General features: G+C 50.5%; 51 protein-coding genes and 1 pseudogene (1 of these 52 running past the window's edge). 35 read left to right on the plus strand and 17 right to left on the minus strand.

Annotation, left to right across the window (positions count from 1 at the left end):
* The 4 genes in view from OWK27_RS21000 to OWK27_RS21015 are tightly spaced (at most 44 nt apart) and all read right to left on the minus strand, a layout consistent with a single transcriptional unit that may run on beyond the window.
* Positions 1-654, minus strand: partial view of a site-specific integrase gene (locus OWK27_RS21000; protein WP_267591154.1) — the 5' portion only. Its footprint begins 123 nt before the window's first position; 654 of the gene's 777 nt are visible here — the first part of the coding sequence; it begins with the start codon at positions 652-654; its stop codon lies beyond the left edge, outside the window.
* On the minus strand, positions 654-1,472 hold the full coding sequence (locus OWK27_RS21005; RefSeq protein ID WP_267591155.1) for a hypothetical protein: 819 nt from the start codon (positions 1,470-1,472) through the stop codon (positions 654-656). Before OWK27_RS21005 ends, OWK27_RS21000 begins: the two co-directional genes overlap by 1 nt.
* Positions 1,473-1,516: 44 nt before the next feature.
* The gene (locus OWK27_RS24400; protein ID WP_420713010.1) at positions 1,517-1,825 is read right to left on the minus strand and encodes a hypothetical protein; all 309 of its coding nucleotides are present in this window, start codon (positions 1,823-1,825) and stop codon (positions 1,517-1,519) included.
* 40 nt (positions 1,826-1,865) lie between these two features.
* Positions 1,866-2,189, minus strand: a complete 324-nt coding sequence (locus OWK27_RS21015) for a hypothetical protein (RefSeq protein ID WP_267591156.1) — start codon at positions 2,187-2,189, stop codon at positions 1,866-1,868.
* Positions 2,190-2,832: 643 nt separating this feature from the next.
* Between OWK27_RS21015 and vapB the strand changes: the two genes are divergently transcribed.
* Both vapB and OWK27_RS21025 read left to right on the plus strand, forming a co-directional pair.
* Positions 2,833-3,063, plus strand: a complete 231-nt coding sequence (vapB, locus tag OWK27_RS21020; protein WP_267591157.1) for a type II toxin-antitoxin system VapB family antitoxin — start codon at positions 2,833-2,835, stop codon at positions 3,061-3,063.
* Complete coding sequence (locus tag OWK27_RS21025) at positions 3,060-3,476, plus strand: type II toxin-antitoxin system VapC family toxin (protein ID WP_267591158.1); 417 nt, start codon at positions 3,060-3,062, stop codon at positions 3,474-3,476. Before vapB ends, OWK27_RS21025 begins: the two co-directional genes overlap by 4 nt.
* 60 nt (positions 3,477-3,536) lie before the next feature.
* Here the strand turns inward: OWK27_RS21025 and OWK27_RS21030 are convergent, their stop codons facing one another.
* Together OWK27_RS21030 and OWK27_RS21035 are read right to left on the minus strand one after the other, a co-directional pair.
* Positions 3,537-4,004 carry a hypothetical protein gene (locus tag OWK27_RS21030; protein ID WP_267591159.1) on the minus strand — a complete coding sequence of 156 codons (468 nt, stop codon included), beginning with the start codon at positions 4,002-4,004 and terminating at the stop codon, positions 3,537-3,539.
* Entirely contained in the window at positions 4,001-4,840 is an 840-nt protein-coding gene (locus tag OWK27_RS21035; protein WP_267591160.1) for a transcriptional regulator, read from the minus strand. Before OWK27_RS21035 ends, OWK27_RS21030 begins: the two co-directional genes overlap by 4 nt.
* Before the next feature lie 278 nt (positions 4,841-5,118).
* Here OWK27_RS21035 and OWK27_RS21040 point away from each other — a divergent pair, with 278 nt between their 5' ends.
* From OWK27_RS21040 to OWK27_RS24405, 7 genes and pseudogenes are all read left to right on the plus strand, one after another.
* Positions 5,119-5,811, plus strand: a complete 693-nt coding sequence (locus OWK27_RS21040) for a response regulator transcription factor (protein ID WP_267591161.1) — start codon at positions 5,119-5,121, stop codon at positions 5,809-5,811.
* Between the two features lie 111 nt (positions 5,812-5,922).
* Positions 5,923-6,663, plus strand: coding sequence for a hypothetical protein (locus OWK27_RS21045; RefSeq protein WP_267591162.1), 741 nt, complete (start codon positions 5,923-5,925; stop codon positions 6,661-6,663).
* Between the two features lie 41 nt (positions 6,664-6,704).
* The gene (locus OWK27_RS21050; RefSeq protein WP_267591163.1) at positions 6,705-7,211 is read left to right on the plus strand and encodes a CS1 type fimbrial major subunit; all 507 of its coding nucleotides are present in this window, start codon (positions 6,705-6,707) and stop codon (positions 7,209-7,211) included.
* A gap of 261 nt (positions 7,212-7,472) precedes the next feature.
* A complete protein-coding gene (locus tag OWK27_RS21055) occupies positions 7,473-9,761 on the plus strand; it encodes a CS1-pili formation C-terminal domain-containing protein (RefSeq protein ID WP_267591164.1) in 2,289 nt (762 codons plus the stop codon).
* 55 nt (positions 9,762-9,816) lie between these two features.
* Positions 9,817-11,052 (plus strand): hypothetical protein, encoded by a 1,236-nt coding sequence (locus tag OWK27_RS21060; RefSeq protein ID WP_267591165.1) that lies wholly within the window; start codon positions 9,817-9,819, stop codon positions 11,050-11,052.
* Between the two features lie 235 nt (positions 11,053-11,287).
* Positions 11,288-11,479: a hypothetical protein gene (locus OWK27_RS21065; protein ID WP_267591190.1), complete on the plus strand. Its 192-nt coding sequence runs from the start codon at positions 11,288-11,290 to the stop codon at positions 11,477-11,479.
* Between the two features lie 94 nt (positions 11,480-11,573).
* A pseudogene (locus tag OWK27_RS24405) lies at positions 11,574-12,044 on the plus strand (ABC transporter transmembrane domain-containing protein); the annotation flags it as partial.
* 56 nt (positions 12,045-12,100) lie between these two features.
* Here the strand turns inward: OWK27_RS24405 and OWK27_RS21070 are convergent.
* Positions 12,101-12,343, minus strand: coding sequence for a hypothetical protein (locus OWK27_RS21070; RefSeq protein ID WP_267591166.1), 243 nt, complete (start codon positions 12,341-12,343; stop codon positions 12,101-12,103).
* 468 nt (positions 12,344-12,811) lie between these two features.
* Here OWK27_RS21070 and istA point away from each other — a divergent pair, with 468 nt between their 5' ends.
* The 3 genes from istA to OWK27_RS21085 all read left to right on the plus strand — a co-directional run bounded on the left by istA (position 12,812) and on the right by OWK27_RS21085 (position 16,004).
* Positions 12,812-13,834 carry an IS21 family transposase gene (gene istA / locus OWK27_RS21075; protein WP_267591167.1) on the plus strand — a complete coding sequence of 341 codons (1,023 nt, stop codon included), beginning with the start codon at positions 12,812-12,814 and terminating at the stop codon, positions 13,832-13,834.
* Positions 13,831-14,613, plus strand: coding sequence for an IS21-like element ISSen3 family helper ATPase IstB (gene istB, locus OWK27_RS21080; RefSeq protein ID WP_267591168.1), 783 nt, complete (start codon positions 13,831-13,833; stop codon positions 14,611-14,613). The genes istA and istB overlap by 4 nt, the downstream gene beginning before the upstream one ends.
* A gap of 527 nt (positions 14,614-15,140) precedes the next feature.
* Complete coding sequence (locus tag OWK27_RS21085) at positions 15,141-16,004, plus strand: hypothetical protein (RefSeq protein WP_267591169.1); 864 nt, start codon at positions 15,141-15,143, stop codon at positions 16,002-16,004.
* A gap of 24 nt (positions 16,005-16,028) precedes the next feature.
* Here OWK27_RS21085 and OWK27_RS21090 read toward each other — a convergent pair whose 3' ends face one another.
* Positions 16,029-17,528 (minus strand): RES family NAD+ phosphorylase, encoded by a 1,500-nt coding sequence (locus OWK27_RS21090; protein WP_267591170.1) that lies wholly within the window; start codon positions 17,526-17,528, stop codon positions 16,029-16,031.
* A 302-nt stretch (positions 17,529-17,830) separates the two neighbouring features.
* Here OWK27_RS21090 and OWK27_RS24315 point away from each other — a divergent pair, with 302 nt between their 5' ends.
* Positions 17,831-18,028 carry a hypothetical protein gene (locus OWK27_RS24315; RefSeq protein ID WP_000215656.1) on the plus strand — a complete coding sequence of 66 codons (198 nt, stop codon included), beginning with the start codon at positions 17,831-17,833 and terminating at the stop codon, positions 18,026-18,028.
* On the opposite strand, the gene OWK27_RS21095 is transcribed toward OWK27_RS24315, so the two are convergent.
* Genes OWK27_RS21095 through OWK27_RS21105 form a run of 3 tightly spaced genes read right to left on the minus strand, consistent with a single transcriptional unit; the run spans position 18,025 to position 20,578 of the window.
* Positions 18,025-18,315, minus strand: coding sequence for a hypothetical protein (locus OWK27_RS21095; RefSeq protein WP_001535717.1), 291 nt, complete (start codon positions 18,313-18,315; stop codon positions 18,025-18,027). The genes OWK27_RS24315 and OWK27_RS21095 overlap by 4 nt on opposite strands.
* Positions 18,315-19,445, minus strand: coding sequence for a DUF4238 domain-containing protein (locus tag OWK27_RS21100; RefSeq protein WP_267591171.1), 1,131 nt, complete (start codon positions 19,443-19,445; stop codon positions 18,315-18,317). The genes OWK27_RS21095 and OWK27_RS21100 overlap by 1 nt, the downstream gene beginning before the upstream one ends.
* Before the next feature lie 29 nt (positions 19,446-19,474).
* Entirely contained in the window at positions 19,475-20,578 is a 1,104-nt protein-coding gene (locus tag OWK27_RS21105) for a nucleotide-binding protein (RefSeq protein ID WP_267591172.1), read from the minus strand.
* A gap of 329 nt (positions 20,579-20,907) precedes the next feature.
* Between OWK27_RS21105 and OWK27_RS21110 the strand changes: the two genes are divergently transcribed.
* The 4 genes from OWK27_RS21110 to OWK27_RS21125 all read left to right on the plus strand — a co-directional run bounded on the left by OWK27_RS21110 (position 20,908) and on the right by OWK27_RS21125 (position 23,559).
* Entirely contained in the window at positions 20,908-21,165 is a 258-nt protein-coding gene (locus tag OWK27_RS21110; RefSeq protein ID WP_267591173.1) for a hypothetical protein, read from the plus strand.
* 380 nt (positions 21,166-21,545) lie between these two features.
* Positions 21,546-22,388 carry a hypothetical protein gene (locus OWK27_RS21115; RefSeq protein ID WP_267591174.1) on the plus strand — a complete coding sequence of 281 codons (843 nt, stop codon included), beginning with the start codon at positions 21,546-21,548 and terminating at the stop codon, positions 22,386-22,388.
* Positions 22,385-23,065, plus strand: coding sequence for a DUF6884 domain-containing protein (locus OWK27_RS21120; protein WP_267591175.1), 681 nt, complete (start codon positions 22,385-22,387; stop codon positions 23,063-23,065). Before OWK27_RS21115 ends, OWK27_RS21120 begins: the two co-directional genes overlap by 4 nt.
* On the plus strand, positions 23,062-23,559 hold the full coding sequence (locus OWK27_RS21125; protein ID WP_267591176.1) for a thermonuclease family protein: 498 nt from the start codon (positions 23,062-23,064) through the stop codon (positions 23,557-23,559). Before OWK27_RS21120 ends, OWK27_RS21125 begins: the two co-directional genes overlap by 4 nt.
* On the opposite strand, the gene OWK27_RS21130 is transcribed toward OWK27_RS21125, so the two are convergent.
* A complete protein-coding gene (locus OWK27_RS21130; protein ID WP_267591177.1) occupies positions 23,526-24,197 on the minus strand; it encodes an SOS response-associated peptidase family protein in 672 nt (223 codons plus the stop codon). The genes OWK27_RS21125 and OWK27_RS21130 overlap by 34 nt on opposite strands.
* 172 nt (positions 24,198-24,369) lie before the next feature.
* On the opposite strand from OWK27_RS21130, the gene OWK27_RS21135 reads away from it, so the two are divergent.
* Positions 24,370-25,071, plus strand: coding sequence for a hypothetical protein (locus tag OWK27_RS21135; RefSeq protein WP_267591178.1), 702 nt, complete (start codon positions 24,370-24,372; stop codon positions 25,069-25,071).
* On the plus strand, positions 25,064-25,489 hold the full coding sequence (locus OWK27_RS21140; RefSeq protein ID WP_267591179.1) for a hypothetical protein: 426 nt from the start codon (positions 25,064-25,066) through the stop codon (positions 25,487-25,489). Before OWK27_RS21135 ends, OWK27_RS21140 begins: the two co-directional genes overlap by 8 nt.
* A gap of 253 nt (positions 25,490-25,742) precedes the next feature.
* Here the strand turns inward: OWK27_RS21140 and OWK27_RS21145 are convergent, their stop codons facing one another.
* The 5 genes from OWK27_RS21145 to OWK27_RS21165 form a co-directional block, all read right to left on the minus strand.
* Positions 25,743-26,852, minus strand: coding sequence for a glycosyltransferase family 9 protein (locus OWK27_RS21145; protein WP_267591180.1), 1,110 nt, complete (start codon positions 26,850-26,852; stop codon positions 25,743-25,745).
* A 257-nt stretch (positions 26,853-27,109) separates the two neighbouring features.
* Entirely contained in the window at positions 27,110-27,754 is a 645-nt protein-coding gene (locus OWK27_RS21150) for a DUF6710 family protein (protein ID WP_267591181.1), read from the minus strand.
* A complete protein-coding gene (locus OWK27_RS21155) occupies positions 27,708-28,325 on the minus strand; it encodes a hypothetical protein (protein ID WP_267591182.1) in 618 nt (205 codons plus the stop codon). The genes OWK27_RS21150 and OWK27_RS21155 overlap by 47 nt, the downstream gene beginning before the upstream one ends.
* Before the next feature lie 1,091 nt (positions 28,326-29,416).
* Entirely contained in the window at positions 29,417-30,283 is an 867-nt protein-coding gene (gene repA / locus OWK27_RS21160; RefSeq protein ID WP_160251400.1) for an incFII family plasmid replication initiator RepA, read from the minus strand.
* Positions 30,284-30,585: 302 nt separating this feature from the next.
* A complete protein-coding gene (locus OWK27_RS21165) occupies positions 30,586-30,786 on the minus strand; it encodes a type II toxin-antitoxin system Phd/YefM family antitoxin (RefSeq protein ID WP_072021765.1) in 201 nt (66 codons plus the stop codon).
* 582 nt (positions 30,787-31,368) lie between these two features.
* On the opposite strand from OWK27_RS21165, the gene OWK27_RS21170 reads away from it, so the two are divergent.
* The 16 genes from OWK27_RS21170 to pilV all read left to right on the plus strand — a co-directional run.
* Entirely contained in the window at positions 31,369-31,629 is a 261-nt protein-coding gene (locus tag OWK27_RS21170; protein ID WP_032650430.1) for a hypothetical protein, read from the plus strand.
* Positions 31,630-31,915: 286 nt separating this feature from the next.
* Entirely contained in the window at positions 31,916-32,425 is a 510-nt protein-coding gene (locus tag OWK27_RS21175) for a transcription termination/antitermination NusG family protein (RefSeq protein ID WP_047345396.1), read from the plus strand.
* 234 nt (positions 32,426-32,659) lie between these two features.
* Complete coding sequence (locus OWK27_RS21180; RefSeq protein ID WP_047345397.1) at positions 32,660-33,331, plus strand: hypothetical protein; 672 nt, start codon at positions 32,660-32,662, stop codon at positions 33,329-33,331.
* 21 nt (positions 33,332-33,352) lie between these two features.
* Positions 33,353-33,979, plus strand: coding sequence for a hypothetical protein (locus OWK27_RS21185; protein WP_267591183.1), 627 nt, complete (start codon positions 33,353-33,355; stop codon positions 33,977-33,979).
* Positions 33,980-34,051: 72 nt separating this feature from the next.
* The gene (locus OWK27_RS21190; RefSeq protein ID WP_267591184.1) at positions 34,052-34,558 is read left to right on the plus strand and encodes a hypothetical protein; all 507 of its coding nucleotides are present in this window, start codon (positions 34,052-34,054) and stop codon (positions 34,556-34,558) included.
* A gap of 15 nt (positions 34,559-34,573) precedes the next feature.
* A complete protein-coding gene (locus tag OWK27_RS21195; RefSeq protein WP_267591185.1) occupies positions 34,574-35,671 on the plus strand; it encodes a toxin co-regulated pilus biosynthesis Q family protein in 1,098 nt (365 codons plus the stop codon).
* The gene (gene pilM / locus OWK27_RS21200; RefSeq protein WP_022649971.1) at positions 35,671-36,108 is read left to right on the plus strand and encodes a type IV pilus biogenesis protein PilM; all 438 of its coding nucleotides are present in this window, start codon (positions 35,671-35,673) and stop codon (positions 36,106-36,108) included. The genes OWK27_RS21195 and pilM overlap by 1 nt, the downstream gene beginning before the upstream one ends.
* Positions 36,109-36,122: 14 nt before the next feature.
* Positions 36,123-37,799 carry a PilN family type IVB pilus formation outer membrane protein gene (locus OWK27_RS21205; protein ID WP_047625933.1) on the plus strand — a complete coding sequence of 559 codons (1,677 nt, stop codon included), beginning with the start codon at positions 36,123-36,125 and terminating at the stop codon, positions 37,797-37,799.
* 1 nt (position 37,800) lies between these two features.
* Entirely contained in the window at positions 37,801-39,105 is a 1,305-nt protein-coding gene (gene pilO2 / locus OWK27_RS21210) for a type 4b pilus protein PilO2 (RefSeq protein WP_047345402.1), read from the plus strand.
* Positions 39,089-39,604, plus strand: coding sequence for a type IV pilus biogenesis protein PilP (pilP, locus tag OWK27_RS21215; RefSeq protein WP_080298886.1), 516 nt, complete (start codon positions 39,089-39,091; stop codon positions 39,602-39,604). The genes pilO2 and pilP overlap by 17 nt, the downstream gene beginning before the upstream one ends.
* A gap of 2 nt (positions 39,605-39,606) precedes the next feature.
* Entirely contained in the window at positions 39,607-41,166 is a 1,560-nt protein-coding gene (locus OWK27_RS21220; RefSeq protein WP_194514634.1) for a GspE/PulE family protein, read from the plus strand.
* Positions 41,159-42,253, plus strand: coding sequence for a type II secretion system F family protein (locus OWK27_RS21225; RefSeq protein ID WP_049222121.1), 1,095 nt, complete (start codon positions 41,159-41,161; stop codon positions 42,251-42,253). The genes OWK27_RS21220 and OWK27_RS21225 overlap by 8 nt, the downstream gene beginning before the upstream one ends.
* A 13-nt stretch (positions 42,254-42,266) precedes the next feature.
* Entirely contained in the window at positions 42,267-42,881 is a 615-nt protein-coding gene (locus OWK27_RS21230; protein WP_267591186.1) for a type 4 pilus major pilin, read from the plus strand.
* Positions 42,882-42,890: 9 nt separating this feature from the next.
* Positions 42,891-43,448 carry a lytic transglycosylase domain-containing protein gene (locus OWK27_RS21235; RefSeq protein WP_420713011.1) on the plus strand — a complete coding sequence of 186 codons (558 nt, stop codon included), beginning with the start codon at positions 42,891-42,893 and terminating at the stop codon, positions 43,446-43,448.
* On the plus strand, positions 43,433-44,107 hold the full coding sequence (locus tag OWK27_RS21240; RefSeq protein WP_267591187.1) for a prepilin peptidase: 675 nt from the start codon (positions 43,433-43,435) through the stop codon (positions 44,105-44,107). The genes OWK27_RS21235 and OWK27_RS21240 overlap by 16 nt, the downstream gene beginning before the upstream one ends.
* On the plus strand, positions 44,104-45,231 hold a 1,128-nt coding region (pilV, locus tag OWK27_RS21245; RefSeq protein WP_267591188.1), incomplete at its 3' end, for a shufflon system plasmid conjugative transfer pilus tip adhesin PilV. The genes OWK27_RS21240 and pilV, both read left to right, overlap by 4 nt.

Genomic DNA, 45,231 nt, shown 5'->3' on the forward strand with positions numbered 1-45,231 from the left:
CCCCATCAAACTCTGCAGCACCTTCAGTGGTATACCGGCATACAGCATGTGCATCGCGTAGGAATGACGGAACGTGTGCGGGGTCACCGGCACGGAGAACGTCACCCCGTCGGCCGCTGCGGCTTCAACTGCTTCGCTGAGCCAGGTGCGGACCGTCCGGTCGGTGATCTCCCAGATGCGTGCCTTCTCGGTTCTGCCGCTTCGCTTATTACGTCGTTCAAGAGGAATTTTCAGCGTGGCTACCATCATCTCCAGTTGACCGACATAGTTCGCATCAGAAAGCGGTACCAGCCGGTGAGTCTGACTGCCGACGGGCGCACGGCCAGCCGTTCTGGCGGCTTTTTCAGCCCTTTGTTTGAGTGTGGCCAGCTGCACGAACGGATAGGGCGGTGCCAGGGAAAAATCACTCCGGGTCAGGGCCAGTGCTTCGTTAATACGGGCGCCGGTGTTCCACAGGGTAGCAAGAAGCATCTTGCGGTGAAGGTCGGGCACATAGTGGAGCAGGGCACTCACTTCCGGGGCCAGCAGGTATTTCGGCAGTTCGTCCTGAACCAGTGCCATCTGACGCAGGGCCAGCGCCGCCGGATAGTCGATAGAAACAGGTAACTGAGCCCCTGTGGTCGAATACCCTCCCAGAGTAACGAGTCCGGTCATCAGGATGATTCTCCGCCCGGTGATATGCGCAGTGCTGCCGCAATGATTTCCCGGTTTTCTTCGGTACGCGAGTTACCAAAATAGTCCACTTCCAGACGCAGGGAATGATCTGCAGCCTCTATCAGATCCGACACTTTCTGCAGGGCGCTCTGCAGCTGCGGCGCTGATATCACTCGTGGCACATCATGCTCATCCACACCGTTGCGGTGTACCAGATCGTTTCGCCAGTCAGCGATGATACCCAGCGGTTCAGTTGGCCAAACGGGCGGTATATGAAGCACGGTTCCGAAATAGCGCTCAATGGTTTTTACGTTATGAAACGTCATCCGGGAAACAAAATTCTGCGCCGCAGGCCGGAACAGAGAAAGAGCCATGTCACGGGCAGCATGTTTTACCGGATTTTTGATTTTATCGGACTTCATATAAAACTCATCCCTGAACCGTGTAAGCGGCCAGTCCTCTTCCAGCAGAGCCCTGGCGCAGTACATCAGGTACGCCTCCATGACCGTCACGGCATGGACGAAAGACATCCTGTACACCAGTTCAGGCTGCTCTTTATCGAGCAGGGTATACAGCGCCTTCAACTCCTGCATGGCGTGTCGGTAACGCTGATGAACATTGTTCAGGGAAGCCACAAACAGCCCGTGTTCATGATCCCACTGAGCCTGATCGGCGAGATACTCCTGTTCCCAGTAATACAGGTTAGCGGCCTGTTCCCATTCTTCTGAGCCGGGGACAACATCCGGATAATTTTCCGCAAGCCATTTATCAAATCGTTCAGATTCAATATCCATCATCTGGTCTTTCATGCTTCCCATAATGCAAGTTCCCTTCAGTGTGGTTCTGTAAATGAGAAATCCCGTCAGGCCGGGTCCGGCATAAAACGGTCAGGCTCAAACGGCCAGCGCCTGTCGCCCTGGGAGTACACCTCGATCCACGCCAGTGTCCCCTGCTCAAAATACAGGTGATAACCGTCACTGGCGCTCAGGGTTAACATCCCGTTGTACTCCGTGTCTTTCAGATCATCGTTTTTCTGCCATCCCAACAGACGGCCCTCTGGTGAGATCTCGTAAAATTCACATTGGCAGTCGAGATCTTTGGTCTGGAATTCAGTACCCGTAACCCCGTCAGGAAGACGGTAGCGAAAAGTGACCGTGTCAAAAATTCCCATGCTTTTGTTTCCTTAATTCGTTGAGAAATCCCGCCACTATTTATTGGATGAACAGTTCCAGACCGTAAATGTCTTCGTCATCCAGATAAGTACCGGAAGGGTCAATACTGGACGAATCAATACTCGGGTCAAAAGTAAGCGGATTAATCCCTGAACCATAACACCACATCTCGCTGATCGGACAGTAATAAGCAAGCAGTCTGTTCGATTTCGAAACCACCACATATTGTTCCTTCGTTGGAGGCGATATAGTTTTAGATACCCAATGTGTTGACCAGGGGCGAGTACTCAGCCATAAATCCGTATGTCCTACGTAACGACTTGTGAGAAATGCCCAAACCTCACTTAAACGTTTATCACCCATTAGTATGCAATCCTTTCCCAATAAATAGTAACTCAGAGTAATTATGGCGTGCAGCATAATCGGCTAAGCACAACCCTGTCTCTGTCACCCGGATGATTTTCCCCTGACGCCATCATTTTAAGGCTGATAGTAAGCAGCCACATAGCCACGCAGTGAAATTACCGGATAGCCGTTCCGGTGAGATCCGATTTCGTGCCATATAACAGATTTCCGGAAGTGTACCACGCACACGGAATAAGCAAAGCGGCGTTTTCCGGTGCGGAGCATGCGAGGTGGAGGGCAAAAGCCAGAAACAATATATGGGGGTTCACCCCGAAGGGAGAGCGACAGGTACCACAAGATATGGCCTGCGGCATCCGCTGCGCGCCAGTGGGGCTGAAGAAGATCCGGAACTAGCTTTTTTCGGATCTGGGCAGAAAAAGAGAGGAATCTGTATAGGTCTGACATATCCATATGTCAGGCATCTGTATATCCTAGACATATGCATAGCCTCACCATCTGCATATGCAAAGGCTATACATATGCAAAGCATATGCCTATACTATACATATGCTCTTAACAAGAGCCGACAGTCACCTTTTACTGGTCTGAATTATTTACAGACCTTGCTCACTTTCGGGCAAAGACTTCAAGGGAAAAAATCATGAGAACCGTATCGATATTTAAAAACGGCAACAACCGTGCCATCCGTCTGCCCCGTGACATGGATTTTGAGGGGGTGAGCGAGCTGGAGATCGTCCGGGAAGGAGACAGCATCATCCTGCGTCCCGTCCGGCCGACCTGGGGCTCGTTCGCGCAGCTCGAAAAAGCTGACCCGGACTTTATGGCGGAGCGCGAGGACGTTGTCAGCGACGAAGGACGGGTTAACCTGTGAACAAGACCTATATGCTCGACACTAACATCTGCTCGTTCATCATGCGCGAGCAGCCGGAAGCGGTGCTGAAGCGCCTGGAGCAGGCGGTGCTGCGCGGTCACCGTATCGTGGTCTCGGCCATCACCTACTCCGAGATGCGCTTCGGCGCCACCGGCCCGAAGGCCTCGCCGCGCCACGTTCAGCTGGTTGACGCATTCTGTGAGCGACTCGATGACGTCCTGCCCTGGGATCGCGCTGCGGTGGATGCGACCACGGAGATTAAGGTGGCACTGCGCCTCGCCGGGACGCCGATCGGTCCGAACGACACGGCGATTGCCGGGCACGCCATCGCCGCCGGTGCCGTGCTGGTGACGAACAATGTGCGGGAGTTTGAGAGGGTGCCGGGGCTGGTACTGGAGGACTGGGTTAACTGACGGCAGCAATAATGCCTAAGGGAGAAATGTCCGCTTAGTGCCAGGAGCGGACTGTTGACCTCATTTTTTCTGGCAGGACACCATGGGGCGATCCTGAAAGCCTGACAGAATACGTTCACCAGCCCTGAAAAAATACACACGGGCTGTAAAACCTTTTTCTGAAAGAGGATCAATATAACGACCAACCAGAGGATCAGTGGTGTCCGGGCCAGCTATTCGGAATGCGCTGACACTCGTCACCTCCGCAGAATCCACATGATAATTTAAGAAGGTTTTTACCGTTCTCTCGATATAGAACTTCTCAGCTGGACCGTTGTCAGGATGCACGGTGATTTTACTGTTATAGTAATGCTGTTTACCACCAGGTAATGTTATCCATTCAGCTTCACTGAAAACCGTTTTATGCGGCTCATCGTAGATAAGCAATGATTTTGTTCTGCAGTCACCTGCATACAACTGAGAAACCAGCGGAAATGATAACCACCCGGCCCCCACAGCTAAAAGGCTTAAAGTAATCAGCCATTTCATTTTTTATTATCTCCGATTACATTGATGCTCAAACAATCGCTGGCGTGCTGAGTAATATCGCTTTTGCACGAAAAAAATGACAACGTATCACGCCAGTCAGCACTGATATAAATGAGAGGGCGATCTGAAGCCGCAAGGTTGTTTCTGTCAAGCCAGTAAGAAACTCGTCGGATCGCATTTTCCTTATTTCTGGACTCATTAATTGTGTCTGAAAAGAAAAAGGAGCGACCAGCATCATCTTTGTAGTGCGTAAAAGAAATTTCATGCGTAAAATACAAAAATCTGAAATATAAGCCTGTGACAAAAAGTAAAGCGAAGGTCGTTCCCGATAAGACGCAGAACATAACGTTCCGTTTTACATCCGGGGATTTCTCAGAACCTTGTATATCTTCCTTCGGCTGAGCGGCGTCTTCGGTGCAGGGAACGGTATCATCAGCATTGTCATTATTATTGATATCCGGTGCAATAAGATCCTCGTAAACGTTGTCAGAGTCGACGAGCTGAATAATTCCTGGCTTAAGAATATAGCCATTACGACCTTGTGTAATAAGCGTGTCTTCCGGAGCGCCCACTTCAGACAAGGACGATCTTAGTCTGAACAACGACTGCCTGACGGTATTGTCCGAAACGATTACACCTTTGTTACCCCAGCAAATCTGTACAAACTCATCTTTTGTGACAAGCATTCCTGCTTTTCGGCAGAAATGCTCCAGCCCGAGTTTGTTTTGCTTACTAAGCTCAAGCGTTCCTGTACCACTACGAAGAACCCCGACCTTGTAATAAAAGAGGATTGTCATATTTATTCCTTCCACATAAATGGCAGCATTGTAATCCATTCTCCCTGCCGGATGCACCTCCCAGAAACGATTCTTTTAGTGTAGCAATAACAGGAAAAAAGCATCAGAAAAAAAATAACGGTTTTGTAACGCAATATATATCATTGATTTGTATGGCTTTATAATGTAACAGTTACATTTCTGTTTCATCTTAGGATAGCGGCTTGAGGTCAGATAAATTCGGTGTTCAAATGACTCCATCGCAAAACAAGTCAGAATAAGGAAATACTCCTGACTGATGAATGACAGGATGTTAATTAAACTGAAAGGAAAGCATCATGAGTGTTCCTTTACTAGCCAAGTACTTCTTAAAAAAGAGGGGGGTTGCAGTTATATGTTCATGTGAAATTATGAACATAGGATTTTATACTCTTCTCAGAGAAATAGGGAAATTCAGTAAAATTCACCTATTTAAAAATGATAGTTTTTTTGATGAGCACTTTCTAGAAGATGAAAAAATTAGTGTTGTGATTATCAGTGATGAGTGTTTTTCATCCCGCTTGATGGTTTGCTTGTCCGTGGCAAGAATATCCCGGTATGAAGGCGTTACCGTTATGGTGATATCAAGCGGGAATAACCCTATAGATGCCACAGAGTATTTGCGGGCGGGTGCGAAAGCGGTTCTGTGGAAAGGGATGCCGCTGAAGCATTTTGATGATGCGATTAATGCTGTTTTGCGGGGTGATTGCTGGGCTGAGGAGAACATCGGGTTTTACTATCAAACAACAACATCATCTGATAACGAAAATAATCAGGTGGTGCCCCAAAAAGTATTCAGGGTTTTGAGTAATGCTGAGCTGGCGGTAATACAAGAGTATATGCGGGGTATGACCGTTACGCAGATCGCACTAAAAAAGAACCGGAGTGTTAAAACGATTAGCACTCAGAAACAGTCGGCGATGAAAAAACTGGGCGTCTGTAATAAGACAGAACTTCTGTCACGATATGGACATTTATATCAAAATGGTTGAATGCTGGTTCAGCGGTGCTGCCTTTAAAAAGATATTGCATTTTAATGCACGGGTCTTTTTTAAAGCAGATACTCGCAGACTGAATTATTAATTTATCATCAGGACAGTATCATGTTTAAAAAGTTATTCATTGCAGTGGTAATGGTATACGCCATGCCAGCAGTTTCCGGGCCTGTTCTTAATGTCGGGACCCTCAATGAGTATATGCAAAGTGGTAAAAACACGCTGGCTAAACGCATACATAACACAGGGGATGCAACGGCTTACGTTCGCATCAATATTCATGAAATTGTATTTGATGCCCGGGGCCAGGCAGTTGAAAAAAATCTTGATGCCACTGCACTGGTCAATGGCAACGGTACAGGCTTAATTTCCACACCACCGCGACTGATTATTCCCGCAGGCGGAATGCAGACGAATCGCCTGGTTTTTACAGGCGTGCGTGAAAAAGAGAGGTACTACCGTGTGCGTTACATTCCGGTCGTTCCGGAAAGTACGAAAGAGTTTGGTATCAGTAACGCAGATGCCAAAAAGTATCAGAACCAAATTAATGCCGGCGTTACGGTGATGACAGGCTACGGCACCATTGTGACGGTGCAACCCGACAACGTGCGATTTGATACCCGGATTGGCGGCGGCGAAAACCAGCTGTCAGTCACGAATAATGGCAATGCATCCATCGTGATTGACGGGCTCAAGTCCTGCGACAGGAATTTAACTCATTGTGACAGCGGCGTGATTGTCCAGTTGAGGCCTGGCAAAACGCTTCACCGAACTACCACGCCAGACAGAGTATGGCAGTACACCCTGATCGAAGGCGATCAGAAAAAAAACCTGAACAGCAGTAAATAAAACTGCTGAACAGAAAACCCACTAATCTGGAGAAATATCCAATGATGAATTACAAAAAACTCAGCCTTACCGCAGCACTGTTTGCCTCTGCTTTTGCCGCACAGGCAGCATCCCCGCAGGTCGATTTCACTGTTGAAGCAGTGATTCCTGACAACACCTTCTACGTCACACCTGTTAATGGCTGGGATGCACAGCCACTGAAAATGCAGTGGGATGAGCCCAGCATGTCAGTGACTGAATCTTCTCCTGGCAAGCAGTTGCGGATGAAAAATACTGCCGGGGGGATTAAGGCATATCTGGCAAGTGCGCCTGTACTCACTTCTGCAGAAAGCAGTTCTGCGATCCCGCTTCAGGTTTCACTGGCTGGCAAACAGCTGCCGGTTGGCCAGGCAACCGCTGTTGAACTCTATGACGCAACTGCCGCCGCCACTGAACAAACCGCCACCATGGCGATTAATCAGGCTGGCACGCTCAGTAAACGACCTGACGCGGGAACCTATATGGGGCCGGTGACGATGATTTTCGATACGACACCTGCAACCCCGTAAGACATCAGCTTTATCTGTTTTTCAGGAGAGGGCAGCCTCTCCTTTATTCTTATAACTTAGAGTAATGGGTTAATTATGTTATTTCTCCGGCCTGTTACAGGTATTGCTTTAGCGATTTCAGTGAGCCTTCCAGTCCAGGCAAAGGCAATTAAGACTCTCGCCGCGCAGGCGGCAGATATGCCTGCAGAGTTCCGTGAGCACTTTTTCAATACACCACTATCCGCCCGTATTGTCCTCGACGGAAAACTTCTGGGGGATGCGATGATAGTACTGACGGAAAATGAACAGGCAAAAATTGTGCAATTCACCGATCCCGGTGACAGCGCGTATTCGGAGTCAGAAAGACAGCGCTGGCTAAAGGTCTTTTCATACCCGGTTAACCTCGGCCAGTGTGAAGACAGTTGTCCAGAGGGACTTCTGGCTGTGGACTATAACCTTAGTGACGCAAAGCTCGCACTGATCACGACTGCATCTGAAGCCGGCCCGGCGGATCGCTGGTTCAGCCTGCCGGAAAAAGGAAGTTCCGGTCTCATACTCAATAACCAACTGAGTGTTAACGGAAACCGGCAACAAACGGCCCTGGGATGGAACGGCGGTGCAGAAGCGGCGACAGGCAAATGGTCAACAGTGAGCCAGTTCCAGTTGGATCGCAGTGGCGGGGTGGACCCCGATACACGTCATGCGGTGACCTCCCTGTACTCACAACGGGAGTTTCAGCAGCACTTTATTCGCGCCGGCCTTTTCACTCCGGACAGCCAGGGATTATTACACCAGCCGTACACACGGGGAGGCGGGGCGAGCACCCTTGTGGGCGTAATGGCAGGGAGCAGTGATACGCTGCTGAAAGAAGAAGGTTTTGCCAGCCTCTACCCGGTTTACGTGACGGCCAACCGCGAAGGCGTGGCGGAAGTGTATCGCGACGGCTCGCTTATTAATGCGCAGCCTGTTGTGCCAGGTATGCAGGTTCTGGACACCACGGTCCTTCCTGCGGGTATATACGAGGTAGAGATTCGCATTCTTGAGGATGGACGAGAAACCAGCCGGGTAACAGAGACCATCAATAAACCGACCCGCTGGCGTAACACTGAACAGCGTCTGAGGTACAACCTGTTTGCGGGAGAACAGCGAACATTACTTAACAGCGACAGCACCGTGGCAACCCGCGGTGCGGCAGCAGGGGCCAGCCTGAATTATCTGCTACATCCGCGCGCCATTGTCGGGATGGCATTGCAGAAAACCGGAAAAGAGACGCAGGCCGGAACGTCACTGGATTTTCAGGTATCTGATCCCCTGCAGTTCTACGGCAATGTCTGGCACAGCTCAGAAACGGGCAACGGTTTTGATACCCAGGCCATATTCACCCATAACAAAGGCAATGTTGCGCTGGGGCACAGCCGGAGCTGGACGCGTCCGGCAACCTCCCGGCACGTATCATACCCGGCTTCTGGTCAGACCGAGCATAACAGTACTCTGTCCGCCACCTGGCGCCTGGACAGCGCGAACAACGTCAGTGCGCGTATTTCTCATCACAGCAAGGGAAACGGCCCTGGCGTGGATGTTGGCTACAGCTCACGCACAACGATTGCGGGAACGGCTATAAACTGGCGATTATCAGGATTTGACCGACCGTATCAGCAAAGCAGCTCGCTGCGTAACCGCGGCGTCAGCCTTAGCCTCAGTTTCCCGCTCGGGGGGGATAAACGCAGCGGCAACGTGAGTGTGGGAAGCCGGACGGATACCTCCGGTGCCCGTGACCTTTATGCGTCGGCATCGCTGAGTCAGCAGTGGGGTGAAAACAGCCTTATCCGGGAAACCAGCGGCACGCTTACGGCAGATCGCTATGGTGCAGGCATCAGTACCTATAACCGTTTCGATACTCCTGTCGCCGAAGGGAGCTTCTGGGGACAGCGTTCCAGCATCGACGGTCAGCTATCAGGCGGTTTGAATACGGGTAGCACGCTTGCGTTTGGTAACGGGAAGGCCACGATGGCCAGACAGTCCGCGCATCATCAGGGAGGAGGCATGATTGTAGATGTCATTTCTGATGACGACAACGCTGAACTGGTTGCCCTGCATCAGTCTGGCAGTTCGAAACTGAAACCTGGCAGGAACTTTATCCCGGTAGAGGCGTGGAAACCGGGGCACATTCAGCTCGCCTTCCCGGGTACCGATGCCCCGGCACTGAAGATAGAGCCTGAATACCTTGACTATCACCATATCCGCGGTGGCGTCAGCGCGCATGAAGTTCGGGTCATGAAGACGCTCACCGTGATAGGTCGCCTGGTTGATTCGGCGGGAGAGCCGGTTAGCGGAGCTCAGGTCATTAACCATGCGGGAAGAACAGTCACCGGGTCAGACGGTCTGTTCACCCTCGAATTACATGAAAAGAACCCGGTGATCACCGTCGAACATGCTTCAGGAACACAGTGCGAAATCAGGCTGAATCCCGGCAGTCAGAAGCAGGGCGACATGGTGTTTGCAGGCAACCTGCTTTGCAGCGACATCACTTTGGCCGACAACACCCGGCATTCCCTTCATCGGGAGGGGTGAGAGTACCACCTGTCGGTAATGAAAGATGTATATATTAAATTTAGGTAATGAAGCGATGAAAAATATTAACTTTACGCACGCGCTGGGGAGCATTCTGTTTATGATCGTTCTGACCGTCGCGCAGTCAGCGTTTGCGGTGGATGTCGTTCTCACGACACAATTTAAGGCTGATATAACAAAACCGACGCACAATAAATTTGAAAATACGACGCCGGTATCAGGGTTTTGCCGTGACCACGCTTCAAGTTGTAAAGAAGGTGAGTTTAGTGTGCTCATTCCCGGTTTTAAGGCCTATAAAACATTCGATATTGATTCATCAGACCTTAGGAATCATGTCTACATTTCACTTGATGGTTCATCCAAAACAGTCACCCTTTCCGATGTGAATGATCCTGCCAAACAGATAAACGTGCAATTCAGGTGGTCTTTTTTTGGGGTCAAACATTTTCGAACTAACGAGTCTGATGGAAATCTATTCCAGGCGATGTCGGGTACCGGCCGCTACCCGCAAGGAGGATGTTCAGGGCGCGTCGGTATTGGATCTTATGGTTATTTTTCTCACGGCTGGGGGGTGCCGGAAAAAATTTTAACTTGCTCCCGAAAGCTCAATAAAAATAGTGGCTATAAAGGACGCGTCATGATAGATAATTTAAGTATAGGTTATACATTAGTTACCCCTTCTCCAATGCAAATGAGGTCCGGGCAGTATGAAGGCGTCATTGTCTATCGGGTGGGTGATGCCACCAACACGCCAGGATATATTGGATTAGGAGCCGATGATTATAATGGCATAGATGAGGTACGGATTATCATCAAAGCCACGGTTGAACATGCTTTTAAAGCAGATTTTCCGGCAGGCAGCGAACAGGTAAAACTGGCTCCTAAAGGGGGCTGGAGTCAGTGGATAAACGGGGGGCGTATACCTGAGCAGCTCCAGAAAGAAGTGCCGTTTATATTGACTTCCTCCAGCGGTTTTAAGGTCACGATGCTCTGCGAGCATAATCAGGGACAAAATTGCGGTCTGAAAAATACACAGACCGCTGAAACCGTTCCGCTCGAAGTGCTGATGAGTCTTCCCGGGTTTACGGCAAACAGCGGTTCGGTATCGAAATATCCCCTGACCAATATCAGTAACGGGCACACTATTCACGCACCGCAAGAGGCCATCTTTAACCGGCGTTCCACACTCGATTTTCGGGTGAAAAAACCGGGTGTGGAAAAAATGGTAAAAGAGCCCGGGTCGACATGGCGTGGGCTGGTGACGTTGATATTCGATACTGAGGTCGAGTAATACCTGGTACTCTGACGGGATTAGTGTAATAGGTTATCTGTCAATAAAATATCGTCACTTTGAATAGCGGTCTGTAGCTGCCTTAAAGGGCGGTTACGATATCTGATGTTGTTCATGACATGCAAACGGTGACATGTAAATTTCATGTAGTGTTAATACAAGAACATAAGATATTTACCGACGCATCCACGATACGTCTGCAAATGCACACTAAAAAGGTGATAAGTATTTCAAAGTGAGTTCGCGTATTCGCAACCAGGTAACTTTTCGTCGTAAGGGCAAACACCCGTTGCCGGTGTGTAATCCCCCACCGCAGGCCACGCCGGAAGCGCTGAGCCAGAGCTGGCTGTCGATTTCAGTTGTTCAGTACGGCGCGCACTGTTGCCGCACCAGCCAGCCAACGGGCACACTTTTCGGCGGCGAATAAACGTAGCTACGTTCTGCCAGTATGCGCATCGTTTGTTGGCTAATCACACTGTTTGTAAGAACGGGGGAAGTAAGTATATGACCGGCATAAATATATCCAGTCACGTTTTCAGTCTCTGGATAACCTCCGTTTATCATTTATCCATGATATTACTGGCTGTATCATGAACTTAATCATGACGGCTGGCGCTCTGGCTATGCTGATCCTTTACGGCGGATGGCTGGCTTTTGTTATTCTGGGATTCACCCTTTTCTATGTTGTCCTGCGATTATTCACCTTTCCCAGATATCGTCAGCTATCAGAAGAGTCCCTGATACAGCATGCCAGGGCGGAGTCTTTTCTGACTGAAACGTTATAAGGTATTTCAACTGTGCGATCTCAGGAGCTGACTGAACGCCGCAGACGCCGCTGGACCGGGCTTGTTTTGTCGGCAGCCAATTCCTCCATCAGCTTAACTAAATTTAATCTGCTGTTTCAGATGATCAGTACGCTTGCCGGTGCTTTTGACAACATCATGATCCTGTGGCTTGGTATTGATATGGTCATGAACCGTGAAATGACCATTGGCGCATTTGTGAGGCATATGGTTACTCAAGATCCCCATTATTCGCTTAACAGAACCTATCTCAGCAAAGATTCAATAACGCTACTGAAAGTAATATCTCCACTAAAGTCCTTCAGGGCACTGGTATTGGTCTCCAGATACTCTTTCAGCTTCAGAACTGCTGCCTGCTTGTCTGTCGCCTCTGTTTCAAAATCGATTTTTTCGTATTCTGACGATGTGGATAACTGGTCAGCGTAAACCGACTGACTTACGGCAGTAACAATATCCGCACCACTTTTAAAAAAAATAAACTTAGGCATAGATCTTCCTTAAACCTGCAGCCAGGGTATTGCTGCAGGTTTTCTCATCAATTAACGGTTGGTACTAACATGGTCACGTCCGCCTCCGGTGCATCCACCGCCTGAACCAAACGAACCACCGCCTTGTCCGAAATGATTCGCCTGACTGCCGCTCCCGCGGTTTGAGGTCTGGTAATCACGTGTCTGCTTGCCGGAGTTGCCTCCCTTCAAGCCTGCAGAACTTGATGAACCACCACAATTACTGCCGCCTGAAGGGCAGTAGGTATCGCCCAGCCCTGCTCCTGCTACCTTACTGTACTGCGTCTTATCCAATACTTTCATATAAATTCCTTTTACAGTTTCGTTAATTAAATCCTGCGCAAGTTACGTACAGCTTATTTTTTGTTACCAACGGTGCGAAAGTGATCCATATCCGACGCCTGAAATTAGATCCAGGGGTTAATCTGCTCTCCTGATTCGGGAGAGCTTATGGTCACTTTTGAGACAGTTATGGAAATTAAGATCCTGCATAAGCAGGGTATGAGCAGCCGGGCGATCGCCAGAGAACTGGGTATCTCCCGTAACACCGTAAAGCGTTATCTGCGTGCGCAGTCTGAGCCGCCAAAATATACGCCGCGTCCCGCAGCCACTTCACTCCTGGATGAATACCGGGACTATATTCGGCAACGCATCGCCGATGCCCATCCTTATAAAATCCCTGCAACGGTCATCGCCCGCGAGATCACGGAGCAGGGTTATCGTGGTGGCATGACTATCCTGAGAGAGTTCATTCGTTCACTTGCTCTCCCTCAGGAACAGGAGCCCGTCGTGCGCTTCGAAACAGAGCCAGGACGACAGATGCAGGTTGACTGGGGCACCATGCGTAATGGCAAATCACCACTTCATGTGTTCGTTGCCGTTCTGGGGTTCAGCAGAATGCTGTACATCGAGTTCACTGACAATATGCGCTACGACACCCTGGAAGAATGCCACCGTAATGCGTTCAGCTTCTTCGGTGGCGTACCGCATGAAGTGCTCTACGACAATATGAAAACGGTCGTGTTACAGCGCGATGCTTACCGGGCCGGGCAACACCGGTTCAACCCTTCACTGTGGCAGTTCGGCAAAGAGATGGGCTTCTCTCCCCGGCTGTGCCGCCCCTTCAGAGCACAGACTAAAGGCAAGGTGGAGCGGATGGTGCAGTATACCCGCAACAGCTTCTACATCCCGCTTATGACTCGCCTGCGTCCGCTGGGGATCACCGTCGATGTTGAAACGGCCAACCGCTACGGCCTGCGCTGGTTGCACGATGTTGCTAACCAGCGCAGGCACGAAACAATCCAGACCCGTCCCTGCGATCGCTGGATAGAAGAGCAGCAGTCCATGCTGGCTCTACCACCGGTGAAAAGACAGTATGACGTGCCGGTAGAAGAAAGCCTGGAGACCTTCGACAGGCAGCCACTGCATCACCCGCTGTCCATCTATGACACGTTCTGCAGAGGAGCCGCATGATGGTGGAACTGCAACATCAACGGCTGATGGTACTTGCCGAACAGCTGCAACTGGACAGTCTGATCAGCGCAGCGCCAGCCCTGTCACAGCTGGCAGTGGATCAGGAATGGAGTTACATGGACTTCCTGGAGCATCTGCTCCACGAAGAGAAACTGGCCCGGCATCAGCGTAAACAAGCAATGTATACCCGGATGGCAGCCTTCCCGGCAGTGAAAACGTTCGAAGAATATGACTTCACCTTCGCCACAGGTGCGCCGCAGAAGCAGATCCAGTCGCTGCGTTCACTGAGCTTCATAGAGCGCAACGAAAACATCGTACTGCTGGGGCCGTCCGGTGTGGGTAAAACTCATCTGGCTATAGCAATGGGCTACGAAGCTGTACGTGCAGGTATCAAGGTGCGCTTCACAACAGCGGCGGATCTGTTGCTTCAGCTGTCCACAGCGCAACGCCAGGGCCGTTATAAAACAATGCTTCACCGTGGCGTAATGGCGCCGAAGCTGCTCATCATCGATGAAATAGGCTATCTGCCGTTCAGTCAGGAAGAGGCAAAGCTGTTCTTCCAGGTCATCGCCAAACGTTACGAAAAGAGCGCGATGATCCTGACATCGAACCTGCCGTTCGGGCAGTGGGATCAGACGTTCGCCGGTGATGCAGCACTGACGTCGGCGATGCTGGACCGGATCTTACACCACTCACACGTTGTTCAAATAAAAGGAGAGAGCTATCGACTGAAACAAAAACGAAAGGCCGGGGTTATCGCTGAAGCTAATCCTGAGTAAAACGGTGGATCAATATTAGACCGTCGGTGGAGACGTAAGTGGATCACTTTTTAACCGTCGTTGACATTTTTTGTCAGATTTGCCGATCGACAGGTTGTCTAAAAGATTACCGTCATCTCAAGTACGAGAGCGATGCTTTTCCAGACAATTATGAAATTATTATGGGTGAGGGTAAATTTACACGTAAACTTGTAACAAAAGATTTCACAGAAGCAGTATAACGAACATCTGTCTTACTGGTAAAAGTGATATCTGATCGTGATGGGATGATAAGAATCATCAGAAGTTTAATACGTTGGGACTGAATGCTGGCGGAGGGTACAGTCTGATCCGGGCTACTTCCTGGGGTCTGTAGAAATCCCTTTCAGGTTCCGGAACAATAAGTTTTCGGATCTCAGTGGAAACAGACAAAATAAAACCGCATTCTTACTGGACGCGTACGGGTTTAACCCGTACATTTACAGTTTGTGAACGTACGCAAATGTAATAAAACCAGATAAACGAAACCAAGTGAGGCCCCCGTGGACATGAAAGACCAACGTATTGAACTCCGTCTTCCTCAGCAGCAACTTGATGAGCTGGATAATTTCATTAACAACATTGACGGTCAGTATAAGCCGTCCCGCTCGGATGTTCTGCGTTCGTTTATAGCGCAGGGTGTTCGCGGGAAATTTACTCCGGCCAGCCAGGAAGCGGAGATGTTTCCCCTGTCAGCGCGCCTGAACATCTTTTTCCAGCTCTGCCAGTTGCTGCGTATGGAGTGCGGTAAAGACGGACGTTCTGTCCAGCCTATCAACCCCACTTATGGCTATAACAATCGTGTCGCCAGTACTGTCACAGCAGAAGCTCTGGTGCGTCAGGTTTATCTGCAACGCATGACATGGTTCTTTGAGCTCGATGCCGTGCACCTGAAAGCCATTAACCCTAACCTGGGCCAGGACATGATTGTATCTCTGATGAATCCGCAGCCCAGTCCGGTGATCTGTAATACCCTGGACAGCGTGATAGCGCTTCGTGACATGTTCTCGAATATCAGCATGGTACTTGCCGCGGCCGAGAAAACAGTGAACGATTGGAATGACCAGAAGACCCGCGACGCGCTGGCCCGCATTCAGGGCTATGTAGAAGACAACGGACTGCAGTTAACTTTCAAGGGGTATCCTGACACAGAAGACTATGCGCTGCAGATTGACATGTGGTCGCTGCTTAACTGGATTGATAACGGACAAGGTGATCACCGCATCGGCGATTACGGTCTGCGTAATGACAAGGATCTGACAGATAAGTACGCCGTCATGCTTGAGGTGTACCAGAATATCCGCAGTAACCATCAGTTCGATCTTAACGGACTCGAACTGATGGTGAAGAGCCGTCAGTTCCACATGATCTGAAAATGAGAGCGGCTTGATTCTGCATCAGAACGGAAAATCGTCATGACCAGAGGCGGTGTCCCATAACTGAGTTATAGTACCGGCTGGTTCTGAAGTCCGCGGAGTATAGTGGTATGTGCTCCGCCTGACGGCATCAGTGGAGTATTCAAACCGGGCTGCCCGTATACCGTGAACGCTGACAGAATCGAGATCTATCTCCAGAGCAGGCTCCCGTGGGTCGTCGGGAAGTGAAAGGTCAGACAGATCATGCCTGGCTGGAGGAGGATCTTCCTGAGCAGAGATAACCTCTGTCACACAGATATCAGTCTCCCATTCGTCTTCGGCATACTGATGGCCATATCTGATCATGCAGTCATCCTTTGCCGGTAGCGTCATAAAGGCGACACGGGAGGCTTTATGGAACAACACAACGTTGTACCGTTCCTCCCGATCCGCCCCCGGCAACTGCACGGACGGATACAGGATACCGTCAAGATTAAAGCGGAGAGGATCTGCCAGGTATTCAGCGATGACCTGAGTTGGTATATAGCTGAAATCTTCTTCGCCAGGCAGAACCGGCTCGACAATCCGGCTGGTAAATGTGGACAGGAATGCGGCCTGCTCACGTCTTTTTATGTAGTCCGGATCAAGCAGACTTCCGCTCTCCAGAACACTTTCAAGCGCCGGCAGGTTCAGGAGACGGAGCGACCGGATAAGACTGAACTTCGCGCACACCACTTTGCAGCCTACCGGTGGACGTATCTCAGATATAGCCGTATCGACTGAACTGGCACCATAGAATACCGAAATGCCCTTTGCACTCATACGGTTAGCGCCGCTGAACTGATGCGGCGGCGGACCTAACTCTTTGTCCGGCGTCACAAGTATTTGCTCCAGCTCATGATGATTCCGGCACCACCGGGCACGGTACAGTGACGGGATAGCTGTACCTGGTCCAGCGTCAATGATCACAGGTTCTTTTCCACGGGCGCGCATTGTCTCTACCCCCTGGAATATACCGTCCAGGGTGGAGCTCACGGCATTATTGATGAAGCGTGATTCTGTTTTCAGGGAGGTAACAAAATTTATCCACATGGAATCGAGACGGCCGGTACTGATCTGTTTGCGTTCTGCGTAACAGGACTCGCGGGCAAACTCGGTCTCAAGTCCCATCACATCGGAATCAAAATCTGAATGTCTGTATTCGAGCAGCTGCTGAATATCGTCTGCGAGTGCACGACGAGACTGGAGCAAATCTTCAATGAGCTGCACTACATTCTCCCCCTCACGGAACCACTCATAACCGTCAATATGACGAAGACTGGCATACTCCATATCGTTCGGTTCAGTGTCAGTCCGGTAAAAATGAGCTTCAATAGCCTTTTCTGTCAGGTCGCATACCTCCTCCAGGGAAAAACAGGTGTGAATCTCATCGCAGTAATCACAGGTTTGTATACGTCCTTCTTTCTCGACCCTGTGGCGTAAAAATTCTTCGCCAATACAACAAGCACAAACCCAGCGCTGCTCTGACTCTTCCACATTCATAAAAGGCTTTCTCCGAGATAAAACTCTGCTCAGGAAGTGTACCAGACGTAACCTGACTTATATTTCCGAATTTGCCAGAAATCGGATCTGCGGAGGAGAGAAGAGAGATTGTTGGCGGAAAGTCACAAAAAGCGGAACATTGTTGCGGTGAACAGATTATTGCCTGAGGGGCAAAATTCACGACTGACTAAGCCTGATACAGCAACAAAGAGGAACGGGAAACTTTTTTTCAGTTTTTTCACTGACCGGCCTTAAAGGCCGCTTCGGATTTCCTAAATACAGTTTTACATAAGGAACATCGTATGACTGTATTTCTCATGGCCGTTTTCTTTGGCCTCTTAAAAACTGGCTCTCTCATTGCCCTACTTGTTGGTGCCTATAAAGGCTGGACCTTGTTTTGGAAGAACTATGATCGACTCCCCCATATCTACCGTTCACAATGGCGATATCAACGACGCTTCATACTCAAAAGAATCTGGAAACGCATCAGAACCGGCTAAGCCGGTTCTTCCAGCAGCATTCCCAGCCCGGCCAGCCAGCACAGGCAGCACCAGGTGGTGAATACCATACTGGTCTCGCCGGATTTCCACTTGCGGATGGTGCGTTCGTCCACATCCAGCCGGTTAGCCAGCTGGATGTCCGTCAGGGGGATCAGCGACAGAACGTGCCGGACATCAGCGTTTTCTGGCCTGGTCCACTCCTCTCCGGGCAGCAGGGTATGGGCATTGAAGTCACCCATTGCCACGAGCTGCTGTCGGCAACTTATCTGTTCCGGGGTCAGGGCCATCACCCTTTCTCCCTGGATACAGTCCAGCAAACGGGATGTTCCGGAAGATAATAAGTATCATGATGTTCGTTCTGTAGCCTCAGATAATTTTCAACATCACTGAGCTGCCAGCTAGAATAAATAATATTTGAAAATCCGACGTTATACATATCAATTGTTGACATAACCTGATCAATATAATCATAGGAGCATTTATAAACTTTGATTCGTGATATGTCTTTTGTAAGTAGTTTCTGAGGATCCGGGCTGAATACATTAATTTCCAGTGGGGTGAAAAACCCGTGTTCCGGGTACTGATAAAACTTAAGAGCCAAATTATGAGCAAGGGGAAGGTACAGGACTCGTTCTTCTGTCATTTTGCAAAATACATTAGGTGATACTGTAAACACCGGACGTGGTTCTGTACTGTCAAAGTGGTGCCCGGTATGAAATATATCCACACGATGTATTCCGGAAAAAACCTCTCCGCGTAGCCAGGCCATAGTGTCAATCATTGTTATTTTTCCCTGAAGTGCGAGAAGGGAAAATAATACAAACATGGCCCTAGCTTTTTCGTCATCCCCAGAAGAAGAACGAGCTATACGAATCAGTTTCTGATAGATACTTAAAGCCGCCAGCTCCGGCATAACGTCAGACAAAGAAATTGTTTCGGAAATGATATGCTGAAGGTTGTTTTTTACTGGGTTAATAAATGACTGAAATAACTCATTTTTACTCGGAAATCTGCTTTGCGGGTTATTGAGGTTAAGTAACATCTGAAATATAGCAAAACTTGCAAGCTTCTCTACCGGAAAATCATCAGTGTCACAGTTAGCCAGACGCGGGAAGTTATGGTTCTGAACCAGATCCCGGACAAGCAAAGCCATATCCTGTTCATAATCACTGAGCTCATGCTCGATATCAAACACCTCACCTGTGTCACCGTCGGTAAGACGAAAGCAGTCCTTACAGACGGCCACGCTGGATATCGGTAGCGGGATGTCCTTTATGTCATTTTTGCCTTCTGCCGTAGGAACCACAACGTGGGCCCAGACCCGTTGCTTCTCCTTCGGACTCTGTGCCGTATCATCACTGCGGAAGTTCCTGAGAAACCACTGTGAGAGCATGTGCTGATTTCTGGTGTATCCCATAATAGTATCCTTACATCACTGAATACAATTTAATTATTGAGCACTTTTAATTCTTTAGACAGATCATATTTCCAGTCTGAGGCAGATATTCTGACCACTCCGGACAGGTCTCCAGGAAATTCAACGCCATCTTCAACTATCGCAGCGACGAATTTACGCGATAGCTTGGACATGAGCCAGCCGTGTTCTAAAACAACATTCTGCCGGGCTCTTTTTTTTAGTTCAGTTTCATTCTTGGCTTTCCCTTCATCACAGGCAGTATAAAGCACCACTGCATAGGATACAGTGTCGATATGCTTCTCAAGCTTCTCGATTATGGTCTGTCCTTCATTGGCTTCATGATGAAGTATGACAGGCTGGAAACCTTCATTTGCTAGAAAAATGTAAACCTCGTTTTTTAGTTTATCATCGTGCCCATGGACAATGAATACTTTCTTCTTCATGTTTAACCCTGCATCGCTTGCCATCGTTGTCAACCCGCTGACTTGCTCAGTATTTTTTATTTTATTCTCACTAACAGAATGCTCAATAATTGGAGCAGTTTTATAGCTTGAAAGTATTTTCATCGATTCGCTCTGTAAATACTGTCGTCTTCGCCCCCAAGCTCCATCGCCACCTGTGACGTTTAAGCCAACATTATTCTTAATGTCAGCGGGTGACATGGAGAATCTGATCCATGAAGGAATGGTGATAATATTATCGAGTTCAAGTAATTCCTGACGCAAGCGATAAAACTGCGAAACATATTTATCAGGACTTGATGCGCCCTCATTTACAATGGTGACACACAGAGCAATGAATGTATTTACAGTGGCAATAACTGCTTCCGGTACTGCTGTGGAAGGGGATGATGTCATTTCCTCGGTAGTTGTATTTTCCCTCAGTCTCACCTCAGCCTGATAGGTCGCAGGAATACCCCCTACACCCATTCTGAAGTTAGGTTCGATTACAATATATTCTTCAGTACCGCCATGCGGCATACTGCGTATAAGCAGATCCCCCTTTTCAATAGCAATATCGCTCCGGCTAATGAAAATCTTATTCTTTTGAACACTTCCTTTTATCCCATCAGTCCTGTCGCCATTTAGCTTAACAAGGGAAAGAGTGTCACGCATCAGTTGTGCTAACGGCATGTATTACCCCGAAAAAAGGCTGGTTAGTGTGGCCGTTAGCATAGCAAATGGTGTGAGTAATTTCCCTTGCTCGGCTCGAGAAATGTTCTCCATACCCTAACAACAGAACCACCTAACCTATTATCTCCGTGTTAGCATCTTTTCGGATCTTCGCGGCGGAAAACCCGCAGTGGGTATGATAATTAAACCGAATGCATAAAATCATACTGAATGTGATATTTATCATTAATCATAAAATCATATCTGATATGATGCTTACAAATTTAGTTGAAATTCATTCTTGATATGATTATTCACTTAAGCGGATATTTTCAGACGGAGCGTGCAGGATGGAACCAGAACAGAACACTTCACTCCCCTATGACATCCTGACGGGCGAATGTGAAGCCGCAATCAGAAAACATCTGGCCAGAACGGAGATCCTCGACAGCACGGGTCTGGAACTCGAACAGGCAAAGGCCTGTGCCGTGCTGTCACTCTGGTCCGGCCTGGCCGTTGCGGCAAAGGCACCCCCGGAGATCATCGATGCGGACAGGCAGCGCCTGATGCTGATGATTGACGAATATCAGACCATGAGGCAGCAATAATGGACGATGTGAAAAATGTGCGCCGGCCTTCACCGCTGCAGCGACGGGTGCTGATTGTGCTGGCCGCCCTGGATGCGAAACGTCCGGGACCGGTGGCCACGCGGGATATTGAGCGGGTGCTGGAGCAGGGCGGGGACGCCCCGGTGTACGGGCCGAATCTCCGCGCCTCCTGCCGGCGCATGGAAGCTGCGGGCTGGCTGCGCACCCTGCGAGCCCCGAACCTGCAGCTGGCCGTCGGGCTGACGGACGCCGGCCGTGCGCTGGCCGCCCCGCTTCTCGCTGACGAACAGGCGCGCGTCCTGGCGGAGCAGCGCGCTACAACGGTCCGGGTTCTGCCCCTGATCCCGCCCGGCCAGGCAGACGAGGCTCACGACCGGCCGGTGGAGCTGGACGGCATCTGGCACCTGGCGTGCCGGGGCGACTACGTCATCCGCCTCGACGGGACCACCTGTCTCCAGCTGTGGAACACGGCCGGGCAGGTGACGCGTATGACGGGCGATCCCCTTCAGGTGGCGCAGTGGCTCCAGGCCTGCCACGGGGCGGGTATTGCGGTCCGGATGCAGATCAATGAGAGCACCACGCCGGAGGCGGGCACGCTGAACGGTACCGAGCCGGAAGACCTGACCGGCACCTGGTACCGCCAGCTGGACGTCGCGCTTCAGGCGCAGGGGATCACCGGTCTGACTGAGGATATTCGCCTTGCCGTGGTGAGCCCTGAGGAAGCCCTCCGGTCGCTGCCGGCACCGGCGCGGCTGCTGCACGTTCTGCGCGAAAGCCCGGAGGCGTTCCCGCTCACGGCTGCCGGGTATGAAGAAGATTCCGGCGCCGCTCTGGACACCCTGCTGGCCAGGGCCGGATTCACGTCGGGACAGGCACAGGAGCTGCGGCTGCACCGCATCCGCTGGGCTCAGATGAGTCAGGAAGACGCTGACCGGCGCGAACTGAACAGCCTGCTGGATAAGCTGGAACGGCGACAGCTGTACTGCAACCGCGAACAACTGACGGAGATTGTGTTTTCGCCGGTCCGTAAACCCGGCGAGCGCTGGACTGACCGTCTGCAGTGGCTCCTGATGACGGACGGATTCGGGTTCCGGAGTCCGCTCTCCCGTGACGCAGGCTCCAGGGCGCTGACGATCCTGGCCGGTTACACGGGGCAGGAGGTGGCGGACCATCTGGCCACGGTTATCGTCTGGAACGACGACAGCGCGGGGATGCCGTCATGAACACAGGCAACGTCCATCTCATCGTCACCTGCACGCGCCGCAAAACCATAACAGCCGGTCAAACCGTCTTTCCATATGAACACGACGCCGGAAATGCTTATGAAGTCTGGCTGGAAAGGCTGGCCAGGGCGCGGAACGACGGCGCTGCCATAACAGCCGGTGAACTGTATACGGGCCAGCACTGGAGCAGGGCTGCTGCGGCTGCAAAACGTACCGGCGCGGAGCTGTGGGTGATTTCAGCGGGTCTGGGGCTGCTGCACGTATCAGACCCGGTGGTCCCTTATGAAGCAACGTTCTCCTCGATGCCGTTCAGTCACAGCAGACTGTGGGAAAGCCTGACAGCTTGCCCGCCTGCTGAACGACGGTATGCTTCCCTGAGGACGCTGATGCAGGCGAGGCCTGACGATCGGTTTGTGGTGGCCGCCTCTCCGGTGTACCTGCATGCCGTTGAAGCAGACCTGCTCGCGGGGAGGGACGCGTTACGTACGCCTGAACAGCTGCAGGTTGTCACCTCCAAAGGCTACCAGGGCGGCCTGAAGGGCAGTGTCCGGTATGCGAGCGCTGATATGATGAAAGAGCTGAATACCAACATGACCGGACTGAATGTCAGTTACGCCCTGCAGATCATTGGTAATGAAAAACTGAACAGCAGTACAGCAGGTGAGGTATATGCATGATCCGGCAACTCAGTGCCATGCTCCTGCTCGTGGTGACCTTCCCGGCCAGCGCAGATATCAGCGGTCGGATCGTTCGCGTGCTGGACGGGGATACCGTTGAGGTTCTTGAAACGGGGAACCGCCTGACGCGCGTTCGTCTTGCCGGCATCGATGCGCCGGAAAAGAACCAGCCCTTTGGCCAGCGGTCCAGGCAGGAACTCACATCAATGGTGGCGCAGCGTAACGTAACCATCACGGGTGAAGAAACGGATCGCTACGGGCGGCGGCTGGGCACCGTGTGGCTTGGCGCGAGGGATGTGAATGCCGAGCAGATCCGCAAAGGGCTGGCCTGGGTATACCGGTACCACGGAAAACCGGCCCGGACTAACTACGCTCAGCTGGAAGCCGAAGCCCGCCGGCAGGGTATCGGGCTCTGGTCAGTTCCGGGTCAGACAGAACCCTGGCGCTGGCGGAGCCATCATCAGGAGAGAGGTTCTGTCAGAGACGCTCCCTGATTGCGCACGTTGCCGACCGCCGGGGAAACCGGATGCCAGGTGAATGCCTCAGCAGGCACCGCCCCCTGTTTGGCTGTCCTGCCCGCCTCGTCACCACTGAGACTCTCGCGCAGCCAGTCCCGGGCGGCATCCGGCGTCAGCACCAGAGGACGACGATCGTGGATATCGAGAAGCCCTTTGTCCGCAGCTGCCGTGACAATAACAAACCCTTCCCCGTCATCCCTCAGCCCAAACGGCCGCGCACCAATGGCAGCCATGAACACGGGCTGACCGTCCCTGCGGTAAATAAAATACGGCTGTTTTTTATTCCCCTGGCGCACCCACTCGTACCACCCGTCAGCAAACACAACGGCGCGGCCGCGTTCCCACAGCTGACGAAACATACGTCCCTCAGCTGCTGTTTCAGCACGGGCATTAATCAGGGGCGCTTTGTGCCACCACGGCGGGGAATATCCCCACAGAACAGGATCGAGCTGCAGCTGGTCTTTGCTTTCACTGAGCAACAGCACCCGGGTCCCCGGCGCCACGTTGTAGCGTCCGATAGGCTCCGGTACTGCAGAAAACCTGGCATCAACCTCACCGGCCAGATAAGCCAGGTAGTCAGCGCGGGTCTGTGACTGAGAAAAACGTCCACACATAAGCGTTTCCTGCCGTTAAAGGGTAAGTATAGGAAAAAGGGAAGCATGAGTGGTGTTGCGGTAACGGCACAACCGTAGTGGACCAGACTCTTTTCTTAAAATCACGTCCTTCAACTTATGGCGTATTATCATGTGATAAAATTCATCGGTCAGCCAGGAGAGGAGATTAAGGATGAGTAAACGTCAGGATATTATCGATGGCCGGGAATATGGTAGCCCATACGGTCTGATTTACACGGAGGTTCTGGGATGGGTCGATTTAGGACATGCACAGGGAACAGATATCAGGAAACTGCTGCGAAATATTGACATCGGTGAGTCATCCGGAAGTGAGTACTACGAGGTTGTTTATTCTCAGTCCATGATTGACCCAACCAGAACCATGAAAATGGGTAAATTTATCAGCTGGCGAATTAAACGTGGGCGCACATATTCCGAACGTAAAAGCATTGCGCTGGCGATGATGATGTCACTGGCCAGAAAATTCGAAGGACTACAGTCATCATTTCCCCTCAGCCTGACAACCGACAGTGGATTCAGCGGGGAAGACCTTGTTTCTGATTTACTGGGGTTCCACCGTGTCGTTAGCATCCAGAATCCGTTTGACTTACTACGTCCGGTCAGTAAAGCAGATGCCCTTAAACGCTGGGATTACTATGGAAAAATAGGTTCATGGAAAAATGAAACATTCATCCCTATACTGTTCCCTGATCCGGATAAATATCCGAACGCCCGCCCTCGCAAAGGTGAGTTACCGAATTTTATGAAAACAGTCAGACCTTGGAATGACTTTCATTCAGGTATTGTCAGCATCATCAGCGCCGATGGTTCATATATAGATAAAGCAAAAAGCGGAGCATTACCTTATGCGTAACTCATTCAGGGTTCTCATTGCAATGCTTGCGGTCATTACCGTGGCACTGGTCTGGGTGTGGCCCTATGTACAAATGGAATTTGCGGGCAGTGCCCACTACACCGAGCAGGATAAGCGGGAATATGATTTTTATACCCCCGAACTTTTGAAAAAAATGCCACGCATTTCCCCAAAATATGAATTTGATTTTGCAAATATTACCGGGCCCGCAACCCATATATATACAATCAAATTTTATGGCACTGAGGATACGAGCAAAATTAATGCTTACCTTGAATCCCAGGGCTATAAACCTCAGGGTAATTGCAACATCGACAATATGTGCTGGCAAGGGACAGACAGCACTGAAACCGTGATGGTAAGACATCTTAAAAGCGAAAAAGGTATTGCAGTACATCTCGTGTATGACTTTACGTAGAATGGGGATCAATTTAACCGGATATGAAAAACCACTGGTTAAAAAACGCTCTTAGCGCACACTATTTTCCGTTCTTCAATCTGCCTCCAAATTGTGCGTACCGACTGGGCTCTCTGAAAAGAGCCCAATTTTTTTAACCTACTTACATCCTTACCAAATATGGTTCATGCTGTAACAAATAACCAGTTCAACATACCTATCGCATTAAAGATTAAAAATCCGTTAGCAATCATAATATTATTTGTCATACATTTTATTGCTTTCCTTTAAAGTTAACTATTTTATTAACCTCTCCTTCAATGCAACTAACAATGTAGTCAGCATCAGCATCACTTAACGTTTCATCAGATAATCGTACCTGTACAGCGTTATAATAATTCGGGCCCCAGACGTCAGCATTATCCGCAACATCACCTACAGTTTTGTAGGGATAAAAACATACCATCCTCTTATTAAATACATTTGAAAGATGAACTATCGAAGTATCTGGAGATATAACAAGGCAGCTTTCTTTTATCAATTGCGCCGCTGTAAAAAATGAAGACGCCAAGTTTATTGAAGCGTTACCTTCAACCTTTATTCCCTTAATCTTTGACTGCTCACCTATAATAATCACATGCAAATTATCAGCGTGAAGGGAGAAATAATTCAAAATGCAACGTATTTGCTCATCAGAAAAAAACCGTGTACTTACACTGCCATAGGGAACGAATGCTATTATTTTTTTGGCTCCTATGCCTTTAATTATATGCAATGCTTCCATTTTATCTTTTTCTGGTATACGCACCACGTAATCATATGAGTTCGGGGTTTTTCCCGTTAAATGGAGAAGTAAATCTAAACATTTCCCGCTTACATGTCCTCTTGGTTGAGTTATGCTCACTACCTCATCATAGATGCTATAATTATCGTTAAATCCTATTGTGCGTACAGGCTTTGAACGTCTAATAATATTGAAAGTATCAATGCTTGAACTTGTAATTTCATGAGGATCCACAAAAATAAAGGAACCTAATTCCCTTAAATTTTTTATTGTCTCTTGTACCTGTTGTGAGTCATATAAAAACAAGTTATCAAGATTTGTCCAACTTTCAAATAGGAAGTATATCTTATAGTCAGCAATGACAGAAACCTTAAATCCGTTCTCTGCTAAAATATCAACAAGACCACTGATTACAATAGCATCGCCTATACCTTTACCTATGAAAGGTATGACTATATTTCTGGTTTTTTTATTATTCTGCGTTAACCTTATCAGATTTCTATTTGAAAAAATGCATGCTAATTGCAATCTTAATTTAAATTTATATATTTTGAAGTGATGATTTCTTGATCTGTTTAATTTCTTAAGCCAATGAATCACTTACTTTCCCCTACTATATTTTTTTGTTAGCATAATTCATTTTTGTTCTAAAATAAAGGAGTTATTATATAAGCAAACCCAAAAAGTCATGCCTTTATTATTTTTACGGCCAAATCTCCATAGCAATTTTGTTATTACAGCGTCTTTTCTACTTTACTATATTCAGTGCTGTTTTAGATCCTAGCCTGCCTTTAAGCCTATACTATTTGGTAGTTAGAATGTGTTCTTTGCATGCAAAGAATGAGCTTGAATTAAACTTATTCATTAATTAATCGACCGACCTCAAATACTGCAGCTGTGCGCCAGGACTTCACATTTTCAGTTTTCTTGCCGTCAACATACCAGTGGATCCCGTTGGTGCTTATCCGCTCAAAAAGAAAAGACATGTCCCACACGCGATCAGGGATTAATGTTCCTTCACCCGCCAGAATACCTGCCGTGATGGAGTGATTACCTCCCCGAACAAAACCAATGCGCCAGGGCAGCCAGAGTTCAACATAATGGTTATTTAGATCCTGCTGCCATGGTTTCCCTTTTGCCGTACCAATCATGGACAGGTTATCGATGTAACGGGAAAGACTCCACGGCCAGGGAAGAACCATATCACTGGCCAGAGAAAGCGGGTAATCTTCTGGATTTACTTCTCCCGCCTTCATACGGCTATAGTCCTGAACCTCTGTGATGGCTTTAAAGAAAAACTCCCCGGGTGTCAAATCCGGACGGGCATCGGTTCCTTCTTCTGCCACCGCGAGCAGGAAATCACTCTGCAAAGGGCGGACCATAGCTCGAATTAAATCCGGCAAAGCCTGGACCGGCAGCGAAGACGCAACCGACAGCAGATGTTCAAAGTTATTTTTAGCCGTGGTGAGCCTGCTGTACTTCCTGTTCCCTTTCCAGAACACAATTCTTCTCCCGGTATTCACTCAGCCAGCTATGCCATTCGTCAGATCCGTACTCGATTTTGTCAATAATAGCCACTGCACTGGTATCAAATATTACGGTAGTTGTACCGTGAAGATAGCTGTCCGTAAATATACCTTCCCAGTCATAAACGCCCTGGATACCACAGTTCAGGTACAGGCGGATCATTTCATCTGAATCTACATGCCTGTTACCCACATAAAGCATCCCCCCTTTGTAAGTGCTGTACTGAGGCTCGCGCAGGGCATGCCAGTCCCAGCCTTCACTGAGTTGGCTACTAATGCTGACGGGAAGTCCATCTCTCAGGCGTGCCGCGATATCGGGCTGCTCTGCGAGCGGCAGCCGGTGATTAGCGATAATCGCCCCAGCGTTCAGTTCACACCGGCAAACCAGTGGCAGTCCGGGATTTCTGTTTTTGAATAACGCATGATTGCTGGCTCCTTTAAAATTATCCGTAAACCAGCAGGCATCGATGTTTCCGGACTCACCTGTTCCCTTGTATGCCACATCAAACTTATCAAAACGATGTCTGGTTCCGTGAAAAAGCTGCATTACTGACACCTTCAGTCAGACAATATTAAGTAGGAGGATCTCATTGCTCCTAAATGTGGGAACAGTATGCCGCCTGGCTACAGGACAGCGCCAGCAGATGTTAACTATGAAACTGAAGGCCAGTGCCGCCGGCAAAGCCGGTAACGCAGCTACCAGATTTTGATATGAGAATGCCGAGCAGCGCGCAGGCATTCATTAAATGCGCCGAAGGCGCATGAAGGCGCCCTCTGTTGCTGAAAATTACTCCTACGTAAATGGCGCCGTAGCCCGGCGCAGCCGGTAACAGTTCTGATAGGTTCCACCAATCCCTCCCTTGGCCCTGCTAAGCCATAACCCGCTGACAGGTGGCACAGGAAACGATGTGCGCCGTCGGAGTGGTCACGACAAGGCGTATGCCGCAGTCGGGGCGTATCTCCGCGTTAGCGGGCCTTTAGGACCGCTTACGGGCGTGTCACACAGTATCTGCCGCAGTATGAATTAAAGCGACTCAGATTCTAGTTACAACATCCATCATTAAAAGCGATGTCTTCCGGCCCTTTGGGCCGGGGGCTGCGCTTTTCAGTGGTGGGTCTATGTGCGGAGCTGAGGATACTGCTGATCAGTGATCGGCTATTGGCACTTTGTAACGTACTGCACCCTGCCCGCCATTTTTGGCGGGTGCTACCTCCAGGCGCAGAGCGCCTGAACCGAACCGGCGCGGACAACGTCCGCTGCAAGGGCGGGCATTTTCAGGAGCCTGTCCACAGGTCAGGCGACGAACAGGTTATATATTTATATGAATGAAATAAAAGATATTTAAAAGAAGTACAGAGCAGGTTTTTAAAGGAAACCACGCACTTTGAAATCAGGTCGGCTGGCGCTCTGTAAGTATAACGGTTGTAACCTTATGGAAAGGTCCCTTGCAGTTATTTGTGGGTAACTGAATCTGGCGACCAGATGTGGGCACTCTGATGCAATTTCTGGCCATTCTGATGGCGAGATGGGGTGAATGTCAGGAAGGACGGCCGTCATTTCGTGCAGAAAACCGTCAGCCGGGAGCTGCAGACGTGCGAAACCCTCCGGCGCTAACCGGATTTTTCACACAGGAAGGGTTATATGGGGACGGTGGCCAGCCGCGTGTAGTTGTTGCCACGCGACATCAGCATGCGCTCTTTCACGCGGCGCTCCAGCTCCCGCTTCATGGCATCAAGACCGCCGGTGAATCGCCCGCTGGCGTATTCCCGCGTCAGCTGTTGCTTCACCAGGGTCACAATGTCCTTACGGGTTCTGTCCGCGTCACGTCGCGCACGGGCGCGTTTCAGGCCATGTAACTTACGCTCGGACTGGTAGCTGCGGAACCGTTCGCGCACAAACCGCCAGGCCTTCGCTATCAACTCGTCCATCTCCAGTGGCTTCAGGTTCTGCTTCTTACGCTGCTGATTTTCCCATTCAACGCGGCTGCGGCGAGCAGCCACAACAGCCACGTCAGAGATATCGAGCACCGAGAACAGTGCCGGCGTGAAGGTAATATCGGTCGGGATATTGCAGCCAATCTGAGGGTCATATTCGGTCTGGTAGGTAATCAGCCCCAGCTCCGCCATAAATTTCAGCGCCCGTGTGGCGCGGGTGATGGACAGATTGCCGTTTTTCGACTCTGTGGCCAACCCGCATTCAATCGCCAGGTTGGTTATTGAACGCTGGACACGGTTGGCCAGCGGGTCATGATGGAAACACATCCCCTGGAGCAGGGCATCAATAGACCGACGACGCAACAACGGTGGCATACGTTTGCGTTTGCCTTCTGAACGCATACGCGCCACATGGACAGCAAAGTCAAAACGGGACGTGAAGCCTTCGGCTTTCGCCATCAGCTTACGACAGAACGGCAGTGTCTTTTTCCCCTCGCGCGGCGTGAATACCGGATTCGGGTTTTTGACCTGACGGTAAAGTGTAGTGGTTTCGGAATTCTGCTTACTCACCACTTCCTGCGCTTATGTTGCACAGAAGGAGTAAGCACGGAATCTCTTGTCTTTTTTCGCGCACGGGTTATACTCCCATACAGAAGCAACAACTTCTGTATGTTTCAAAGCAACCCCGTTAATCTTCTCGTCCGGCCAAGGTGAAGAGATTCTCGGGGTTTTGTTTTATCTGGAGTTTGATATTTACTACCCCAGATCCTGCCAACTTATGGCTTGGCTACCAATCATACCTGAACTCAATCGTCGGGACTCTAACACTAAGATCCCAAACGATCAATTTAAAGAAATCCAAGAGCTAACCATTAACCATGTGCCTGAGAATCCTGGGATTCCAGAGCTTTTTTCATCTTCTCAAAAAGCTCTAGTGGCACACAGTAGAACACTGGTTTGTTGTAGCTCAAAATCGCCAGAGCCTCGCCAGCAGTCGATGTCACAAGTTTTTCTGGATTAGCCTTAAGCTCAGAAACACCTGCAACACGGTTACAAAGAATCGTTCGCGACATTGAGAGCCCTCACAACAAGATAGCTAACTAATGCGACTCAGTATAGAACCACAATTAGACTTTAGAAAGTCTTATTATCGTTGATCTTTAAACGATCTGTGATCTAAAACAAACTTAAAACCACCGTCTTGACTGAACGTTAGTTCCTGAGTAGCCTGTAATAGTTGGAATAGATGTCCAACCGGGCGTGGAAACCCGATTTTACGTGTACAAAAAACACGCGCTTGCGTGTTTTTTATTGCCTGTCGCCGTTTGTATCTCAATGGTGGCTCAGGTGGGGCAACCGTCAAGGTTGGCCGGGTACACGTAACCGGTATTTCCACCCCTGCCTGGGCTACCACCAGAAGCGTGGAAACTTCGAGGTAGCTTTCGATACTATCTACGTGGAGGCTGAAACGATGGCCACATTTGCTACCTGCCTAGCATTTTTCACATCAATCCAATCACCCAAAGCTGTTCCAGACGTGAACAGATCCACAAAACTTATTCTCAATGCAGGGCTTTACCCTTTCGTAAAAAGATTAAAGAAACTGCCTGTTCTACCGTCAACTCCTATTCACTTATGTTAAATAGGAGACCGGTATGTTACAAAATATTATGCAAAATCAAGCGGTTGAAATGGTACACAAACATTTTCAACCACTTTCGAGAAAGCAACTTGAAATCTGTCTCCTTCATACATTTGGAGTTGCCAAAAGTATTATTGCCAGTAATTATAATATTACTGTTGAGGCGGTTAAGCAGAATATAAAAAGAAGCGTGCAGAAACTCGAACTGGATAATAGTGATGCACTGAGGGTTGCTTTACTCTCTACAATATTTGTAATAATGCTCAATAAATAACCTTCGAATGTACCCTAACGGGTACATTTTTTAAGATTCATCTCATTTTACTTTACAACAAATAAAAAAATTAAGATCATTAAACTGAGTTTTATAAGTTGATCCGGCCTAGTATAACTTTGAAACTCATGACAAGAGCATCCTGAGCCATGAAGGCGTTCGAACTACAGCATGCAAACTTAAGTGTTTGTTAGTAAGACTGTTTAGCCTTCATGGTTGAGTATGTTCGACCCCATTGAATTTGAATTATCCTTTCATGGATCAATTCTGCGCGAAGCGTTCAAAAATGAATATTGAGACTGTATGTAACCAACAATGGTATCTTGCTCTCTATATTACCGGGGGCAAAAACCGCGAGAACTTATTCGACTGGCTATACGACAGGAGAATAACTCCCTGGACACCTTTATCCTTAACGCAAATACGGCGTGCGGATGCCCCGCATGTTTTCAGAAAAAGGATCTCGGCCGTTTTCCCAGGATATTTCTTCCTTAAGGCAGATTTCGAATCACAGAAAATAGATATGATTCGGGCGCACTCTGCATTCTGCGACTTTGTGAAATTCGGCAGTAAAATTGCCCCTGTGAATACAAGGGTAGTCGAAGCGTTAATGAAGAAATACCCCGACCCGACTCATCACCCTGCTGCAAGAGCTGAACTCGAAGCGGCATCAGATATCTGGCTGACAAAAAGCCAATACAAACGCCTTACACAGTTAGATAAAACGGATCATCCCATATCCCGGACTGCAATGCTGTTCGATATGATCACCCATGCTGATGCGTGGGGATTTTAAAATGTACTTAACCGAGCCTCTTAAGCTGGTCCAAACCAGTTTTACACCATCCCTTTAGTTTCCCCCGTTCACGGGGGCTTTTTTTCACCGTTTTCCGGCAATGATGTCTGGGCTGGCCCTGCCCAATGAACACCCTCTGTTCCTGTAGCCAGCCAGCTTTCAGGCTTCTTTCATTCTGGCGGAATGAAGGTACAGACGTCATTGCCAGAAACCGGAACCAGAGAGAGACAAACCATGCAATCCACCCAGGAACAGGTCAGCCATCTCTTGTGGTGCATTCTCGTAGCCTTACGTACGGCAGTCGAAAACCATCACATAACCTCAGAGCGTGGCAAACGTAGATTCATCGCAGAATGGCTAAGCGGAGCACGAAGAATACCAACATTCAAAGGGATGGGTAGCGAGTTTATGACTATCCGGCAGTTGCTCGAAAACGAACGAAATCGTCCCATTGATGACGTCCTGACTGCGCTCTGGACCAACGCTGTTTCAACCGGGAACTGTGATCTGTTTCGTTTTCGGGCAGTCCTTAATTCACTTCTCGGCCTTGGCTGGAAGCACTGCCTTTGCCCCTGGCCTGAGCAGGTTGTAACTGAAATCATGGAACGCCAGCGAAATCGTAAGAACCACATCCTACAGTTTACCCGTATGGAAGAAGCATTTACCGCGACAGGCTCAATGACTTCCCCCGTCACGCTTCAACTCCTCCTGAAAAAAAATGAAGATGATGAGGTAGAAAAGTCTTTCTATCTCGATCGTTTCTCTGTTGTCCGTGGCCGCGATATCTCACTACCCAAAGCTACTCTTCGCACACTCTATATCGGCCATCACACACTGCCGGAGTCAGCATGGGGTGCTCGTGAAGGTGTCCGCTACGGGGATGTATGGCGCCCTGACCTTCATTAATCTTTTTGCCGAGGCTTAATCATGAAAATGCATACATTGGGCGTGCTATGTTCCCTGCTGGCGTTATATGGCTGCAACGGAACTACTACTTCAAACCAGGCTAATCACCGTAATGAAATCGGGCATTATCAGAAAAACGAAACTGCATACATTTCTGTCAGAGCCAGTATTTACGAGCTTTCCACTCCCGTAACGCCTGAACTAAACGAATTGCTTGAACAGCCAGGTGCAAAAATATCTTTAAGACCGGTCAGCGCTTCACTGGAAGACGAACTCACGGAACTGGTCGCTAAAGGGGACGTCAGACTGCTCTACGATATGTCCGGAGTCACAACCAACAACAAGGCATTACTTTTCTCTGTTTCAAATTACTCCGCTCAACAACACGCAACGACAAGGGTGAAGAAGAAAGAAAATGACGTGGATGATCTCTCATTAGTGATAACGCCGGCTCTTTCCGCAGACTCTGCATTAAAGCAGATGACCGTTGAGCTTTCCCGGACCACTGGCAGCTCAAAAAATGAATATTCCCGTTACGCTATCAACTTCCGACAACTTCTCAGATTAAAAGGTGGACAGAAGCTCAGTGTTGCTCTTCCCCTCAATGACGAAACGAACCGCCTCATTATCATCTCTCAAAAAACATAACCGTCCCGACTCGTCACTTCCTGCTCCCTTTCATATCTGTATTTCACTAACAACTAACTCCGGAGTAAAAACATGAAACATATTACCCTTGCCGTATTGCCGCTTATCCTGAGCGCCTGCTCGTCCTCACAGCCCGCTCAGCGTATTGACATAACTCACGGCAAATCAGCCTCTGTACAAAAAGTGGTTTCTCTCAGGATGGATGCGCCGCTCAGCCAACCTGTTACTTTCGACAACTCAGACAGCGTACGCTATGTAAATTCGGTCACTACGGAAGATGGGAAAATCGTTAGTAAGGAATACCGCACTCTCTCTTATGGAACCACGGTCAGGGCTGTCGTCAGCGATGCAGGGGATGACAAACAACTCGTTTCACTGGCGGTACGACACGCCTGCCATCCCGAATTATCAAAACTCCCAGCTGGCTCAGCCGAGGAAGGGATAGACCTGCCCTCGCAAAATTACATAACTCAACAGCAAAAAATTCTGATAGCGCGCGGAGACGATGTTCTGATCAGCGGTACCGGTTTTGACGCGAACTGTGCTTTTCCACGTATTACCGTTCACCCCACCGAATAACCCCCGGGGATCATCATGAAAAAACTTGCCCTGCCCCTGTTAATACCCTCGCTGTTAAGCAGCTGCGCGGGATTTAATAACCGTAACATTGCTCCTGACACACCTGCGCTCGTGTTTGTCGACGGCCAGATCAGCGATAGTGCCGATATCATTACACAGACACAGAGGCGAATTGCGCCTCCGGCGGCCACTCCCGTTCCTGTACGCCAGCCGACATCTGTAGCGGTAACATCGCAGACCTCCCCGCTGCCGCAACCAACAAAGATGGCCTCCTCCGCAAAACAAGTCAGCTCAGTGAGCCCCATCATGAATCCAGCGCTGCCGGCACTCACATTTACCGGCACACCAGGTCCCGTTGCCGTTCTGTCATTATCACCGGTGCGTAACCTCACTTTCGAACAGTGGGTCAGGCGCATCATTCCGACTGGCTGGACGCTGAACTATGAGAATGCCCTGCGACCTGTACTGAATACCCGTATCGTCTCGGTCGACACCAATGACCAGTGGACCAGGGTGCTCAACCGTCTGCTGACAGAGCAATCCATCCAGGGTCAGCTGGACTGGGATCGTCATGCCGTCACATTGCAGCGAAAGGGGCAAACCGCTCAGATGACCGTCCCTGCACTGTCCACTGGAAACCTCCCTGCTCCGCCACAGGCGTCTGGCGCGCCGAGAAATCCGTTCAGCGGACCGGAGGTGACCCAACCCATACCGCCGGCAGCGGTTAAAACCAGTACATCCTCTGTAACAACAAAACCGGTGAAGGCACCAACAGCGGTAGTTAAAGCACAACCAGCCACCGGGGAACCAGTCGCACCTGTGGTTCAGGGCAAAACCTGGCTGGCGCCGTCGGGAACGACTCTTCGGGAAATGTTGATGAAATGGGCGCAGGATACCCGCTGTGAATCAGGCGCATCATCGCACTGGACGGTTATCTGGCCAGTATCCGTGACGGATTATCGGCTTGACGCACCACTGACCTTCCGCGGCTCATTTGAAACCATGCTCGGTCAGATGTTCGACCTTTACCGTTCAGCACAGAAACCGCTTTATGCTGAAGCTTCCCGCCTGCAGTGCGTGGTATCTGTCACAGACACTCCGGCAGGTCGGTGATGGGCTGGGTCATACTGGCAATCAGCATGATATTTTTCCTGATTGTCGGTGATATAGATTCGCAACAAAATCAGACCAGCCGGACTGCAATACAGACGCAGAGCGGCCAGCTTTATGCCTCCCAGATCCTGACTATCGCCAACCGCGTTAACGACTGGCGTTACAAAACTGGCCAAACGAATGGAACAGTTCCAGTTGACCAGCTGGGTCTTCCCTTTACTCCCGACGCCCGGATCCAGTACCGGTTACTTCAGAGTAGATTGTGGGTCTGGATGCCGGAACAAGCTGGACTCGTTGATGCCTTACGGGCACAGAGTCGCGGTTCGGCACTCATCGGCACCATGAGAAGCGGCCAGTTAATCTGGCTTTCCGGTCTGGCCACCGGGCTCACGGCTCCACAGGGCGTTCCTGAAGGCGCTGTGGTTTACCTCAACTAATCCGGATTTCCCCCATGAAGAAAACCCTTTTGCGGCGCCTGCTGATGGCGTCCTGCTTTGCCATGCTCGCAGGTTGTACCTTCTCTGAAATCAACAAAATGCAGACTAAGGCACAATCTGACGCCACGGTAGCCCGCGCACAGGCACAGCTCCCGCGAACACAACATCAACAACCACTGACCTGGACGGAGCGTCAGTGGATTAATCCGAGTCCTATCCCGGTCGCCGTTCGTGAACGGAACCGCCAGGCTCCGTCATGCAATATCACCCAGGCAAAAAATACAATTACGCTACAGGAACTGGCACAACGCATCACCGCGCTGTGTGGAACCCCCGTTATTTTTACTCCTGACGCCCTTGATATCAGCCAGAGCAGCGTCAGTACCGGCGTCACACGCCAGATGAGTGGCACACTACCACCACCTGATGACAGCGGTCGGACGCCACTGGCCAGTCTGGGGGGCGTAAATTCTTTGCCGACTGGAGGAACCAGTCAGCCCCTGAACCTTACCGGACTGATGTGGCAGGGAGATCTGGGCGGACTTCTGGATCTGATGGCCAGCCGTAGCGGTCTCTACTGGCGAATGGATAATGGAACTATCGTGTTCTATCTGATGGAAACCCGGACCTATTCGCTGGCCATGCTGAACACTAAAACGTCCAGCACGTCGAGCGTCAGCTCAGGGACGACCAGCAGTATGGGAGCCACCAGTGGTACAGATAACTCCGCCTCCGGCGAATCCACAACCTCCCAGAGCACAACCACGGGGCAGGAATACGATTTGTATGCTGATCTGCGAAAAGCTGTGGAGTCGATGCTGACCCCGAACAAAGGTCGCTACTGGCTGTCCTCCTCCAGCTCCTCACTGATTGTGACGGACACGCCGTCAGTACAGGCCGCTGTGGCCCGTTATGTGAACGAGCAAAATCTCATCATGAACAGGCAGGTAGCCCTGAATGTTGAAGTCCTGAGCGTCGGTAACTCACGAAACGAAGATTTCCGGATTGACTGGAACCTGGTGTACAAGTCACTGCACTCTGCTGGCGCCACGCTTAACAACGCGACAGGGGATCTCACTGGTGGTATTTCTGCCGGCGCGTCCATTCTTGATACCGCTACTGGTAATGCCGCGAAGTTTGCTGGCTCCAGCCTTCTGCTGAAAGCGTTGTCAGAACAGGGCGATGTCAGCGTCGTCACTTCTCAGTCCAGTACCGTGACTAACCTGACGCCCGTGCCTATTCAGATGGCAGATCAGACGGTCTATGTAGCGCAGTCGGCTACAACGACAACCACCGATGTCGGTGCCACTACAACGCTGACTCCTGGGATGATCACCACCGGTTTCAACATGACCCTGTTACCGTTGATTCAGGAAACAGGTAACGTTCAGCTACAGGTAAACTTCAACCTGTCAGATCCACCGACCATCCGTAACTTCACGTCAAAAGACGGGAACTCTTACATCGAGATGCCATATACCAAACTGCGCTCTCTGAGCCAGAAGGCAAATCTCCGGGCCGGGCAATCGCTGATCCTTACTGGTTTTGATCAGAACAATACCTCCGTCAATAAATCCGGCACCTTCACGCCAGGGAACCCGCTCCTGGGCGGAAGTCAGTCAGGTAAAAACGAACGGACCACCCTGGTCATCGTGATCACACCGACATTCCCGCAAAGTTCCGGAGGCTGAAATGAAGGATGAGGATTACCTGTTTACAATCCGGGATGGAAAATCCCGCAGCCGTTACTGGCTGGCGGGGATGGACTGGGCGCCAACGGAAAAACAGAAATTTCGGCTGCCGTCATTTCAACTAATAAAATCACGTTCCGGAAGAACAGACGGCGTTGGCGTCCACACCTCAACCGGACAATTCAATACACGGGAAAAAGGGCAATCAGTCGCAGGGAGTGGCAGATTGCCCGTCCGTTATCGCCGTCACCAGCTCTTTTCGCTGGCACTCGCGTTCTGTGCCAGCACACGAAATGGATACGGCATTTATCGGCTGAGTAGTACCGACTTCGTGTTTCTGGCCAGTATTAATGGTGTGCCTGCCGTCACTGCCGATAAAACAGGGAGTGCGGACAAAATGCAGGAGCTGCTGACACTGTTCCTGAGCATGAATGAACCGCCCCCAGAAGGCTGGGACTGTCTGGCATCAGTGGAAAACCCCCTTGATGCTAACAGTCTCTTTGCCGGACTATCTGCACGCAGGCGACAGCAATGCCGTGTGCATGTAGATGGGCTCCGGAGACAGCGCTGGTTACTGGCTTGCGCGATACTGCTGCTCGGCTCAGGCGCCATTGCCTGGTGGCAGACGACCACACCACCGGAGGAACCGGTACTCACCGCTGAAGAAATACAGGCCAGGGCGCGCGCAATGTTCGCCAGTCAGGCAAAACCTAAGGTTTTGCCTCATCCCTGGGCACGCGAGGTAACAGCCCAGGCTCTGATCGAGGATTGTCAGAGAAAGACCGATCCGGCGCTACATGTTCTGGGGAGCTGGAAACTGGCATCCGGGACCTGCTCTCCTGACGGGATAACCCTTTTGTACCAGATTATGCCCGGTGGCACAGTTGAAGGGTTTCTCGCTCGCAGTCAGGAGGTCTTCGGTGTCACGCCATTATTCAATCTCAAGGAGGGGGGGCGGGAAGCCCGAATTTCATTACCGCCCCCGGACAGACCACTCAGAGATGAAGCAGTGCCTGACAGTTCATTGCAGCTCATCCGCATCCTCTCCTGGTTCCAGCGTCAGCAAATCACACTCAACATCACCGATGTAGCCATGCCTCCAGTCCTGCCGGGGTCGAACGGAGAACCGCCTCCTGTGCAGGACTGGCAGGAATACGCGTTTAGTTTTTCCGCGCCCCTCCCCGCCATCATCTTATTCGACGGTCTGGATGAAACTGGTATCCGACTTACCCGTTTAACATTCGAGCTGAACGGAAGTGCGTTCAGCTATACCACTGAAGGTAAAATTTATGCGTCAGCAAAGTAAATTTCTTCGGCAGGCGACACTCTGGCTCCTGCTGTCAATATTCGGGCCTTTACCCGTTCAGGCCTCTCAGTCAACGAACCAACAGGTATCACAGCCAGCAGGGAATCTGACACCCGGTGTGACAAAAGGGCAGCTTGAACAGCTGCATATACGAAACGTTATTCTTCAGGCAGAAGTTCAGGGGGCGCAACTGCAGCGCCAGCTTGAGGAAAATCAATCCAGCGCCAGCACTCCTGCCACCGCTCTTCCCGGTGCCTCCTTCGGCGATACTTCACTGCCCGGTCAGCCTGCACGCCCGGTTACCATGAATAATCGCCCTGTCGTTCTTGAGATTAACGGCCGCGATAAAAACCTCCGCGCCACACTGCAACTCCAATCAGGACAGTCATTGGTTGTATCGCCGGGAAGCCGTATTCCAGGGATGGAGAGCACAGTCAAGAGCATTACGCTAGCCGGCGTCACACTCAGCGATGGCACACTGCTTGCCTTTGGGGACTAACCATGAGCGCTATTACTGCAGAATCTCTTCTGCTGTTTGATGACGGTGACAGGAAAGAAATCCTCATCGATACCAACCAGCGAGGCGTCCCAGGTGTACAGGCCGCGCTGATGGACTTAATGAACAAACACCCGGGGATCAAACATCGGTTTGTCACTCTCTCAGACTTACGAGAGGCACGGAAAAAGCAGGAAGCTCAACCGCAGGCCAGCGATAAGACAGGATTAACTCTGGCAGACCTGGATGGAGACAGCAGCCAAAGTGAGCAACGGATCCTGAACTATTTTTCAGTGGCCAAAAAGCTCGGTTCCTCAGATATTCACTTTCTGATTTCTGATTCGCTCTTCCAGGTCAAAATGCGTGTCCACGGCTATTTACATGTGGTGGATGAACGTCGGCGGGAGGAAGGAATGTCCCTCTGTGCCACCTGTATTCTCTCGATGTCGGATGTGTCAGAAACCAGCTTCTACCCACACAGGGAACAGGATGCACGACTCTCCCCGGCCATGATGCGGAAAATAGGACTGTTTGGTGCCCGCTACAGTCACCGTCCAACTGGCGATGGGCTGATTGCGGTTATGCGACTTATTCCGGATGACGGTAACAACGTACCTGACTTCCTGCAATTGGGTTATCTCCCCGAACAAATCAAGCTGCTGAAACGCATGATTGACCGACCTGAAGGGAAGATCATCCTCTCGGGACCAACTGGTTCCGGTAAATCCACCACGCTCCGTACCGCCTGCCGTGTATATCTGGATACCAACCCTGGACAACACCTTCTGACCATCGAAGACCCACTTGAGGGGCAGGTCGTGGGAGCTGTTCAGACGCCGATCATCTGCGACAAATCAGATGAGGAAGCAGTACGTATCGCCTGGGGAAAAGCTATCTCGTCAGCGCTGCGACTGGATCCGGACGCCATTATGGAGGGTGAAATGCGTGACCTTGTCTCGATGCAGGCCACCATTTATGCCGCCCAGACCGGACACCTGGTGATGACCACCCTGCACACAAACTCAGCACTCGGAATCCCGGAGCGTATGGTTACGCTCGGCGTTAACGAAAATCTGTTGTGTGATGCCCAGCTTTTAATCGGGCTTATAAGTCAGCGCCTGGTTCCCACGCTATGTCCGGAATGTCGTATATCCTGGCTGGATAAGGTCAACACCTTAAGTGAGGAGGAAAAGGACTGGCTGGAGAAATACTGCAATATAGAAGGCGTCTGTTCGACCGACAGGCTCTATTTTCATAACCCGGCCGGGTGTGAAGCGTGCACACAGGTGGTGGAGATCAACGGCCAGGTGCGTGGCAAAGTCGGTCAGGGTATCAGGGGACGTACCGTCATTGCCGAGGTTATTGAGACCAATAACCGTCTTTTTAAACTGCTGAAAACTGACGGCAAGGTCGCAGCTCGCCAGTTCTGGATAAACAACATGCAGGGGATCAGCCGTGTCCGGCACGTCCTTCATAAAATCAATGACGGACTGGTCGACCCGCTGATGGCCAACCGGATCATTCCACTCGATGAAGATGAACGTCTGGAGGTGGATGATGCGTGAAATGCATTTCCTGAAACGACTCCGCTATACCCTGGTTCGTAAGACGTTCAGCGGACAGTACCGGGTTCAGTTCTATGAAGCGCTGCGGTTTCTGATTGAAAACCGACAGAAACTAAAGCCTTCTCTGGAGAAAATGCGCAATGCCTGGACGAACTTCGGACAGAAGTGGCATCCCTACGTTGAGCTGACGGACGACTGCATTGATGCGTTAAGGGAAAACAGCGGGGATAAAACGCTTGAGCGTACACTCACCCGATGGCTACCTGCCGCAGAAGCTTCCGTTATAAGCGCCGGCATACGCAGTGAGTCACTTCCACGCTCACTAAGATACGCCTGTACCCTGACACACGCGGGTAAGCGTATTCGTGCAGCTGTATGGCAGATGGCCATCTATCCGATTGGCTTTGCCATCATGTTGTCCAGTTCCATCTATGTACTGAATACCGAGCTACTTGCCACGCTTACAGAAATCAGCCCGCCAGAGAGCTGGACCGGGGCACTAGGGTTTCTTTACGGGATCTCAGTGTTTTTCGGTGAGTATGGAGTGATAACCGGCATCGCCGCCACCGCGTTAATTATCTGGACGGTCTGGTCCCTCCCGCGCTGGCATCGCCCTGACAGGCTTCGTCGTGTATTCGACGGGCTGATGCCATGGTCGGTTTATAAGGATATTCAGGGCGCGACCTTCCTGTTGAACATTGGTGCACTGCTACAGTCCGGCGTAAGAACCAAAGACGCGCTGGAGATCCTGCAGGAAACTGCATCCCCCTGGCTTGCAGTCCGAATCGACGCAATTACCGAACACGTACGTGAAGGTAAACATTTCGGACTGGCCCTGAAGGACTGCGGTTACGATTTCCCGTCGCAGGAAGCGGCCAACTTCCTCTCCCTTCTCCAGGGTGATGGAGACGATGAAATCATCATCAACTACGGTCAGCGCTGGCTTGAGCAAACCCTGGAGCGCGTAGCAAAACGTGCTGTCGTTGTCCGTGGATTCATGTTCCTGTCAATGATCATGATGCTTCTGCTTCTGGTCTTTGTCGTTATGGATATCAATGCCCTAAGCAACTCGTCGGGCTCTTTTTAAATGAGGAAAAACCATGCAATTTAATTCTGAACCAACTTCTCAGCCATACAAACCAACTAAGACGGTTACTCACCCCCGCGGCTGGGGCTACCTTGAGCAGGGCAGTCTTGCTCTAATCGTGCTGGCCGTCATCGGGTTCGTGCTTGCGGGATACTTCGCCCTCAAAAATAACGTCAACGTAGGTAAGGAGTCGTCGAACATTCAGTCGCTCATCACAAGCACCCAAAACATGATGAAAGGAGGAGATGGATACACATTCACTTCCGGTGCCAAAATGATGGGCTCGCTTATCCAGATGAAACTTCAGCCTAAAAGTATGACTGTACGTGGTACCCCCTCTTCCGGCACCGCCACGCTTTATAATGGATGGGGTGGTTCCGTGACACTGTCACCTGTCACAGTCTCCGGGTTCTCAAATGGATTCTCTTTGACCTACGAAATGGTTCCTCAGGGTGCCTGCGTCTCGCTCGTCACAGCACTCAGTCGCGCCAAAATTGCTGATGCGATCACCGTCAACTCCACGGCGCACAGTGATGGGGTCGTGACAACTGAAGAAGCCAGCGCGCAATGCACAGCTGACAATGGCAGCACTGGTACCAACAAGCTGATCTTCACGATGAACAGCTAAGGAGACAACATGCGGAGAGAACGCCTTCTCTCCTGCCGCCTGGTAATGACGCTGCTCATTCTGTCCTTTTCCTCCGGCCCATTGATGGCCAGCACGAACTCCCCGCCTGCGACTTTTGATGCCTGCTTTAACAATGCCGGTGCCCGATACCAGATCGAGCCACTGCTGCTTAAGGCAGTGGCCAAAGGGGAGTCCTCGTTCCGTCCATGGGTCACAAACACCAACCGGGATAAAAAGGGTAATCCGGTCAGCACGGACTATGGGTTGATGCAGATTAACTCAACCCATGTTCCTAAGCTCGTCCGGATGGGTGTCATCCAGGGGGCAGAAGACCTGCTGAAGCGCCCCTGTCTGAACATTCAGATAGGGGCGTGGATCCTGGCCAGCCACTTTCAGGTATGTGGTGTGACCTGGAATTGCCTCGGGTCTTACAACGCTGGATTCCGTAAGGATCGGCACGAAACCCGTGAGCAATATGCCAACCGTATCTGGGGGTTCTATCTGGAGCTGAAAGGTCTTCGCGTCTGTCGACAGGTGAAAGGAAAGCGAATATGCGAACCATCATAGTTACGAGTCTGACGACAGCATGGAGTCTGCCGTTACTACTGGGGTTCGCACTCATTGGCAGAGGCCTGATGTGCCGCGTGCTCGAATTTCTGGAGGAGCAACCGATAAACGTTAAGGAACAGAAAACAACCTTGACGGCAGGGATTTGGCTCTTCGCTACTTTCAGTATGATCGCCGCCCTTGCACCGGTTCCTGTTGCTGATCGGGCAGCTGCCATAGTGATGATGGCCTTCCTTCTTCAGGCCGGGAGCACAGACGCAGTCAGTGGATATCTGCCACGAACTTTCACAGTACGGCTGTTACTTGGGGGATTGCTCTGGGGAGCAGCATCAGACGTTTCAGTTGAAGGTATATCTACACAACTGGCGGAGATCGCAGTAACAGTCAGTCTGATGGCGCTACTGAGTGTCCTGGTAAACCGGGGCACTCAGCGTCTGGGTCAGGGGGATTTATGGCTGATAACTGGCCTGACTGCCTGGATGGGGGGGAAAGATGCTGCACTGGTCACTCTGTTTGGAGCAGCAGCCTTTGTTCTCTGGCTGCTAACCTGGCATATATCGGGGAAAAAAGAGGGACCACTGGGACCCTGGCTTTGTCTTAGCGGGAGTATTTTCCAGCTCACTCTTCTGTATCAACCTGTATGGATATCGATTCTATGAAAATGCATGATCGTGGCTGGGCAAATCTTGATGTCGCTCTGTCGCTCCTGGTGGTGATGGCAATGGCCGTCTTTGGACTCACTAAATACAAGGACTGGCAACAGGAGAAAAACTGGCAGGTTGAAGCAGCCCATATCAGTACCTACGCAGCAGCAGCGCGTGGCTACATCGGGCGAAATTATGCGACGCTGTTAAGTGCAACCAGCACTACCGCGCCGACAGTGATCACCACAGCCATGCTTAAAAATACCGGTTTTCTGCCGTCCGGTTTTACCGAAACAAACAGCCAGGGTCAGCGTATGAACACGTATCTGGTCAGAAACGGGCAGAACACGGAATTGTTGCAGGGAATGGTGGTATCAAGCGGTGGAAGTGTATATCCGGCCAAAGCATTGAGGCTGATATCGCGGGATATTAAAACCGGATTCGGAGGATACATCGATGACGGTAAAACTGCCACTGGAGCCTTGCGGACGTGGAAAATCCCGCTGAGTAGCTACGGAGCTACTTCCGGAAACGGGCATATCGTCGTGCTCCTCTCAACCGATGAGTTATCTGGTGCACAGGAGGATAACGACAGGTTGTACCGTTTTCAGGTTAATGGCCGCCCCGACCTGAATAAGATGCACACAGCCATCGATATGGGTGGAAATAACCTGAACAGCGTTGGCACCATTAATGGGCAGACAGGAGCATTTAGTGGAAACGTAAGTGGTTCAAACGGAATATTCACCAGTAACGTCAGCGGAGCGAACGGTAATTTCACCCAAAATATTACAGCGGGAGCACAAGTAAAAGGAGCTACGGTACGTGCCGAAAGCGACATCAGCGCCGGACGAAATATTACGGCAACAAACGAGGTATCTGGTGCCACAGTCAAAGCGTCAGGCAACCTTTCGGCTGGCGGTGTTTTGCAACTAGGGCAGGTCAACGTTGCAGGCATGGCCTGTTACCCTAACGGGCTGATAAGCCGTGACGCCAATGGCGGCGTACTTTCCTGTCAATCCGGTGCGTGGAATGCGCCAGCCACACAGCTTGAGCGAATGGTCTGGGAAGTGAACTCTGGAAAAAACTATGGAGATATATGCCAGTCATCTCTCAAGGATTCTGGGCTACTTGCGCAA

The sequence above is a fragment of the Enterobacter cloacae complex sp. 2022EL-00788 genome (genome assembly GCF_026627565.1).
Taxonomy (GTDB): Bacteria; Pseudomonadota; Gammaproteobacteria; order Enterobacterales; family Enterobacteriaceae; genus Enterobacter; species Enterobacter pasteurii.

Excerpts from the sequence above, each read along its gene's own strand:
- OWK27_RS21170 (WP_032650430.1), top strand. The coding sequence starts at position 31,369 with ATGTTACAAAATATTATGCAAAATCAAGCGGTTGAAATGGTACACAAA.
- OWK27_RS21225 (WP_049222121.1), top strand. The coding sequence starts at position 41,159 with ATGCGTGAAATGCATTTCCTGAAACGACTCCGCTATACCCTGGTTCGT.
- OWK27_RS21050 (WP_267591163.1), top strand. The coding sequence starts at position 6,705 with ATGATGAATTACAAAAAACTCAGCCTTACCGCAGCACTGTTTGCCTCT.
- OWK27_RS24400 (WP_420713010.1), bottom strand. The coding sequence starts at position 1,825 with ATGGGAATTTTTGACACGGTCACTTTTCGCTACCGTCTTCCTGACGGG.
- OWK27_RS21135 (WP_267591178.1), top strand. The coding sequence starts at position 24,370 with ATGAGTAAACGTCAGGATATTATCGATGGCCGGGAATATGGTAGCCCA.
- OWK27_RS21205 (WP_047625933.1), top strand. The coding sequence starts at position 36,123 with ATGAAGAAAACCCTTTTGCGGCGCCTGCTGATGGCGTCCTGCTTTGCC.
- OWK27_RS21220 (WP_194514634.1), top strand. The coding sequence starts at position 39,607 with ATGAGCGCTATTACTGCAGAATCTCTTCTGCTGTTTGATGACGGTGAC.
- OWK27_RS24315 (WP_000215656.1), top strand. The coding sequence starts at position 17,831 with ATGACTGTATTTCTCATGGCCGTTTTCTTTGGCCTCTTAAAAACTGGC.
- OWK27_RS21130 (WP_267591177.1), bottom strand. The coding sequence starts at position 24,197 with ATGTGTGGACGTTTTTCTCAGTCACAGACCCGCGCTGACTACCTGGCT.
- OWK27_RS21045 (WP_267591162.1), top strand. The coding sequence starts at position 5,923 with ATGTTTAAAAAGTTATTCATTGCAGTGGTAATGGTATACGCCATGCCA.
- OWK27_RS21055 (WP_267591164.1), top strand. The coding sequence starts at position 7,473 with ATGATAGTACTGACGGAAAATGAACAGGCAAAAATTGTGCAATTCACC.
- OWK27_RS21185 (WP_267591183.1), top strand. The coding sequence starts at position 33,353 with ATGAAAATGCATACATTGGGCGTGCTATGTTCCCTGCTGGCGTTATAT.
- OWK27_RS21120 (WP_267591175.1), top strand. The coding sequence starts at position 22,385 with ATGAACACAGGCAACGTCCATCTCATCGTCACCTGCACGCGCCGCAAA.
- istB (WP_267591168.1), top strand. The coding sequence starts at position 13,831 with ATGATGGTGGAACTGCAACATCAACGGCTGATGGTACTTGCCGAACAG.
- OWK27_RS21175 (WP_047345396.1), top strand. The coding sequence starts at position 31,916 with ATGAATATTGAGACTGTATGTAACCAACAATGGTATCTTGCTCTCTAT.
- OWK27_RS21235 (WP_420713011.1), top strand. The coding sequence starts at position 42,891 with ATGCGGAGAGAACGCCTTCTCTCCTGCCGCCTGGTAATGACGCTGCTC.
- OWK27_RS21125 (WP_267591176.1), top strand. The coding sequence starts at position 23,062 with ATGATCCGGCAACTCAGTGCCATGCTCCTGCTCGTGGTGACCTTCCCG.
- istA (WP_267591167.1), top strand. The coding sequence starts at position 12,812 with ATGGTCACTTTTGAGACAGTTATGGAAATTAAGATCCTGCATAAGCAG.
- OWK27_RS21100 (WP_267591171.1), bottom strand. The coding sequence starts at position 19,445 with ATGGGATACACCAGAAATCAGCACATGCTCTCACAGTGGTTTCTCAGG.
- vapB (WP_267591157.1), top strand. The coding sequence starts at position 2,833 with ATGAGAACCGTATCGATATTTAAAAACGGCAACAACCGTGCCATCCGT.
- OWK27_RS21040 (WP_267591161.1), top strand. The coding sequence starts at position 5,119 with ATGAGTGTTCCTTTACTAGCCAAGTACTTCTTAAAAAAGAGGGGGGTT.
- OWK27_RS21165 (WP_072021765.1), bottom strand. The coding sequence starts at position 30,786 with ATGTCGCGAACGATTCTTTGTAACCGTGTTGCAGGTGTTTCTGAGCTT.
- OWK27_RS21190 (WP_267591184.1), top strand. The coding sequence starts at position 34,052 with ATGAAACATATTACCCTTGCCGTATTGCCGCTTATCCTGAGCGCCTGC.
- OWK27_RS21030 (WP_267591159.1), bottom strand. The coding sequence starts at position 4,004 with ATGAAATGGCTGATTACTTTAAGCCTTTTAGCTGTGGGGGCCGGGTGG.
- pilO2 (WP_047345402.1), top strand. The coding sequence starts at position 37,801 with ATGAAGGATGAGGATTACCTGTTTACAATCCGGGATGGAAAATCCCGC.
- OWK27_RS21110 (WP_267591173.1), top strand. The coding sequence starts at position 20,908 with ATGGAACCAGAACAGAACACTTCACTCCCCTATGACATCCTGACGGGC.
- OWK27_RS21240 (WP_267591187.1), top strand. The coding sequence starts at position 43,433 with ATGCGAACCATCATAGTTACGAGTCTGACGACAGCATGGAGTCTGCCG.
- OWK27_RS21230 (WP_267591186.1), top strand. The coding sequence starts at position 42,267 with ATGCAATTTAATTCTGAACCAACTTCTCAGCCATACAAACCAACTAAG.
- OWK27_RS21070 (WP_267591166.1), bottom strand. The coding sequence starts at position 12,343 with ATGCCTAAGTTTATTTTTTTTAAAAGTGGTGCGGATATTGTTACTGCC.
- OWK27_RS21105 (WP_267591172.1), bottom strand. The coding sequence starts at position 20,578 with ATGCCGTTAGCACAACTGATGCGTGACACTCTTTCCCTTGTTAAGCTA.
- OWK27_RS21140 (WP_267591179.1), top strand. The coding sequence starts at position 25,064 with ATGCGTAACTCATTCAGGGTTCTCATTGCAATGCTTGCGGTCATTACC.
- OWK27_RS21090 (WP_267591170.1), bottom strand. The coding sequence starts at position 17,528 with ATGAATGTGGAAGAGTCAGAGCAGCGCTGGGTTTGTGCTTGTTGTATT.
- OWK27_RS21005 (WP_267591155.1), bottom strand. The coding sequence starts at position 1,472 with ATGGGAAGCATGAAAGACCAGATGATGGATATTGAATCTGAACGATTT.
- OWK27_RS21035 (WP_267591160.1), bottom strand. The coding sequence starts at position 4,840 with ATGGATTACAATGCTGCCATTTATGTGGAAGGAATAAATATGACAATC.
- OWK27_RS21180 (WP_047345397.1), top strand. The coding sequence starts at position 32,660 with ATGCAATCCACCCAGGAACAGGTCAGCCATCTCTTGTGGTGCATTCTC.
- OWK27_RS21015 (WP_267591156.1), bottom strand. The coding sequence starts at position 2,189 with ATGGGTGATAAACGTTTAAGTGAGGTTTGGGCATTTCTCACAAGTCGT.
- pilM (WP_022649971.1), top strand. The coding sequence starts at position 35,671 with ATGGGCTGGGTCATACTGGCAATCAGCATGATATTTTTCCTGATTGTC.
- OWK27_RS21085 (WP_267591169.1), top strand. The coding sequence starts at position 15,141 with ATGAAAGACCAACGTATTGAACTCCGTCTTCCTCAGCAGCAACTTGAT.
- pilP (WP_080298886.1), top strand. The coding sequence starts at position 39,089 with ATGCGTCAGCAAAGTAAATTTCTTCGGCAGGCGACACTCTGGCTCCTG.
- OWK27_RS21060 (WP_267591165.1), top strand. The coding sequence starts at position 9,817 with ATGAAAAATATTAACTTTACGCACGCGCTGGGGAGCATTCTGTTTATG.
- OWK27_RS21095 (WP_001535717.1), bottom strand. The coding sequence starts at position 18,315 with ATGGCCCTGACCCCGGAACAGATAAGTTGCCGACAGCAGCTCGTGGCA.
- OWK27_RS21195 (WP_267591185.1), top strand. The coding sequence starts at position 34,574 with ATGAAAAAACTTGCCCTGCCCCTGTTAATACCCTCGCTGTTAAGCAGC.
- OWK27_RS21155 (WP_267591182.1), bottom strand. The coding sequence starts at position 28,325 with ATGCAGCTTTTTCACGGAACCAGACATCGTTTTGATAAGTTTGATGTG.